We start from the raw sequence: 54,469 nt of genomic DNA, 5'->3' as shown, positions 1-54,469 counted from the left end.
CTGATCGCCGTTCTCTATTATCTGGGCATCATGCAGTGGGTCATCAAACTGCTGGGTGGTGGCCTGCAGAAAGTACTGGGCACGTCCCGTACCGAATCCCTCTCCGCCACTGCCAACATCTTCGTGGGTCAGACTGAAGCGCCGCTGGTTGTGCGTCCCTTCATCTCCAAGATGACCGACTCCGAGCTGTTCGCCGTCATGTGTGGTGGTCTGGCTTCCGTCGCCGGCTCCGTACTGGCCGGTTACGCCTCCATGGGCGTCAAGATGGAATACCTAATCGCCGCCTCCTTCATGGCTGCCCCGGGTGGTCTGCTGTTCGCCAAGCTGCTGGTGCCGGAAACCGAGACCCCGAGCTACGACGAGAGCAATGCCGATGGCGATCTGGAAGACAAGCCTGCCAACGTGATCGATGCCGCCGCCGCCGGTGCCTCTGCCGGTCTGCAACTGGCCCTGAACGTCGGCGCCATGCTGCTGGCCTTCATCGGTCTGATCGCCATGATCAACGGCATCTTCTCCGGTGTGGGTGGTTGGTTCGGTTATCCGCAGCTCTCCCTGGAACTGCTGCTGGGCTGGATCTTCTCCCCGCTGGCATTCCTGATCGGTGTGCCCTGGAGTGAAGCCGTCGTTGCCGGTTCCTTCATCGGCCAGAAGCTGGTGGTCAACGAGTTCGTGGCCTACCTGAACTTCGCCCCGTACCTGAAGGATGAAGTGCTGATCAATGGCGTGGCCATGTCTGACCACACCAAGGCCATCATCTCCTTCGCCCTGTGCGGCTTCGCCAACCTGTCCTCCGTCGCCATCCTGCTGGGTGGTCTGGGCTCCATGGCACCGAACCGTCGCGGCACCATTGCGAAATTTGGTCTGAAAGCCGTACTGGCCGGCTCTCTGTCCAACCTGATGTCTGCGACCATCGCAGGCTTCTTCCTGGCGCTGTCCAGCATGTAATGTCAGCCTGACTGACAGCTATAACCACGAACGCCACGGCATCTGCCGTGGCGTTCGTGTATGGAGCGGTGACAACCGTTTTCCTTTCTAAACTAATAATAAAATGAGTCAAATCGGAGGTTATATGAATGAAGTGCTACTGGCGATGGCAGCCGGCTTTATCGTTGGCTTGTTGTTTTCTTTCCTCAAATTGCCGATCCCGGCCCCGCCCGTACTGTCCGGGGTGATGGGGATCGTTGGAGTCTACCTGGGGGGCCTGGCATACTCCTGGATACTCACCCGTTTCTTCTCTTAACGCACTTTCCAGTACCGGATTTGCCAGATGTGAGGTACCTCTGAAAATGGCAAATCCGGCTTGCAAACAAGGGGTATCTCGGCTGAAATAGGCATTGCCAGCAGGGTGCTGGCATTGACTAATGCCCGATGAAATCGGGTGTTGGCGGTCAAATGGAATTGATTGGGAAGTCGGGTCAGACCTTGTCTGCCTTTCTCAAGTCTTCATGGAACCAAGTCCGCACTTTTGTAAGAAAGTGACAGGGCTCTTGCCTTATTTGCAGCCTATTGCCCGTGCAGTTGCGCTGCAATTCCATTCCCGTTTTTCCGGGAGTCGCGTCTTGCCGGTTGCGTTGCGACAGGCAGCACCATGCCCTGGAATTCGGACTACATCGAGACTTTGGAGAACAGAATGACTGATCTGAAACTGGCCGCCCAGCGCGCCCTGAATCTGATGGACCTGACCACCCTGAACGATGACGACACCGATCAGAAGGTGATCGACCTGTGCCGCAAGGCCAAGTCACCGGCCGGCCTGACCGCCGCCGTCTGCATCTACCCCCGTTTCATCCCCATCGCTCGCAAGACCCTGCGCGAGATCGGCGCTGCCGACGTGCGCATTGCGACCGTGACCAACTTCCCGCACGGCAACGACGACATCGAGATTGCCGTGGCCGAAACCCGCGCCGCCGTGGCCTATGGTGCCGACGAAGTGGACGTGGTGTTCCCGTACCGCGCCTTCATGGCCGGCAATGAACAGGTCGGCTTCGATCTGGTCAAAGCTTGTAAGGAAGCCTGTGGCGCCAACGTGCTGCTGAAAGTGATCATCGAGACCGGCGAGCTGAAAGAGGAAGCGCTGATCCGTCGCGCCTCCGAAATCTCCATCGACGCCGGTGCCGACTTCATCAAGACCTCCACCGGCAAGGTGCCGGTCAATGCGACCCCGCTCGCTGCCCGCATCATGATGGAAGTGATCAAGGCCAAGAACCCGAAAGTCGGCTTCAAGCCGGCCGGTGGCGTGAAAGACGCCGCCGTGGCGGGCCAGTACCTGGCCATGGCCGAAGAGATCCTGGGCAAGGACTGGGTATCCGCCCGCACCTTCCGCTTTGGTGCATCCAGCCTGCTGGCCAGCCTGCTGGCCACGCTGGGGCATGGCGACAAGCCGGCCAACACCAGCGGTTACTAATAGGTTGATGAGAGGGCGGACCGCTGTCCGCCCTGTTGCGCCCCACCCGTGTGGGGTGCGGGCAAGGATTCAGACTTGTGTAACGCCAGCAATGGCGGAGGGAATGAAAGATGTTTTTGCCTCAAGAAATCATTCGCAAGAAGCGCAACGGTGAAGCGCTCAGTACCCAAGAGATTCAATTTTTCGTTCAGGGCATTACCAACAACACCATCGGCGAGGGCCAGATTGCGGCACTGGCGATGGCGGTCTACTTCAAAGACATGACCATGGATGAGCGGGTTGCCCTGACCTGCGCCATGCGCGATTCCGGCATGGTACTGACCTGGGACCACCTCAATCTGGGCGGCCCCATCGTCGACAAACACTCCACTGGCGGCGTGGGTGACGTCGTCTCCCTGATGCTGGGCCCCATGGTCGCTGCCTGCGGCGGTTTCGTGCCGATGATCTCCGGCCGTGGCCTGGGCCACACCGGCGGTACCCTCGACAAGCTGGATGCCATTCCCGGCTACCAGACCTCGGTCGACAACGATCGTTTCCTGAAAGTGGTGAAAGAGGCCGGTGTCGCCATCATCGGCCAGACCGGCGATCTCGCCCCGGCCGACAAGCGTATCTATGCGGTACGGGACATCACCGCCACCGTCGAATCCATCGCCATGATCACCGGCTCCATCCTCTCCAAGAAGCTCGCCTCCGGGCTGGAAGCGCTGGTGATGGACGTGAAAGTGGGCTCCGGTGCCTTCATGCCGACCTTTGAAGCATCCGAGGAGCTGGCCAAGAGCATAGTCGCGGTGGCCAACGGTGCCGGCTGCCGTACTTCAGCGCTCTTGACCGACATGAACCAGGTGCTGGCCTCCAGCGCCGGCAACGCGGTGGAAGTGCGCGAAGCGGTGCGCTACCTGACCGGTGAATACCGCAACCCGCGCATCCATGCCGTCACCATGGCGCTGTGCGCCGAGATGCTGATCTCCGCCGGCCTGGCCAGCGACGACAGCGATGCCCGCCGCAAACTGCAGGCTGTGCTGGACAACGGCAAGGCGGCCGAGATCTTCGGTCGCATGGTGACCGGCCTCGGTGGCCCGAGCGACTTCATGGAGCGCTACGATCATCACCTGCCCAAAGCCGCCATCGTGCGCCCCGTCTATGCCGCCAACAGCGGTTTCGTGACCGCCATGGATACCCGCGAACTGGGTCTGGCCGTGGTCGCCATGGGCGGTGGCCGTCGCGCTGCCGGTGACAAACTTGATTATGCGGTCGGTCTGACCGACTTTATCCGCCTGGGTCAAAGCGTCGAGGCAGACAAGCCGCTCGCCCTGATCCACGCTCAAACTGAAGAGCAATTCGCTCAGGCTGCCAGCATGGTGCAGGCCGCCGTCAAGATCGGTGACACCCGACCAGAGGCGCTGCCCGAGGTCTACCGTCGCATCGGTCTGGCTGATTTGTAACAAGGGGAAGTCCCATGAAACGTACCTTTATTCTGATGATGGACTCTTTCGGTATTGGCGCTGCCGCCGACGCCGACAAGTTCGGAGATGTGGGCGCCAATACCCTTGGCCATATCGCCAAGGCCTGCGCCGCCGGTGAGATCGAAGGCCGTGGCGCCCTCAATCTGCCGAACCTCAGCAAGCTGGGTCTGGGCCACGCGGGCGAACTCGCCAGCGGCACCTTCCCGGCCGGCCTGAACAAGGACGTCGAGGTAGTCGGTGCCTACGGCTTTGCCCAGGAGCTCTCCTCCGGCAAGGACACTCCGTCCGGTCACTGGGAGATCGCCGGCGTGCCCGTGCTGTTCGAGTGGGGCTACTTCAAGGATCACCACAACAGCTTCCCGCAGGAGCTGCTGGATGCCATCGTCGAGAAGGCCGGTCTGCCGGGCTATCTGGGCAACTGCCACGCCTCCGGTACCCAGGTGCTGGACGATCTGGGCGAAGAGCACATGCGTACCGGCAAGCCGATCCTCTACACCTCCGCCGACTCCGTGTTCCAGATCGCCTGCCACGAAGAGACCTACGGCCTCGAGAAGCTCTATGAGCTGTGCCACATCGTGCGCGAGCTGCTGGAGCCCTACAACATCGGCCGCGTCATCGCGCGTCCGTTCGTGGGCAGCGGCAAGGGCAACTTCAAGCGCACCGGCAACCGTCACGACTACTCCGTACTGCCGCCGGCGCCGACCGTGCTGGACTACATGAAGGAAGCGGGCGGTCAGGTGGTTTCCATCGGCAAGATCGCCGACATCTATGCCCAGCAAGGCATCACCAAGCAGGTGAAGGGCACAGGTCTGACCGAGCTGTGGGACAGAACCCTGGAAGAGGTGAAAGCGGCCGGTGACCAGACCATCGTTTTCACCAACTTCGTCGACTTCGACTCCTCCTACGGTCACCGTCGCGACGTGAAGGGCTACGCCGATGCGCTGGAGTACTTCGACTCCCGCCTGCCGGAGCTGTTCGAGCTGATGCAGGATGGCGACGTGGTGGTGCTGACCGCCGACCACGGCTGTGACCCGACCTGGAGCGGCACCGACCACACCCGCGAGTACATCCCTGTGCTGTTCTACGGCAAGCCGGTCAAGGCCGGTTCCGTCGGCCGTCGCGAGACCTTTGCCGACATCGGCCAGAGCATCGCGGCGTACCACGGTCTGCCCAAACTGGCGTACGGTACCAGCTTCCTGTAAGTTACCCGCCCGTCGCCTCGGCGGCGGGCAACCAATAAAGACAATAAAACTCAACCTAGTGTGAAGGAATCAAGAGAATGGCAACTCCTCATATCAATGCGAAAGATGGCGCCTTTGCTGACACCGTGCTGATGCCGGGCGACCCCCTGCGCGCCAAGTACATCGCCGAAACCTTCCTGGAGAACGTCGAACAGGTGTGCGACGTGCGCAACATGTTCGGTTTCACCGGCACCTACAAGGGTCGTCGCATCTCCATCATGGGCCACGGCATGGGCATCCCGTCCTGCTCCATCTATGCAAAAGAGCTGATCACCGATTACGGCGTGAAGACTCTGATCCGCGTCGGCTCCTGCGGTGCCGTGCGTGAAGACGTGAAGCTGCGTGACGTGGTGATCGGCATGGGTGCCTGCACCGACTCCAAGGTGAACCGCCTGCGCTTCAAGGATCACGACTTCGCCGCCATCGCCGACTTCGATCTGGTTGCCAATGCTGTACAGGCCGCCAAGAACAAGGGCGTTGCCGTGCGCGTCGGTAACATCTTCTCCGCCGACCTGTTCTACACCCCGGACCCCTCCATGTTCGACGTCATGGAAAAATACGGCATCCTGGGTGTCGAGATGGAAGCCGCCGGCATCTACGGTGTGGCCGCAGAGTACGGTGCTCGCGCACTGACCATCTGCACCGTCTCCGACCATATCCGTACCGGTGAGCAGACCACCTCCGAAGAGCGTCAGCTGACCTTCAACGACATGATCGAAATCGCGCTGGATTCCGTCCTGCTGGGCGACAACTAATCCCCTTCGCGCATGAATAATGAAAACGGCGGCCCTCGGGCCGCCGTTTTGCATTTCAAGGAGGGAAGATCAGAGGTCGAGGGCGAAGCGCCCCTTGCCGGCCTGTTTGGCCCGGTACATGGCGCTGTCGGCCCGGTGCAGCAGGTCGTCGATGTGACAATACTGGCCCGAATGGCAGATGGCTCCGCCGATGCTGCCGGCGAGGGGCAGCTGGTGGCCGGCCACGTCGGCCGGTACCGCCATGGCCGCCAGCAGCCGTTCGCACAGGGCGGGCAGCTCCAGCTCCGGCTGGCGCAGGGCCGGCAGTATGATGGTGAACTCGTCGCCGGCCAGGCGCGCCACCATGTCACCGGGGCGCACCTCGGCACTGAGCACGCTGGCGAAGCGCTGCAGCAGGGCGTCGCCGACGTGGTGGCCGAGCTGATCGTTGATCCGCTTGAAGCCGTCGAGATCGAGAAACAGCAGCCCCAGGGTCTCGGCATTCTGACGCACCCGCTCCAGCTCCCGGGAGAGGCGCAGGGTGAAAGCGCGCCGGTTGGGCAGGCCGGTGAGGGGGTCGTGGGCCGCCTCGTGCTCCAGCTGGTTCTGCAGCGCCTTGAACTCGGTGATGTCGCTGCCGAGGATGTAGACCCCGGGCTCGTCGCCCCGGCTCGGGATCATGGTGATCCTGAGATCCCGCGGGCCTATGGGCAGCTCGAAACGATTCTCGAAGCTCACCTGCTCGCCGGCGAGGGCCCGCTCCAGATGGGCGATGGCCCGGCCGTAGGCCGCGTCGCCGATCACCTCCCGCACGCTCATCTCCCGTATCCGTTCGGGATCCAGCCCGAAGTAGCGGCAGTAGGCCTGGTTGGCAAACAGATAGCGCCCCTCGGGCGAGACCATGCTGATGGTGACCGGCAGGCCGTCGGTGATGGCCCGCAACCGGGCCCGCCCGCGCTCGATTTCCGCCAGCACCTGGCGGCGGGCGCTGATGTCGTGCAGGAACAGGGCGAGGCGTACCTTGCCGTCGAACTGGTAGCGTTCGGCGCTCACTTCGACCGGGACCTGGCGACCGCTGCGGGTGCCGATGTCGCACTCCAGGCGGCGCTGTGCGCGCTCGGGATGGGTCAGCAGCGCCAGCAGAGGGTGAGCGCTGCCGAGCAGGGCGGGCAGGGTGCGTCCCAGCATCTCCTCGGGGTGCCAGCCGAGCAGGGTGGTGGAGGCCGGGTTCCAGCCGGTAATGACCAGCGCCTCGTCGAGCTCGAGGAAGGCGTTGCTGGTGTGCTCCAGCATGTGTTGCAGCCGGCGTTGCTCCTGCCAGAGGCGTTGCTGCACGGCACCGCGCTCGCGCATCTCGCCATGCAGTTGCTCCACCGTGCTCGACAGCTCACGGGTGCGCTCACGCACCTGCTGCTCGAGCCCCTGCTGCAGTTGTAGCAGCTCGGCCTCGACCTGCTTGCGCTCGGTGAGGTCGGCAAAGACGGCGATCATGTGGGGAGCCATGGTGCGGCTCTGGCACAGGGTCACGCTGAGCTGGACCCAGCACAGGCTGCCATCGGCGCGGATCATCCGCTTCTCCAGCCGGTAATCCTGCCGTTGCCCCGCGAGCAGGGCGGTGAACAGGGCCAGCTCGCGCGGCAGATCCTCGGGGTGGGTCATGGCGTGCCAGGTTCGCGTCAGCATCTCCTGTTCGCTGTAGCCGAGCAGTCGCTCCAGCCCCGGGTTGGCCCGCAGCCAGCGTCCCTCGACCGACGAGAGGGCCATGCCCACCGAGGACTGGTTGAAGGTGAGGGTGAACAGGTGCTCCTTGTCCTCCAGCACCTGGTTGAGGCTGCGTACCTGATGGCGCCTTTCCAGATCGTGCAGGGTGTTCTCCACCAGGCGGCCGAAGTCGTCGAGATCGCGACAGGCCTCCTCGTCGAGGTGGCGCGCTGCATGATCCACCAGACAGAGGGTGCCGAGCACCACGCCGTCCAGCGCCCGCAGTGGCCGGCCGGCATAGAAGACCACGTGGGGCTCGCCCGTCACCAGCGGGTTGTCGGCAAAGCGCGGGTCGAGTCTGGCATCCTGCACCTGCATGATGTCGGGGCGCAGGATGGCGTGGCCGCAAAAGGAGTGCTCCCGGCTGATCTCGCACAGGGTGACCCCGGTGCGGGCGAGAAACCACTGCCGGTTCACGTCGGTCAGCGAGACCATGGCGATGGGCAGCGAGAAATGGCGGGTGATGAGCCGGGTCAGGCGATCCAGCTGGTCGATGGGCTCGCGGTCAAGCAAGCCCAGGATGCGGAGCCGTTCCAGTCGGCTCTCTTCATCCAGAGGAAGAGGGGGGGCAATCATACAGCGCTCCTGCTGGTGGCATTGCCTGGGTTGTATACAAGGCGATGAGGTCGCACCGTCTTATTGCGGTTCGACCGGTTTGCTTTTCTTCTTGTGCTTGCGCACCCGCATGTAGTTGCGGCGCACCCCGTAGGAGATGAGCAGCCCGGCCAGCAGGGCGACCAGCAGCATCAGCCGCTGTTTCTCCTGCACCACCTTGAGCCGGGTGTCCTTGTCCGCCAGCATCTGCTGCTCCTCCAGGGTAATGCGCAGATAGCCCAGCGTCTGCTCCCCATCCAGGATCTCCTGCACGAACTGGATGCGCCCCTTGCCCTGCTCGGGGACCGACTTGTTGTTGTCGCCGATGGGCAGCAGGCTGTCCAGCGGCACTGCATTGTCCGACTGGGCGAGGGGAATGCCGCGGGCATCGTAGAGGGTGACATCGAGGATCTCGGGCTCGGCGGCCAGATCCCGGGCCAGCCGCTCCAGCTCGCTGTTTTTCTCCTCCTTGATCCAGCGTTTCATGTCCCTGGCAGCATAGGCCACCAGTGCCTGGGCCCGGTTGCGCGCCTCGCTGTGCAGCGAGGCCTGGCTCTCGCCCTGCATATGAATGAGCACGGCGAGCACCCAGAGTCCGAGCAGGACACCGGCACCCAGACTGAGCACACGTTTGATGGGGAGATGACGCAAGCGTTGAGCCTTTTGCTGACAAGGAGTGGCGGGATCTTGGCGCTTGCCTGTACAAAAAGCAATACGCTACTCTGGGCCAGTTTTGTTAACCCCATGATCACCAAGGAAGGCGTTATCCCTATGTTGTTGTCCCAATTGCCTGCAGAGATTTCAGAGTGGCCCGAGTGCCTGTCCGGCGCCCCCTGGTGGGAGGCGACGCCACAGGCGCTGCTGCCCGCCGCCAGTGCGCTGGATGGAGCCTGGCTGGTGTTGTTCGGTCGGACCCTTGGCGGCCACCATCTCGGCAGGCTGGCCGGACTGCTGGCGCGGCACGGGCTGCAGGCACGGCTCTATCCGCCCGCCATGCAGGCCGGGGTACCCCTGTTGCTGCTGGGCACGGATCGCTTCTCACCCGCTCTGGTACAGACGCTCAAGGGGGAGGAGTGGGATATCGATCTGTGTCATCTGCCGGCCCTGCCCAGCCTGGCTGAGCCCGGTCTGCTGGTGATGGACATGGACTCCACCGCCATCCGCATCGAGTGCATCGACGAGATTGCCCGCTTGGCCGGGGTCGGCGAGCAGGTAGCGGCGGTCACTGCGGCCGCCATGCAGGGCAAGCTGGAGTTTTCTGACAGCCTGCGGGCCAGGGTCGCCCTGCTGGAGGGGGCACCGGTCACCATTCTCGACGAGGTGGCGGCCAACATGCCCTGGATGCCGGGCCTGCAACTGATGATCGACACTCTCAAGCAGGCTGGCTGGAAGGTGGCGATCGCCTCCGGTGGTTTCACCCGTTTTGCCGGCCAGTTGCAGCGGGAGCTGGGGCTGGACGCCATCTTCGCCAACGAGCTGGCGGTGGCGGGGCAGCAGCTGACCGGCAAGGTGAGCGGGCGCATCGTCGATGCCGCCGTCAAGGCCGAGGTGCTGCAGCAGCTGGCTGCGGAGTACTGCATAGCCACTGGCCAGACCGTGGCTGTGGGCGATGGTGCCAACGATCTCAAGATGATGGGGGTGGCCGGGCTCGGCATCGCCATCCACGCCAAACCGCTGGTGCGGGCCCAGGCGGCGGCCACCCTCAACCACCACGATCTGGAAGGGGTGATCTGCCTGCTCGGTGCCCTGGCCTGCCGCCAGCAGCGCTGGGATAGGCGCTGAGCCCACTAGGGTTGGACTCAACCCCACGTCACGGAGGACGTAGTCTCAAAATGGAACTGCTACAGCAATCCCTGTTTATTCCCTGCGGCGAACATCGGCTGCACGTGCGCCACATTCAGCCGCGGGTTGCGGTACATGGCGAGCCGATCCTGATGGTGCACGGCGCCATCGAGAACGGCCGCATCTTCTATACCGAGTCGGGCAAGGGGCTGGCCTGTTTTCTGGCCCGCCACGGCTATCAGGTCTATGTGGCCGATCTGCGCGGGCGGGGGCTCAGCACGCCGGCCATTGCCGAGCAGGCCGAACATGGCCAGCATGAGCTCATCACCGAGGACCTGCCGGCCCTGCACCGCTGGATTGCCGCCCGTCATGCCGGCTTCAAGCTGCACTGGATGGCCCACTCCTGGGGCGGCGTCATCATGGCGTCGACCCTGGTGCGCTTTCCCGAGCTGGCGGAGCAGGTGGCCAGCCTGGTGTTTTTTGGCACCAAGCGCGGCGTGTCGGTACAAAATCCGGAGCGTTGGCTGAAGGTGGATCTGATCTGGAACCGGCTGGCCCCCTGGCTGGCCAGCCGCAACGGCTTCCTGGCTGCGCGCAGATTGAAGATAGGGGCGGATGACGAGCCGCTGCGCTACCTGCAGGAGACTATCCCCTGGGTCAAGTGTGGCCCCTGGCAGGATCCCAACGACGGGTTCGCCTATGACGAGGCGGCCGCCCGGGTCAACTGGCCGCCGCTCTGGATGATCTCGGCCAAGGCGGACAAGGTGCTGGGTCACCCGACCGACGTGCGCCGCTTCAGCGCCGAGATGGGCTCGGCTGCGCGCCATACCCGGCTTGGCCGGGACAACGGCAATCGGCTCGATTACGACCACATCAACATGCTGACTGCACCCCAGGCGCAGGAGGATCACTTCCCGCAGATCCTCGAATGGCTGCTCAACCCGCAGGCGGCCTGATGGGGGAACCCCCGGGGGGCTGGTAGCCACAAGAATGCGAAAAACAATGGCGGACCCAGGGTCCGCCATTGCTTGTTGCTTGGTGTAGCGCCGCCTCGAGTCGGCGCCCTCTTCTTTACTTGATGGGCGCCGTGATGCCGAGCCGGAACAGCGTTGCCTGGCTGGTATCGGTCAGCTCGCCAACCCCCACCACGCTCCACAGCTCCTCTTCCAGCTTCTTGGCCTTGTGAATGGCGAACTTGGCGATGTAGTCCAGCTCGTTGGCGATGAAGTTGGTATCGGGGCGACCGGTACGGGAGATGCCGACTAGCACCGAGTAGAACTCCCCCTGGCGCAGCGCCTGCTCGATGAAGCTGCGCTTCTCCGCCACGTTCTGGAAGCTGCTGGCGAGCCTGCTGGTGAAGATGGGCAGGCCGGTCGCCGTCTGCAGACTGGCGATATAGACCTCCTCCTCCTGCGGTTGATCCTCGCGCTCGATGGCCCGCAGCGGGTTCATGATGAGCTGCTTGAGCAACTCCCCCTGGAACAGCGGGTAGAGGTTGTCCTGATCGCCCTGCTCGGCACAGGCCTTGAGCAGCCGCGACAGGCTGCGCGGCTGTGGTGCGTGACCGACCGAGGCCGGCTTGGGCGCACCCTTGAGCTTGTTGATGTAGACCGGGGTGCAGAAGATGTGGTGGGTATAGATGTTGCGCAGTGCCCGCGCCATGCCGCGATAACGGCGCTGCTCCTGGGCCGCTTTGAGCTTGTTCTGGTTGCTTTCGATCAGCAGCTTGAAGAACTGGCGGCCGGTGTGGCGCTCGGGATCCCCCTCAATGCACAGGTGCAGCACGGTGCGGGTCAGGTTGATGCTGACCAGCCGGTAGGGGAGGCGTTGCAGATCCATGCTCTTGGAGAGTTCCTGCAGGCGCGGCAGGGCGATGGTGACTATATCGTCCTTCGCTCCCTCGAACGGCTCTTCCAGCTCGATTTGCATGCCGTGGGCCGAGATGTCGCGGGTCCAGCCGAGCCAGGCCCTGCCATTGTGCTTGATGGCGACGGCGGTTTTGTGGATGTAGCGAGCCTCCTTGCGCAGCTGGACATAGTGCAACGTCTCGATCTCGAAGGGGGCGGCACTGCTGTCGTGACCGAAGCGTTGCAGCTCGTTGGCGTTGTGCTGGCTGGAGGCGTCGAACTGGAACTCTTCCCGTTGGCTGTCGAGGCCGACTTGCTGCAGCAGACCGACGTAGCTTATCTGCTTGAGCCGCTCCTGCAGCAGCATGTCCTGCAGCTGGGGGCTCTCCTTGCCCTGCTGACTGGCCAGATCGGCCTCGTGCAGATCGCAGCGCTCCAGACTGAACTTGTAGACGCGCCAGCTGGGGCGACGGGCTCCCACCTGGAAGAAGAGCGACATCAGGCCGCTTTGCAGCAGCTCTTCCCGGGTGGCGGAGAAGAAGTAGAGGTGGCTGCGCACCGAGTGGGTAAAGCAGTAGATCAGGGTCTCTTTCAATTCTCCCTTCGCCGGCAACAGGGCCTGCATGCGGGTGGCCGAGAACAGGCTGGCGAGCATGTCGCGGTTCTTGGCGTCGCGCCAATACTCCAGGATGTGCTGGTTGTTCTCGGTGCGCAGGGCGATCTCGAGGCTGGGGCTGTCGCCCGAGCCGAAGAACAGCGGCATGCCGGTCATGCGTGGCAGGTAGAACTGCTCATACCCCTTGATGATGGCGGCGGAGAGCAGGTAGTCGACGCTGACCCGGTAGCGGCTCTTGTTGCTCTCGATGAAATCGTTCAGAAACTGGTCGAAGGCCGGGTGTTCGCCGGTCTTGATCAGCCTGAGCCAGTATTTCCCCTCCTTGCTCTCTTCCCCGAGGATCTGGTAGCTGACCGAATGGTGCAGGACGGGGTTGGGGTGATCCCGCTCCAGCCCGGTGAAGAACACCTCGACCTGAGCGCCGGTCTGGTAGTTGGGCAGATAGGGCACCGAAACCCGGATCCCGCCCAGAGAGAGATCGGAACTCTTGGCGAACAGCTTGTCGCCATCGGCGAACTTGATCACCACGGGGGAGCTGAAGTGCATCCGCTCCTGGCGCCGGCCATAGTAGCTGGCAAAGGAGATGGGATTGACGTCGTACTGGCGAAACGGGCTGACGGGGGGCTGGAGTTGGCCATCGCTCTTGCCATGCTGGTATTTTTGCCAGTATTGCAGCGCCTCGTAGACCCCCAGGGTGTAGTCATCCTTGTAGAGGTAGCACTGGGACTGGAACAGGCCGATGGCCTCGGCTGGCATGAAATGGGTGATCCCTTCGAACTCGTGCACCAGGCACTCATCGCCCAGCTCGTCGCGCATGTCGATGACCCGGCGGCAGGGGGTGCATTTGCGTTTGAGCTCCATCTTGATCAGAAAACGGCTGTTGCTGTTCTCGTCCTGGGTCAGGCGATTGAAGATGTCATCGAAATCCTTTTCTCTGAGCAGAGGAATAAGTTGTTCAATCAGGTGCTGTTGTTGTTCTGATTCCATGTGTTCCTGCCACGGAAAGTCACTTTTCCGATTCTGGGTTTGATCTGTCGGTCGCAAACAAGTATATCAAGCAGGAATTCATCCTGTCCCCGAGTTATCCATGGCCAAAAACAAAACTGCCTATGTTTGTACCGAATGTGGCGCCGACTTCACACGCTGGCAGGGCCAGTGCAGTGAGTGCAAGGAGTGGAACACCATCAGCGAGGTGCGCCTCGGCTCGGTGACCCCGGGCAAGAGTGCCCGCTATAGCGGCTATGCCGGCGCCGTCGGCAGCCAGGTCCAGACGCTGGCGGAGATCGCCACCACCGAAATCCCCCGTTTCTCTTCCGGCTTCAAGGAGCTGGATCGGGTGCTTGGCGGCGGCGTGGTGCCGGGGTCGGCCATCCTGATCGGTGGCAACCCGGGGGCGGGCAAGTCGACCTTGTTGCTGCAGACCATGTGTGGCCTGGCCGAACGGATGAAGACTCTGTACGTCACCGGTGAGGAGTCGTTGCAGCAGGTGGCGATGCGGGCCTCGCGCCTCGGCCTGCCCACCGACAAGCTGCGCATGCTGTCGGAGACCTCGGTCGAGCAGATCTGCCTGATTGCCCAGCAGGAGCAGCCACAGATCATGGTCATCGACTCCATCCAGGTTATGCATGTGGCGGATGTGCAGTCAGCGCCGGGGTCCGTCTCCCAGGTGCGGGAAGCGGCGGCCCTGCTGACCCGCTATGCCAAGCAGAATCACGTTGCCATCTTCATGGTGGGCCACGTGACCAAGGATGGCACCCTGGCCGGTCCCAAGGTGCTGGAGCACTGCATCGACTGTTCCGTGCTGCTCGACGGCAGCCACGACTCCCGCTTTCGCACCCTGCGCTCCCACAAGAACCGCTTCGGGGCGGTCAACGAGCTGGGGGTTTTCGCCATGACCGGGCAGGGGATGCGGGAAGTGAGCAACCCTTCCGCCATCTTCCTCAGCCGCGGTGAAGAGCAGGCGCCCGGCTCCATCGTGATGGTGATCTGGGAGGGCACGCGTCCGCTGCTGGTGGAGTTGCAGGCGCTGGTGGACTACTCCCAGCTCTCCAATCCACGCCGGGTGGCGGTGGGGATGGATCACAACCGGCTCGCCATGCTGCTGGCAGTGCTGCATCGCCACGGCGGGTTGCAGATGGCGGATCAGGATGTCTTCATCAACGTGGTCGGCGGGGTCAAGGTAGAGGAGACCAGTGCGGATCTGGCCCTGTTGCTGGCCATGGTCTCCAGTTTTCGCGATCACTCCCTGCCCAAGGATCTGGTGGTGTTCGGCGAGGTGGGGCTGTCCGGCGAGATCCGGCCCGTACCCTCCGGCCAGGAGCGGTTGCAGGAGGCCGCCAAGCATGGCTTCCGCCGGGCCATAGTGCCGCATGCCAACGCGCCCAAGCATCCCATCGAGGGCATGGAAGTGGTGCCGGTCAAGAAGCTGGCTGATGCGCTGGAGGCGCTGTAAGCAGAACAGGGTTCGCAGACGGGCAATAAAAAGGAGCGCAATGGGCGCTCCTTTTTATTGGGTGATAGGGGCAGTGGCTCAGGGGTGAGGGTGCTCGAGATGCTCGCTCAGCAGCTGTTCCAGCTCCCGGTGCAGCAACTCTTCATCGCCGACGTTGAGTTCGATCATCCGCTTGAGATGGGTGGCGCTGTCGATATCGATATGGTGGCAGTAGAACCCAAGCTTCTTGCTGGCTTCATGGGTCAGCATGACCTGCATCTTGATCTCGATGTCACTGCCGCTCAGCACGAAGCTGAGTGAGTACTCTTTGTCGTCATTGCTTTCCCAGTCATCGGGCCGGATCAGCAGGGCGCCCTGCAGGGAAATATCGACCAGCTGGGTCCGCCATTTTTTATCGCCCTGGACGAGATCGGCCATGGTCAAGTAAAGGATCCGTGAAAAACGGCGACGCTCGGACATTCTCATCTCCTGTCAGCAATAGGTACGGGTGCTAGAGGTCATGACATAGAGTGTAATGCACCTTGCACATCAGGATCTTGAACTGGCTCCGAAATTGGATATCAAACCTGCTGGGCGCTGAGTGACTCTACTACCTGCAGTGCCTTGATCAACCGATCTTCCTGCTTGAAACGATCTTCCAGCACGGGGCCCAGCTGGTTCAAGTCTTCATCCAGCAGCAGCATCTGGGCCTCGTCCGCGTTGCTGTACTTGTCGTTGAACTCCAGCGCGAACTCGGTGCAGGCGCGGATATGGGGGTAGATGCGCTTGGCCAGCTCCAGCTTGTCGCCGCTGGCCTGTTCGAAAGCGGTCACCACATGGTGGTAGATCTCGAAGTGGCCGGCGCTGACGTAGTCGACCAGCTGCTCGCAGAAACTTTGCAGTTCCACATGGCCCGGGAGCGAGCGCTGCTTGCTGTTGCGGGTGGGTTTCAAGCCGGCGAGGCGCATGTACTCGACCAGCAGTGCCTGTCTGGCGTCCAGCCAGTCATCGATAGCTCTGTGCTTTCCTGCCAATGCGCGTTTGGTTTGTTCCAGTTCAGTTAACATACTCCCTCCGTGGGGCATAGGCATGGAGTGCTATCGTGACAGGCCTCCGGCCTTTTTATGGACTGACGACACCTTCCTATAACTAGGGAAAATCCGGTTGACCGTCAATAGGGGCATGGGGATATTGTTACACCGGGTGGTGTTTTGATTACAAGGCGCCATCATTTGCTCTCCTCTTCCCGTCAATTACGATCACGAAGGGGCGAGATATGTGACTATTTCCGCAGATCTTGATGAAAACCCCAGCATTCAAGCCAATCCGGCTGATAAAGCCTTTGCCTGAGTGTTTTTTTTTGAATAGAGTGGCCCGGTGCTAAATGCCCGATCATAAAGGAAATGTTATGAACAAAGCTCAACTTGTCGATGCAATTGCAGCCAAAGCAGATCTGAGCAAAGCTCAGGCCAAAGTTGCTCTGGAAGAGATCATCAATGGTATTACCCAGAGCCTGAAAGAAGGTGATGCTGTGCAGTTGGTGGGTTTTGGTACCTTCAAGGTGAACCATCGCGCTGGCCGTACCGGTCGCAATCCGCAAACTGGTAAAGAGATCCAGATTGCAGCCGCGAATGTGCCGTCCTTTGTGGCAGGCAAGGCGCTCAAAGACGCCGTCAAGTAATCCCCCAAAACCCGGCGCCAGCCGGGTTTTTTATTGCCATCGTCAGCGGAAATTGTTTCAGATACACTCAAGATATGGCGTGCGCTGTAGTGAGGTGGATGATGGAACAGAAAAATGCCATTCGGCAGGTTGCCGTACCTTGGGCTCCGTCCCGCCAACTCCCCCCGGGCCTGGTCGTGGCCGAACTTCATCAGGATATCTGGAGCGATTCCCTCACCATCATGCTGGGCAGGGCTCGCAGCATCGATCTGCCGCCGCAGATCCTGTGCCGGGTCTATTTCCGGCATATCTTCGCGGTGCGGGTCATGGAGGATTGCGATCTGGCCGAGGGCAAGGATAGTCATGCCATCGAGGAGCAGATCCAGCTCATCACCCCGTCCCGGTTTGCCAGCTGGTTCCATCAGGAGTCGGACGGCCTGCATCTGGATGAGGATCTGCAGCACTATCGCATCTCGACCTGGGATTACTGCGCCGATGTGCTGACCTCCAGAGCGCCCGAGCTGCAGTTCGTGGACAAAGGCGATTAGCGAGGCTGAAGAGACAATAAAAAAACCGGCAACACTGAGTGTTGCCGGTTTTTTATTGGTCGATGCGGGGTGAGTTCAGCCGAGCAGCTGGTCCCGATGCAACCCCAGCACGATGAGCAGGCCTATGAAGTAGAAGGCGCTGATCTTGACGCCCAGGATGGCGAGCAGACCGGCGCAGAGTCGGACGATGGCCTTGTGCAGCCAGGAACCGGTGAAGCGGTACATGGTTACTCCGCCGCTTCGGTGGCGGCGAATTCCGGCACCTTGGCCATGGCATCCAGCACCACCTGGATATCTGCTCCTGGCTTGCAGGCATTTTCGCTCAGGTGACGGCGCCAGGCGCGAGCCCCCTGCATGTTCTGGAACAGCCCCAGCATGTGGCGGGTCATGTGGGAGAGATAGTTGCCCTTGGCCAGCTCCTGTTCGATATAGGGCAGCATCATCCGCACCACCTCGTGGCGACTCGGCACGGCGTTGTTCTGGCCGAATACTAGATTGTCCACCTGCGCCAGAATGTAGGGGTTCTGATAGGCCTCGCGCCCCATCATGACGCCATCTAGGTGCTGCAGGTGCTCGAGGGTCTGCTCCAGGGAGGTGACGCCGCCGTTGATGGCGATGGTGAGATCCGGGTAATCCTGTTTGACCCGGTAGACGCGGGGATAGTCGAGCGGCGGGATCTCACGGTTCTCCTTGGGGCTCAGACCGCTCAGCCAGGCCTTGCGGGCATGGACGATGAAGGTATCGCAACCGGCGTCGCGCACCTGCTCGATGAAGGCCTGCAGAAATTCATAGGAGTCCTGATCGTCGATGCCGATGCGGGTCTTCACCGTCACCGGAATGTCGACCAGATCGCGCATCGCCTTGACGCAGTCGGCCACCAGTGCTGGCTCGCCCATCAGGCAGGCGCCGAAGCGGCCGTTCTGTACCCGATCGGAGGGGCAGCCAACGTTGATGTTCACCTCGTCATAGCCACGCTCCTCGGCCAGCTTGGCGCAGCGTGCGAGATCGGCCGGATTGCTGCCACCCAGTTGCAGGGAGATGGGATGTTCCTGCTCGCTGTATCCCAGGTAATCCCCCTTGCCGTGGATGATGGCGCCGGTGGTCACCATCTCGGTATAGAGCAAGGTCTGGCGAGTCATCAGACGATGGAAATAACGGCAATGCCGATCGGTCCAGTCCAGCATGGGGGCGATGGAAAAACGCTGCGCCTGCATAAAAATCATCCGGGTTGGCTAAACAAAGGGGGCGGATTTTACCACAACGTGAGGCAGCCCCAGAAAATGAATTTTGTCACCGCGCCAAAGGGGGCCCTGTGATAGTATCCGGCTAATAAAAAGGGTAATTGCGTGATCATGAATCAAGACCAACTTTTACAACGAGCCGAACGACTCTGCGAACAACGCGGGATCCGCTTCACCCCTACCCGACGTCAGGTGTTCAGGCTGCTGGCTGCCCATGGCAATGCCATCAGCGCCTATGATTTGTTGGCCCAGTTGCAACAGACAGAGGCCCACGCCAAGCCGCCGACCGTTTATCGGGCGCTCGATTTTCTGCTCGAACAGGGTTTTGCCCACAAGGTGGAGTCGCTCAACGCCTTCATATTCTGCTGTCACTTCGACCATGCCCACCCGATGCAGTTGCTCATCTGTGACCAGTGCGGCGAGGTGGTTGAGCTGCATGATCCGGCGATCGATGGCGCGTTTTCCGAGCAAGCCAAGTTGCATGGCTTTACTATTACCAATAAGACGATTGAGGCACATGGCCAATGTGCTCGCTGTACGCCCACTGTAGGAAGTCAACATGAAGGCTGATTTTGTAAACCCGTTCCTGCTCTCCCTGCTCAATGTGCTCTCCACCATGGCACAGCTTGAGCTCAAGCCGGGCAAACCCAAGCGCAAGATGGACGAGCTGGCGCGCGGTGATGTCTCCGGCCTCATCGGCATGGTCGGCCCGCAGACCCGGGGATCCCTCTCCATCAGTTTCGAGAAGGGGCTGGCACTGGAGATCATGCGCCGCATGCTGGGCGAGGCGCCGGCCACCATCAATGAAGAGGTGACCGACATGGTGGGCGAGATCACCAACATGGTGACCGGCGGTGCCAAGCGCATGCTGGGGGAGAAGGGGTATGAATTCGACATGGCGACTCCCATCATCGTCTCCGGTCTCAACCACACCATCACCCATCGTGCCGACGGCACCAAGATCATGATGCCGTTTGAATCAGATTACGGTCGGGCAACCATCGAAATCTGCTTCGAGTAACCCTATGTGGAAAGCGCTGAAATGGTTCTTCATCGGCTGGGCCCTGCTGCTTATCCTCTCTGACATCGAGATCACCACCTCGCTCTACAAGTACGAAGACAACCGGGTGCTCGTGAATTTTCCGCGTTGGCAGGCAGCACAGCCCTGGGGAACCTTTGAGTGGCATGCCGGGCGAGTGGAGACCCACTGGTACGGACTGGCCGGCAAACCCAAACCGGATCCGCTGCTGTAACGGCAGACCCCGCCCAACGAAAGAGGCCAGCTGATGCTGGCCTCTTTCGTTATTGGCTGACGGGTCAAGCGGCTTCTGCCGCCAGCGCCTCGCGGGGGCGCTGCAGCATGCCGAGGCCGCAGGTCAGCAAGGTCGGCAGCAACCAGGCCAGCCCCTTGTCGAACAGCGGCAGGAAGGCGAACGCATCCATCTGCATGCCGGCAGCGCCCAGCCCGTCCAGGCAGCCGAACAGAAAAGCCACCAACAGCACGGCGCGAAACGCCAGCCGTGGTCGACCGAAACGGCCCTGTGCAAAGGTGACCAGCACCAGCGCGATGGCGACCGGATAGATGGCGACCAGGATCGGAATGGAGAGGCTGATGAGCTGGCTCAGCCCGACGTTGGCCACCAGGATGGAGACGCATCCCATCAGCAGTACCCACTTGCGGTATGTCCAGCCGGCCAGACCGTGGAAGTAGTCGGCGCTGGCGCAGAGCAGGCCGACCGCGCTGGTGAAGCAGGCCAGGGTAATGATGGCGGCCAGGATTAACTGACCGGAGTGGCCAAACAGGCTCAGCACGTAGGCGTTGACGATGGCGCCGCCATTGTCGACGCTGGTCACCACGCCTGCTGCGCTGTTGCCGAGGTAGAACAGGGAGATGTAGACCGCCGAGAGACCAACCGCCGAGATGAGCCCTGCGATGGTCAGGTACTTGAACTGGCTCGGGTAGTCTTCGATCCCCCTGCGTTGCAGCAGGCCGATGATGAGGGCGCCAAACATCAGGGAGCCGAGGGTATCCATGGTGTTGTACCCCTCCAGCATGCCCTTGATGAGCGGCGTATCCATATAGTCGCCACTGGCCTCTGGCTGGGTGCCTTGCGGGTCAACCAGGACCCCGACCGCCAGGATCAGCAGCATCACCATCAAGACAGGGGTCATGTATTTGCCCACCGCATCCAGCAGTCTGCCTCGGTTCAGCGATACCAGGATCACCAGTGTGAAGAAGAGCAGGCTGTAGAGCAGCAGACCGTGCTGGCCGGCGTCACCCAGCCAGGGTTTGAGCCCCATTTCATAAGCCACCAGGCCGGTACGGGGGGTGGCGAAGGCCGGCCCCATGATGATGTAGATGGCAATGGCCAGCGCCGTGGCTGCCCAGGTCGGCAGATGGCGGGTCATCGCCGTCCAGCCACTGCTGCCCTGTCCGGCGCTGCCTCTGGCAACGGCGACCAGGGTCAGCAGGGGCAGGCCCACCGCCGTCAGCAGAAAACCGACCATGGCGGCCAGCAGATGCTCACCGGCCATGAAGCCGGCCAGCGGTGGAAAAATGATGTTGCCTGCCCCCAGATAGAACGCAAACGTCATAAAACCCAGTCCGAATATGTCGGACAACTTCAGTGATTTCGTCAAACCTGACCTCATCTGCCTTATCAGCTTGTTCTTGTTGATTGCACCCACTGCCTGGCAGATAACCGGATAACAATGCTTCCCTCTCCTGTGCCATCGGAAGATCGTCACAGGAGTACCATCTTGAGCATAAAGAAGAGATATTTGATCTCAATCACACATTAATATCTTGAAACAATTTAGTTGGCCAGAATAAATCACCGATAGAACTGCAGTTGGCGGAAGCGAGAGGGCGGAGCGGGAAAGGGGAGGTCAGCATGGCATAGCCGGCAGGAAACCATGCCGGGCGAGATGGCACACAAACAAAAGAGCCTGCACAAGGCAGGCTCTTTGACATGGGCGGGAGCGAAATCAGGCGGCTTCGGCAGCCAGTTTCTCGCCGGAACGTACCAGCATCCCGAGGCCACAGGCCAGCAGGGTCGGCAGCAACCAGGCCAGGCCCTTGTCGAACAGCGGCAGGAAGGCGAAGGCATCCATCTTCATGCCGGCGGCACCCAGGCCGTCCAGGCAGCCAAACAGGAAGGCAACCATCAACACGCCACGGAACACCAGGCGCGGGCGACCGAAGTAACCCTTCAGGAAGGTAACCAGTACCAGCGCTACGGCCACCGGGTAGATGGCGACCAGTACCGGGATGGAGAGGCTGATGAGCTGGCTCAGACCCACGTTGGCCACCACGGCGCAGATGACGCCCAGCAAGACCACCAGCTTCTTGTAGCTCATGCCGGTGAGGTTGTGGAAGAAGTCCGAGCAGGCGGAGATCAGACCCACGGCGGTGGTGAAGCAGGCCAGGGTGATGATGGCGGCCAGGATGAACTGACCCGGCTGGCCGAACAGGCTCAGTACGTAGGCGTTGACGATGGCGCCGCCGTTGCTGACGTCGGTGGCGACGCCGGCAGCCGTATTGCCCAGCTGGAACAGGGAGACATAGACCACGGAGAGGCCGATGGCGGAGATGATGCCGGCGATGGCCAGGTACTTGAACTGGCTACGGTAGTCCTGGATGCCTTTCTGGCGCAGCAGGTCGACGATCAGGGCGCCGAACATCAGGGACGCCAGGGTGTCCATAGTGTTGTAGCCTTCCAGGATCCCTTTCACGAAGGGGCCATTCTGATAGTCACCGGAAGAGACGGGCATGGAGCCTTGCGGCGCCACGAATACACCGATGGCCAGGGTCAGCAGCAACAGCATCAGCAGCGGAGTCAGGTATTTGCCGATGGCGTCCATCAGCTTGCCCTGGTTCAGGGAGACCAGAATGGCCACCCCGAAGAACAGCACCGTGTAGGCAAACAGGCCGGCTTGGCCCATGTCGCCGATGAAGGGTTTGAGGCCCATCTCGTAGGCCACCAGACCGGTACGGGGGGCGGCGAAGGCCGGGCCAATGATGATGTAGATGGCGACGGCCAGTGCGGTGGCCACGCCGGCCGGCAGCAGCTTGGTCATGCCGGCCCAGCCGTTGCCGGCCTTGGCGACGGCAATGATGGTGATGAGGGGCAGACCCACGGCGGTCACCAGGAAGCCCAGCATGGCCAGAGAGAGGTGCTCACCCGCCATGTAGCCGGCCAGCGGCGGGAAGATGATGTTACCGGCGCCCAGATAGAACGCGAAGGTCATGAAGCCCAGTCCGAGCACGTCGGACAATGTGAGTGATTTCGTCAAGTTCAACCTCGTCTGTCTTGTAAACTATTGCTTGTTATAGTTTTTTATTGGTCGGTGACCGGCGTTGTTCAGGGGTAAAAAAAATGAGCCCCGCTTGTTTTTTCATCGCAACCAGTGGTTTGAGCTGGTCTGGAGCGGGCGCTCGTTTAGGAGTCAGCATAATGGCGTGAAAAAATAGTTCAAGACGAAATTTACATCTTCAAATAGAAGGGGCTGGTCAGTTGGATATATCTGTCGGAATAGGTTCCCTCAGCAGAATGGATCACAATTTCACCCCTATCACACCTGTTTAATCCTCTGCCAAGTAGCAATAAAACACGATTTGCCTCTTTTCCAGCCCTGGTGATAACAGCTGTATAACAAACGGCATGCAGATCAAAATCCGCCGAAATGCATAAAATTTCATCGGCCATGGCCGTCGGCACGACCAGTGCGACCTGGCCATCGGGGGCCAGCAAGCGGTCGCAGGCGGCCAGCAGAGCATGGCTGTCGAGGGCGCCGGTATGGCGGGCCATCGCCCTGGCCGGATCGCGAAATGACTGGCCCGCCACGAAGTAGGGGGGGTTGGCGACGATGAGATCGTAAGGGTCGGCCTGATACCCCTGAATGGCGCTCTCTATGATGGTGACCCGCAGCGGCCAGGGGGAGGCGGCCGCGTTCTCGCGGGCCTGCTGCGCCGCATGCTTATCCAGCTCCACCGCATCGATGCGACAGTCGGCGTGGCTGCGTTGGGCCAGCATCAGGGCGATGAGGCCGCTGCCGGTGCCAATGTCGAGGATCCGGCGAGCCTTGCCGAGCGGTGCCCAGGCGCCCAGCAGAATGCCGTCGGTGCCCACCTTCATGGCGCAGCGATCGTGCTCGACGTGAAACTGTTTGAAGGTAAAACCGCTGTTTCGTGCCATCCGACTCCCGTCCTGTACCCGCCTCGCAGAAAATGGTCGGCGATTATAGCGGCTAAGGCACAGTCACCATAGGAGCCGACGACATAATCGCCTATAATCTGCCGTTTCCTTAATGACCGAGTATTGCCATGAGCCAGTCCTTTGATGATTTCGACCTGAATCCAGCCCTCAACCGGGCCTTGGCCGAGATGGGTTTCACCCGCCCCACCACCATCCAGCAGATGGTGCTGGAGCCAGCCCTGGACGGCCGCGATATTCTGGCATCCGCCCCGACCGGTACCGGCAAGACCGCCGCCTTCCTGTTGCCGGCGCTCCAGCATCTGCTGGACTTCCCACGCCGCAAGCCTGGCCCCTGCCGCATGCTGGTGCTGACCCCGACCCGCGAGCTGGCGCTGCAGGTGACCGCTCACGCCAAGGCGCTGGCGGCCCACACCAATCTCAGCATCGAGACCATCATCGGCGGCGTCAGCCACGAAGAGCAGTTGCCGGCCCTGACCAAGACCACCGACATAGTGGTGGCCACCCCGGGCCGTCTGCTCGAGTACATCGAGAAAGAGGAGTTCGAGAGCCACGACATCGAGGTGCTGGTGCTGGATGAAGCGGACCGCATGCTGGACATGGGCTTCATCAAGGACGTGAACCGCATCGTCGAAGAGGCGCGCTATCGCAAGCACACCATGCTCTTCTCCGCCACCCTGGAAGGGGCAGGCCTCGAGAAGTTCGCCAGCGAGATCCTCAAGGACCCGGTGGAGCTGCACGCCGAGCCGCCGCGCAGCGAGCGTCGCCCGATCACCCAGTGGGTTCACCTGGCCGACGACGCAGCCCACAAGCTGGCCCTGCTGGTGCACATCCTGAAGAACCCGGAAACCCAGAAGGCCATCATCTTCGTCAAGACCCGCGAGCGGCTGGCGGAGCTCTCCGGCCAGCTGCAGGCGGCGGGCGTGCCCTGCGCCTGGATCCGTGGCGAGATGGAGCAGGCCAAGCGCATCGAGTCGATCCGCAAGTTCCATGAAGGGGAGGTGCCCTTCCTTATCGCCACCGACGTTGCCGCCCGCGGCATCGACCTGCCGAATGTCAGCCACGTCATCAACTACGACATGCCTTACGGCGCCGATGTTTACGTTCACCGTATCGGCCGTACCGGCCGCGCCGGCAACCGCGGTTGCGCCATCAGCCTGGTGGAGGCCCACGACATGGCCATGGTGGCCAAGATCGAACGCTACACCGAAGAGCGCCTCAAGCGCCGGGTGATCGACGAGCTGCGTCCCAAGCACAAGGAGGCGCGGGTGCCGGTGAAGAAGAAAAAGCCGAAGGACGACAAGAAGAAGTCTGCCAAGAAGAAAAAGAAGTAAGCCTGCCCGCCACAACGGCCATCCCCGGATGGCCGTTGTGCTTTTTGGCGTTTGATGGGTCGGATGTCGGGCAGAAAAAAGCCGACGCATAAACGTCGGCCAATAAAAAGTGCTTACAACAGAGGATTCACCTATTCAGACTGGAGGATCCTGAAATTGGTTCCCTCGGGTCGTAATTAATTTTCAGCGCGTTTGAACATCAGGGTGTTGGCGTCGGACTCTTCCGGTACGAAGTAGTAGCCGTCGGCATTGAATCCGGTCAGCTGCTCCACCTTGGTGAGTCTGTGCTTGATGATGTGACGGGCCATCATGCCGCGTGCCTTCTTGGCGTAGAAGCTGATGATCTTGAACTGGCCGTTCTTCTCGTCCTTGAACACTGGCGTGATGATGCGCCCCTGCAGGGCCTTGGGGCGTACCGACTTGAAGTACTCGTCGGAGGCGAGGTTGATCAGCACCTCGTCCCCCTGGGCGGCCAGAGCCTTGTTCAGGTGTTCGGTGATGATGTCGCCCCAGAACTGGTAGAGATCCTTGCCGCGCGCGTTGTCGAGCCGAATGCCCATCTCCAGTCGGTAGGGCATCATCAGATCGAGTGGACGCAGCACCCCGTAGAGACCAGAGAGCATGCGCAGGTGGGCCTGGGCGAAGTCGAGGTCCGCCTCGCTGAAATCCTCCACCGCCAGCCCCGTGTAAACATCCCCCTTGAAGGCCAGCAGTGCCTGACGGGCGTTGGCCGGGGTGAAATCAGGTTGCCAGTCGGCAAAACGGGCGGCGTTGAGGCCGGCCAGCTTGTCGCTGATCTTCATCAGGCTGGCGATCTGGTCCGGGCTCAGCTGGCGGGCGCGGCCGATCAGTTCGGCGGAGTGGTCCAGCAGCTCGGGTTGAGTGAAACAGGAAGTCACCAGCGGCGACTCGTAGTCCAGCGTCTTGGCCGGGGAAACCACAATCAGCATAACGATCCTTTATAGCGGTGACGCACGCCCCTCATTCATCCAGGGTGACGTTGTCGAGTGTGCCTGAACCCAGCTGCTCTCGGCCCGACAGCTTGATCAGCAGTCGCAGGTCGTTGGCGGAGTCGGCATGGGCAAGGGCCTCACTGTAGCCAATTTGGCCGGCACAGAACAGGGCGAACAGCGCCTGATCGAAGGTCTGCATGCCGAGTTCGGTGGACTTGGTCATCACCTCCTTGAGGCGGTGCATCTCCCCCTTGCGGATGATGTCGGTGATGAGCGGGGTGTTGAGCAACACCTCGAAGGCGGCAAAACGACGCCGTCCATCCGGGCTGGGCAGCAGTTGCTGGGCCACGATGGCGCGCAGATTGAAGGAGAGATCAAACAGGAACTGACGGTGTTTCTCCTGCGGCACCAGGTGCAGGATGCGGTCCAGCGCCTGGTTGGCATTGTTGGCGTGCAGGGTGGCGAGGCAGAGGTGACCGGTCTCGGCAAACTGCAGGGCAAACTCCATGGTCTCCTGGCTGCGAATTTCGCCGATCAGGATCACGTCAGGGGCCTGGCGCAGCGAACTTTTCAGCGCCACGTCGAACGACGCTGTGTCTATGCCCACCTCGCGCTGGGTGATCAGGCTGCGGCCGTGCTGATGCACGAACTCCACCGGATCTTCCACCGTCAGGATGTGGCCGTCCACATGCTGGTTGCGATAGCCGATCATGGCCGCCTGGGTGGTGGATTTGCCGGCGCCGGTGGCACCGACGAACAGCACCAGTCCGCGCTTGGCCAGGGCTATCTCCTGCAAGATGGGGGGCAGTGCCAGCTCGTCGAAGGTGGGGATGCGGGTCTCGATACGGCGCAGCACCATGCCGGGCAGCTCCTGCTGCCAGAAGGCGCTGACCCGAAAACGGCCAAGCTCCTCGCGGTGGATGGCGTAGTTGGCCTCCTTGGTGCGCAGGTAGCGCTCGAAGTGCTCCGGGTTCAGGGTCTCCTTCACCAGCGCCAGTGCTCTTGCCTTGTCGAGGGGCGCTGCTGCCAGCGACTGCAGGTGGCCATTGACCTTGAGGGTCGGCGGCGTGCCGACCGTGATGAACAGATCCGAGCCTTTGCGGGCGACCAGCTCGGTCAGCAGGGCATCCAGATTCATAACGACTCCTTCCCTAGATTCGTCGTGGTTAGATGGTGTTGGGATCGACCGCCTTGGCCTTGGCATCCAGCGCCGCCACCATGCCGCGACTCACCAGCTGCTTGAGGCTCTGATCCATGGTCTGCATGCCGTGGGTCATCCCGGTCTGGATCACCGAGTAGAGCTGGGCGATCTTGTCCTCCCGGATGAGGTTTCGCACGGCGGGAATACCCATCATGATCTCGTGGGCCGCCACCCGGCCGCCGCCGATGCGCTTGAGCAGGGTCTGGGAGATGACCGCCCGCAGCGACTCGGAGAGCATGGAGCGCACCATGTCTTTTTCCGCACCGGGAAAGACGTCGATGATCCGGTCGATGGTCTTGGCCGCCGACGAGGTGTGCAGAGTGCCGAACACCAGGTGGCCGGTCTCGGCCGCGGTCATGGCAAGGCGAATGGTCTCGAGGTCGCGCATTTCACCCACCAGTATGATGTCCGGGTCTTCCCGCAGCGCCGAGCGCAAGGCGTTGCTGAAGCTCTTGGTGTCGCGGTGGACTTCCCGCTGGTTCACCAGGCAGCGCTTGTTTTCGTGCACGAATTCGATGGGGTCTTCGATGGTGAGGATGTGGTGATGAAAGTTCTCGTTGATGTAGTTGACCATGGCCGCCAGGGTGGTGGACTTGCCCGAACCGGTCGGACCGGTCACCAGCACCAGGCCGCGGGGGTATTCGGCAATCTTGCGAAAGATCTCCGGGGCATCAAGATCTTCCAGGCTCAGTACTGTGCTGGGGATGGTCCGAAATACCGCGCCGGAGCCGCGCGCCTGCTGGAAGGCGTTGACCCGGAAGCGAGCGAGGTTTGGCACCTCGAACGAGAAGTCCACCTCGAAGTTCTCTTCCAGTTCCTTGCGCTGGTGGTCGTTCATGATGTCATAGATGAGGGCGTGTACTTCCCGGTGCTCCAGGGCGGGCAAATTGATCTTGCGAACCTCGCCATCAACCCTGATCATCGGGGGAACCCCGGCCGAGAGGTGTAGATCCGAGGCTTTATGTTTTACACTGAAAGCCAATAACTCTGTGATATCCATAGATTTGTCATTCTCCCATCACAAGATCACGAACGAAACATGAGCCAGATTGCCGAGCACCTGCTTCAGGTAAAGGAACGTATTGTACAAGCCGCCAGCCGGGCTGGCCGACGCGGCGATCACATCCAGCTGCTGGCGGTCAGCAAGACCAAACCGCTGGAGGCCGTTTGCGAGGCCTATGCCGCCGGTCAACGCCGCTTCGGCGAATCCTACGCCCAGGAAGCGGCCACCAAGATAGATACCCTGCGTGAGCAAGGGAGCTGTACAGACATAGAGTGGCACTTTATCGGCCCGCTGCAATCGAACAAGTCCAAGCTGGTGGCCGAGCGGTTCGACTGGGTACAGAGCGTGGACAGAGAGAAGCTGATCGAACGCCTCAACAACCAGCGCCCGGCTGGGCTCGCGCCGCTAAATGTCTGTCTGCAAATCAATATTAGCGGAGAGAGCAGCAAATCCGGAACGTCGGAACAAGAGATTTTCCGTCTGGCCGAACTGGTCTCCCGGTGCGAGCGGCTGCGGCTGCGCGGTCTGATGGCCATTCCGGAGCACACCAGCGACGAGGCGGTACTGGCTGCCCAGATGGTGCGCATGCAGACTCTGTTCACCGAGCTTGCGCGACAATACCCGGGCGTGGACACCCTCTCGATGGGGATGACCGAGGATCTCGAACTGGCGATCGGCCACGGCAGCACCATGGTGCGGGTCGGTACCGCCATCTTCGGTGCCCGCGACTATTCATGAGAAGGAGCCCGTGATGCGGCGCATGCGGGCTCTGCCTTTTTCAGATCACAGGAGTGTTTGATGCAGTACAGAACCCTCGCCTTTATCGGGGCAGGCAACATGAGCCGCAGCATCATTGCCGGCCTGGTTCAGGCGGGCTACCCGGCTGACCGGATCATTGCCGCCAACCCCAGTCGGCCCAAGCTGGATGCGCTGGCTGGCGACTACGGCATTCGCGTCACCCAGGACAACGCCGAGGCGGCCCGGGCGGCCGAAGTCATCGTGCTGGCGGTCAAGCCGCAGCTGATGGCGGCCATGCTGAGCGCGCTGGTGACGGCGCTGGGCACGCTGGAGGGCAAGCTGCTCATCTCCATCGCCGCCGGCATCAAGGTGGCACGGCTGGCGGAGATGGCGGGCGGCCACGGCCGGATCATCCGCACCATGCCGAACACCCCCTCTCTGCTGGGGCTGGGCATGACCGGGCTGTACGCCCCGCCCGGCATCGAGCAGGCCGATCGTGAGCTGGCCGAGCAGATGATGCAGGCGGTGGGCAAAACCCTCTGGGTGGAGCAGGAGTCCGGTATCAACGGCGTCATCGCCGCAGCCGGCAGCGCGCCTGCCTACTTCTTCCTGTTCATGCAGGCCATCGCCGAGGAGGCCGAGGCCATGGGCTTCTCCCCCGAGCAGGCCCGCCTGCTGGTTCAGCAGACCGCCCTTGGCGCGGCTGCCATGGTCGAGCAGAATCCCGAGCTGTCGCTGCAGACCCTGCGCGAGCAGGTGACCAGCAAGGGTGGCACCACCGCCGAGGCGATCAAGACCTTCCAGCAGCAGGGGCTGATGCCGCTGACTGCACACGCCATGCAGGCGGCCGTTGCCCGGGCCGGCGAAATGGAAACCCTGTTCTGAACCCGATTTTCGTTACTCTCAGTTGCAACCTGGAGCCCAGATGAACACTGCTTACTTTCTGATTAACACGATTTTTGACCTCTATCTCATGGTGGTGCTGTTGCGCGTCTGGCTGCAGTGGGCCCGTGCCGACTTCTACAACCCCATGAGCCAGATGGTGGTCAAGCTGACCAATCCGCTGGTGGTGCCGCTGCGCCGGGTCATTCCCGGGCTGGGCGGGCTGGATCTGGCCTCGGTGCTGCTGGCGTTGCTGATCGCCTTCGCCAAGCTGGCGCTGCTCAAGAGCATGAACGTGCTGCTGGCCGACTGGCTCACCCTCAGCCTGTTTGCCGCCCTCACCGTGCTGAAGAAGGCTGGCTCCATGATCTTCTGGGTGCTGCTGATCCGCGCCATCCTGAGCTGGGTCAGCCAGGGTCGCAACCCCATCGAGTACGTGATGCACCAGCTGACCGAGCCCTTCCTGGCTCCCATTCGCCGCATTCTGCCGGCGCTGGGCGGGCTGGATCTCTCCGTGCTGGTCGCCTTTATCGGGCTGCAGGCCATAAACTATCTGTTGGGGGATCTGTTCGGCCAGCTGTGGTGGATGATTTGATGGCAGCCGTCCTGCGGGAAGGGGATGAGCTGGTATTGCATCTGATGATCCAGCCCAAGGCGAGTCGGGATCAGATCGTCGGATTGCACGGAGAAGAGTTGAAAGTGGCCATCACGGCGCCGCCGGTGGATGGTCAGGCCAACAGCCACTTGATCAAGTATCTGGCCAAGCAGTTCAAGGTGGCCAAGGGGCAGGTTCGCATCGTGCGGGGGGAGCTGGGACGGCACAAGACGGTCGCCATTGAGGCGCCCAGGCAGATCCCCGCCGAGGTCAGTGCCCTGCTGGACAATCAGGGTTAACACGAGAAGGATGACACCATGAAAACAGCCTGGATAAGCTGCCTGCTGGCACTGTTGCTGACCTTGCCCCTGCGGGCCGAACAGATGAAGGAGCTGGGCCCCTGGCAGGTGCACTACAGCGCCTTCAACTCCAGCTTCCTCACCCCCGAGGTGGCCAAGGCCTATGGCCTGGAGCGCAGTCGCTACAACGGCATCGTCAACATCGCGGTGCAGAACAAGCAGGGGGTGGCCCAGGCGGTGGGGATCACCGGCGAGGCCAAGAACCTCACTGGCACCATCCGCAACCTGACCTTCCAGGAGGTCAAGGAGGGCAACGCCATCTACTATCTGGCGGTGCTGCCCTATCGCAACGAGGATACCTACCAGTTCACCCTGAAGATCATGGGGGAGGGGCAGCAGCAGACGCTGACCTTCCAGCAGACCTTCTACGTCGATTGATGCCGGCAGCCACCTTACTCTGAAAAAAAGCCCCGAACGCAGGTTCGGGGCTTTTTTATGACTTTATGACGGCGAGTCGGTCGGCGGGGTGAAGTCGTGGATCTCCCCCAGTCGCGGGGTGAAGCGAGGATCCTGATCCCGGTTGTGTTCCACCCACTCCATGGCCTGGCAGAAGCTCTCCCGCTTCGAGAACTCGCTGCGCACCTGGTCGATGGCCCGCTCCGCGCTGCGCCGTTCCATCTTGCTGGCCTTGCGGTCGCTGAACTGTTGCTGCTGGGCCAGCATCCATTCGGTGAAGGCCTGGCGGCACTGTGTTTCGCTGGCCGCCTGGGCGGGCAGGGTCAGCAGCAGAGAGATCATCAATACAAAACGCATAACAAACCGGTGATTGAGGGGGTGGTTGCCTGAAAGGGCGGCATTTTATGCCGAAAACTTGAGCATGAACAGGGGGCGATGGCAGAAGATTGGGGCCGGCATGGCCGGCCCCGGGCAGGATCAGTGCTTGACCAGGTAGAGCTGGCGGCTGTAGGCCACGTCTTCCGGGTTGTTGATGGGGTAGCCCTTGAGCCAGGGCTTGATCAGCCGGGCGTTGGTGTACTGATAGATGGGGGCGATCGGCGCCTCCTCCTGCAGTATGGCCTCGGCCTCATCGAACAGCCGGGCCCGCTCACGTTGATCCTGGCTGTTGGCCGCCTTGGCCAGCAGGGCATCGTAGCCGGCGTTGGCGAAGCGGGCCATGTTGCCGCTGTGGTGGGAGCCCCACAGGCCGAGGAAGGCAGATGGATCGTTGTAATCTGCCACCCAGGAGGAGCGGATCACCTCGAACTGGCCGCTCTGGCGGCTGTCGAGATAGCTCTTCCACTCCTGGTTGGTGAGTTCGACCTGCGCCCCCAGCTTCTGTTTCCACAGGTTGGCGATGGCCAGCGCCATCTTCTTGTGCACCTCGGCCGTGTTGTAGAGCAGGGTCAGCTTGAGCGGGTTGGCCGGGCCGTAGCCCGCCTCCTTGAGCAGGGCTCTGGCCTTGTCGTCGAGGACCCGTTGACTGCTGCTGGAGAGCAGGTTGGCCTTGGGCTCGAAGCCGGCGACCACGTCCGGGGTGAAGTGATAGGCTGGTTTCTCACCCGTACCCAGGATCTTGTTGGCGATGAGGCCCCGATCGATGGTGTAGGAGAGCGCCTTGCGCACCCGCACATCGTTGAGAGGGGCGCGCTGGGTGTTGAAGGCGTAGTAGTAGGTGCCGAGCTGATCCGGGGTATAGACCTCGCCCGGGATCTGCTGCATCAGCTTGTGATACTGCTCCTTGGGGAAGGACTCGGTGATGTGCAGGTCGCCGGCCAGGTAGCGGTTGGTGGCCGCGCTCTCCTGGTTGATGGGTACGAAGGTGACCCTGGTCAGCACGGTATGGGCGCGATCCCAGTAGTAGGGGTTGGGGGTCAGCTCCAGCTTTTCGTTCACCACCCGGTGACTCAGCACGAAGGCCCCGTTGCCGACCAGCTTGCCGGGCTGGGTCCACTGGCTGCCGTATTGCTCCATGCTGGCACGATGCAGCGGTGACAGGCTGGGGTGGGTCAGCAGGCTCAGGAAGTAGGGCACCGGCTGGGAGAGGGTCACCTGCAGGGTATGCTGGTCGAGGGCCTTCACGCCGAGTTCCTCGGGGGCCAGCTTGCCGGCCACTATGTCGTCCACCTTGTCGAAGCGGGCCAGCTGGGCGAACCAGGCAAAGGTGGCGGCCTCTTTGGGATCGACCAGTTTACGCCAGCCGTAGACGAAGTCGGCGGCCTGCACGGGATCGCCGTTCGACCAGCGGGCGTCCGGGCGCAGATGGAAGGTGAAGCGCTGATTGCCCTGGTTGTCCCAGCTGGCGGCCACCCCGGGCAGCACCTTGCCGTCCGGCCCCTGGGTCAGCAGCCCCTCGTAGAGATCCCGCAGTACCTGCAGTTCGGGCAGGCCGACCAGCTTGAGCGGACTCAGGCTCGCCGGCTCGTCTTTCAGATGACGCACGACGGCCTGCTCGGCGGCGAGCTGGGTGCCGGGCGGAACATCGGCAGCCTGGACACAGGCACTGCCCAGCAGGGCCAGCAGGAGACTCCATCCTTTCATGGTTAATCCTTCAAATAGTGTGAAGCGGGGAGAAAACTCGGCGAGAAGTGATCGCCGACAGACGGGAAATCATGATATCCCGTTTGCTGGTCAGACCGCCAGCATGAGTCCCTCGGCAGGGGACGTTGGCGCCCACGTTGACCCCCAATCCGGGGAGAGGAGCAAGCGATGAGAACATGGATCCTGTTGGCCCTGGCCATCAGTCAGGGGGCCTGGGCGCTGGCGCCGTGCGAGCGGCAGAGCCAGGTCGGCAGCTGGTGCGAGGCAAACATCGCCGCGCTGCACCCCACCCAGGGGGGCGTGGGCCAGATCCAGGTCGACAACACCCAGGCCGAGCTGGCGGGCAAGAGCGCAAAACAGCTCGACAAGGTGATGAAAAAGAAAGAGATCCCCATCGTCATCGCGCCCGATGGCGGCTACTGGCTGGTGGACAGACACCATCTGACCAAGGCGCTGTGGCAACTCGGGGTGAAGCAGGTTCGGGTCAAGGTGATCGCCAGGCTGCAGGACAAGGCCAGCTTCTGGAGCCAGATGCAGGGCAACCATTGGGCCTGGCTCAAGGACGAGCAGGGGAGGCCTCTCACGCCGGAGCAGTTGCCGAGCCGCATCGACCTGCTACCCGACTACCCTTATCGCACCCTGGCCGGGTTGCTGCAGGATGCAGGCTATTTCGACAAGCGGGAGCAGGTCTATTTTGTCGAGTTCGCCTGGGCCAGCTGGCTTGGCCGGCAGATGGGCTGGCTGCCGATCGACAGCGCCAACCTGGCGGATCGCCTCTATCAGGCCAAGCGACTGGCGTGCAGCAACAAGGCGGCCGATCTGCCCGGCTACCCCGGCAAGCAGTGCCGGGTCAATCCGCCCGATAGCGACAACTGAGCGACAGGATGAAAGCGGGGGGCCATGGCCCCCCACTGCATCATGATCGGGTCTCGTCCCAGCGGGCGGCAGCCTGTTCCAGCAGGGCCACCTCGCCTTGCTGGATCAGTGGCAGCAGGGCCTGCACCTGTTCATCTGGCCACTCCCACCAGGCCAGCGCCTGCAAACGGGCAATCTCGTCCTTCTCAAAGCGCATCCTGATCACTCGGGCCGGGGTACCGGCCACCATGGCATAGGGCGGCACATCCTGACTGACCAGGGCTCGTGCCGCTATGATGGCGCCGTCGCCGATGGTGACCCCCGGCATGATCATGGCGTCCATGCCGAGCCAGACATCGTTGCCGATGCGGGTGTCGCCGGCCGGGCGGTAGCTGCGCCGGAGCGCCTCCACATCTGAAAACGGATAGGTGCTGATGAAGGCCGTGTTGTGGGTCTGGTTGCCCCCCATGATGATCTTCACCCCGGCGGCTATTTGCACATAGTCGCCGATGTGGAGCTGATCGATGTGCCAGAGCGGCTCCCAGCCGGTCTCCGGGTTGCGGCTGAAACGGTCGCCGTGCAGATAGCGCACGGCATGCTCTTCAAAGGGGCCGTCCCAGGCGCCGGAGTAGTAGCTGTGCCGTCCCTTGAGATGGATGTTGGGGTTGCTCACCGTCAGATGCAGGTACTCGACCTGCGACCAGTGTTGGCAGGGTTTCATGGCTGTTTCCTCGTTCAAATGGATAGGGGGGGATGACGCGAGGAGCGCAGCTAATAGATCCAGACCAGCAGGCGGGGCACGCACAGGGTCGAGCAGCCCAGCGCCTGGGGTAAACGGGGTCGCAGCATGGGAAGAGGGATCCTGAAAGATGAGTGCCCATGGTAAGCCATGCCGGGGCGGGAGCCAAGCCGTGCACCGCCAGCTGGTTAGAACCTGCACAAAATATCGGGTTGATATTCATTCTCAACTGGGCATGATAAAAGTCCCACCCATCAACCTGGGAGATCGGCATGACCCATCAAATCTGGCAGCGTTACATGCTGGAGGCTGAAAACGCGCTGGGCGCCGGCGCGCTCGGCACCGCCATCTGCCTCTATCAACAGGCCCTCGCCGAGGTGTATGAACTGAGTGACGGCGATCTGGATGAACTGGCCAGCATGCGGGTGGCGACCTGCCACCGGCTGGCTGACTTCTGGCGCGCCATGGAGGAGCCGGCCTACGAGCTGCGCTACCTCAAGCTGGCCTCCGAGCTGGTCACTGCGCTGGTGCCCCAGTGTCCGAACCGGGAGTGTGAATCCCTCATCAGTGAACTGGGTTGCTGCCGGGCGGCGCTGCTCTCTTTCCTCAAGCGTCACCCCAATCCAGACATCGCTCGCCTGATCCAGTTGCAGGATCAGGTGCAGGGCTGCGAGCTGATCGGCCGTTTTCGCCTCAACTGAGGATCATTTACGGCCCTTGAGGCGCTGGGCGATCCGCATCTGCGCCTCTTCCCCCTGCAGGGCGAGGGAGAAGGCGCGCGCCTCCAGATCGATGACGAAGTGCACCGCCTGCCTGAGCTCCTGCTTGAGCAGCGCCTTGCTCTTTTGCAGCGCCTTCGGCGCTTTGGCTGCCAGCTTCAGACCCTGCTCCCTGGCAAAGGGGAGCAGGGTTTCGGCCGTCAGCACCCGGTTGGCAAGGCCGAGTCGAAGCGCCTCGTCGGCATTGATGGCTTCGGCCAGCAGCAACAGCTCCGCCGCCTTCAGGTGACCCACGCTGCGCGGCAGCAGCAGGCTGGAGGCAAACTCCGGCACCAGCCCCAGCTCGACGAAGGGCAGTTGCAGACGGGCATTGTCGGCCAGATAGACCAGATCGCAATGCAGCAGCAGGGTAGTGCCGATGCCGACCGCTGCGCCGCCGACCGCGGCGATCACCGGTTTGGGGAAGTCGGCCAGGGTGTGCAGAAATTGCAGGATGGGGTCGTCGGGATCCAGCCCCGTCTTGCCCATGAAGTCGGCCAGATCATTGCCGGCGGTGAAGCAGTCGGGCTGTCCCTGAATGAGCAGGGCATGGATGGCGTCATCCGCCGTCGCTTGCCGCAATGCCTCGGTGAGCGCACGATACATGGCGGTATTGAGGGCGTTGCGCTTGTCGGGGCGATTGAGGGTCAAGGTGAGCAAGCCATCCTGCTGCTCGGCAATGATAATGGGGTCCATGTCTAAATCCTTGTTATTGCTGGCTGTCAAAGGCTTACCGCTACGGTAAGCTTTGTTGCGTTTAACAACATCATAAAAGGATTTCAACCATGTTTAAACGTGCGTTCTATTCCCTGCTGGCCCTGGGACTGGCCGCTCCCGCCCTGGCCAAGGTCGAGGCCGTCGACGGTTATGTGCGTCTGCTGCCGCCGGGCTCGCCCAACACCGCCGCCTTCCTGGTGCTGAAGAACGATGCCGATCAGCCGGTCAAGCTGGTGGCCGCCTCCTCGCCCGAGGTGGGCCGCGCCGAGCTGCACACCCATCTGCACGAGAACGGCGTGATGAGGATGCGCCAGGTCGAGAGCATAGAGGTGCCGGCCAAGGGGGAAGTAGCGCTCAAGCCCGGCAGTTTCCACATCATGCTGTTCGAGGTGCGCGAGCTCTCCCAGGGCACCCCTTTCCCGCTGACGCTGACCATGGATGATGGCCAGCAGCTGGAGCTGAGCCTGCCGGTGAAGCCGGTTGAACCCATGGCGGGCATGCAGCACTGACATTAATGGACGCTTGTTCAGCTTTTTACACTGTGTATTCCCGTCGCTCTGGGTAAAATGATGGCCTTTCCAGTCCAACAAGAGAGTAACGTGATGAAGAAGACCTTGATTGCCGGTTGTGTGCTGGCCCTGTTCAGCCAGGCTGCCATGGCTGCCGATGACTGGCGTTTTGCCGCCGGTGCCGATGTATGGAATGCTCAGGGCAGCGGCCAGATCAACGGTGTCGGGGCCAACGGCAGCTACGACGAGAACTACAACTGGAGCGGCTACCTGCAACTGGAGCACGGCATCATCCTGCTGCCCAACGCCAAGTTCGAGATCTCCGATTTCGGCACCAGCGGCGGCGCCCTCAACAACGATCTGATGGCCTATGACCTGAGCCTCTACTATCGCCTGTTCAACAACGATCTGTTCCAGATCGACCTGGGTCTGACCGGTCGTCGCTACGATGGCGATTTCAACACCCAGCACTACTCCTATGACAAGGACGTGCTGATGGCCTACACCGGTGCCGAACTGCGCATCCCGGGTACCGGCTTTGCCGCCTTCGGCGATGCCCGCGTGCAGGATGCCGACAACTACGACTACCGTCTGGGTGGCTCCTACAAGTTCGCGACCGTACCGCTCAAGGTGCGTGCCGGCTGGCGTGATGCGAGCATGGACTTCGATCGCGTTGACCAGCGGGTAGACGGCTGGTTCATCGGCGGCGAATTCACCTTCTAAATACTGGCAATCTCTGGTGACGATGCCCTCATCATCCCGATGGCGGCATCCGGCGAGGAACGAACATGGGTCATATCATAGTGACGGGGGCGGGGTCCGGCTTGGGCCGCGCCTTGACCATAGGTCTGGTTGAACGGGGCCATCAGGTTTCCATGATGGGGCGTCGTTATCAGAAGCTGCAGGAGCAGGAAGCCTTGCTCGGCAAGGCGGTGATCGGCATTGCCGCCGATCTGGCGCACCATGAGGAAGTGGATGTCGCCTTTGCCGCCGCGGTGGAGTGGGGCGGCCTGCCTGAGCTGGTGCTGCATTGCGCCGGCGTGGGCGAGTTCGGCCCGGTCGGCGTCTATACCGCCGAGCAGATCCGCCGGGTGGTGGAGAGCAATCTCATCTCCACCATTCTGGTGGCCCAGCAGACGGTGCGCCTCATCGGCGACAAGGGCGGGGTGCTGGCCAACGTGCTCTCTTCCGCCGCCCAGGTGGGCAAGGCCAACGAGAGTCTCTACTGCGCCTCCAAATGGGGGATGCGCGGCTTTCTCGAATCCTTGCGGGCCGAGCTGAAGGGCTCGCCGCTGCGGCTGGTGAACCTCTATCCGAGCGGGATCCGCAGTGAATTCTGGGACAACTCGGATCACGTGGACAGCAGCGGCTTCATGACCCCGGAAGATGCCGCCGCCTACATGCTGGATGCACTGGAAGCCAGAAGCAGCTGCCACGTGACCGATCTCTTTATCGGTCGCAATCCCTGACAAAAGGCTGCCGTCATCCGGTTGCCATCGTCAGAAGACAGAAACAAAAAGCGCGCCATCGGCGCGCTTTTTTTATACCAGCGAGGGGCGGGATTAACGGCCCAGCTTGGCCTTGAGCATGGCGACGATGTCGCTGATGGCCACTTCCTGCTTCTCGCCGGTGCGGCGGCACTTGTATTCCACCACGCCGTTGTCCATGCCGCGCTCGCCGATGACGATGCCGTGAGGCACGCCCAGCAGCTCCATGTCGGCGAACATCACGCCCGGACGCTCTTTACGGTCGTCGAACAGCACGTCGACACCGGCGGCCTTCAGCTCGGCGTAGAACTGCTCGGCCAGCTCGGCGACGCGCACGGACTTGTGCATGTTCATCGGCACGATGGCCACTTCGAACGGGGCGATGGCATCCGGCCAGATGATGCCGTACTGGTCGTTGTTCTGCTCGATGGCGGCAGCCACCAGGCGGGAGACCCCGATGCCGTAGCAACCCATCTCCATGGTGACGGACTTGCCGCCTTCGTTCAGCACGCTCGCCTTCATGGCTTCGGAGTACTTGGTACCCAGCTGGAAGATGTGGCCCACTTCGATGCCGCGCTTGAGCAGCAGCTTGCCCTGGCCGCACGGGCTCGGGTCGCCTTCCACCACGTTGCGCAGGTCGGCAACTTCATAGGTGGCGATGTCGCGATCCCAGTTGGCACCGGTCAGGTGGAAGCCGGTCTCGTTGGCGCCGCAGACGAAGTCAGCCAGGTGGGCAGCGCTGCGATCGGCGATGATGCGACCGGCAAAGCCGACCGGGCCGATGGAGCCAGCATCACAGCCGGCGGCTGCCTTGATCTGCTCGTCGTTGGCGAAGGTCAGCGGGTTGGCGACACCCGGCAGCTTCTCGGCCTTGATTTCGTTCAGCTCGTGGTCGCCACGCAGTACCAGCGCGATGACCGCCTGGTTGCCGTGCTCGTCCGCTTCACCCAGCACCAGCAGGGTCTTGGCGACGGCGCTCGGGGCCACGCTCAGGAAGGCGGCCACTTCGTCGATGGTGTGGACGTTCGGGGTCGCAACCTTGGTCAGGGCTGCGGTGGCAGCGGCGCGCTCGCCAGCCGGGGCCAGCGCCTCGGCCATCTCGATGTTGGCGGCGTAATCTGATGTATCGGAGAAGGCGATAAGGTCTTCACCGCTCTCGGCCAGCACCTGGAATTCGTGGGAGCCGGTACCACCGATGGAGCCGGTATCGGCCTGCACCGGACGGAAGTTCAGACCCATGCGGGTGAAGGCCTTGCAGTAGGCGGCGTGCATCTTCTCGTAGGTATCGACCAGGGAGGCCTTGTCGATGTGGAAGGAGTAGGCGTCCTTCATCAGGAACTCGCGGCCACGCATCACGCCGAAACGGGGGCGAACTTCGTCGCGGAACTTGGTCTGGATCTGGTACAGATTCAGCGGCAGCTGCTTGTAGCTGTTCACTTCGTAACGGATCAGCGCGGTGATCACCTCTTCGTGGGTCGGGCCCAGTACGAAGGGACGGTTGTGACGGTCGGTCAGACGGCACAGCTCGGGACCGTAGTCATCCCAGCGGCCGGACTCCTGCCACAGCTCGGCGGGCTGAACCACCGGCATGGAGACTTCGATGGCACCAGCATTGTTCATCTCTTCGCGAACAATGTTCTCGATTTTTTTCAGAACCCGCAGACCGGACGGCAGCCAGGCATACATGCCGGAGGCCAGTTTGCGGATCATGCCGGCGCGCAGCATCAGCTGATGGCTGATGATCTCGGCGTCGGACGGGGTTTCCTTGAGAGTGGAAAGCAGATATTGGCTGGTACGCATCGCGGTAGACCTTAGCTAAGACGGGCGGCGGGGCCCTGGATAATTTCAAGAGCGGAATTTTAACAGGACGGGCCCTGCGGCCCAAGGGCTAAATTCGTACGACGGGAGAAAGCGGGGGCATCGCCCCCGCTGCGGTCAGACCCGAAATTGCGACAGCAACCGCTGTTGCAGCAGGCTGGCCTGATGGAGAGAGGAGGCGAGTTGCAGACACTCCTGCGCCTCCTGTTCGCCGGTCTGGGCCTGCTGGCTGATGCCGGAGACCTTGTCCGAGGTGTGGCTCAGGGTATGGGAGAGCTGGCCGGTGGCGTCCGCCACCTGCTGTACCATGTCCGCCAGGTGGTCGATGGCGCCTTCCACCTTGAACAGGATCTGCTTGGTGTTGTCGGAATCCGCCATGCCCGACTCCACCGTCTTCAGGTTGCGCTGCATCATCAGGTAGGCGGTTTCGGTCTGCTGCTGGATACTGTTGATCACCTCGTTGATCTCGGCGCTGGAGGAGGCGGTGCGATTGGCCAGGGTGCGCACTTCGTCGGCCACCACCGCAAAGCCGCGGCCCATCTCGCCGGCCCGGGCGGCCTCGATGGCGGCGTTGAGCGCCAGCAGATTGGTCTGCTCGGAAATGCCGCTGATGGTGGAGATGATCTGGCCTATCTGACTGGCCTGCTCCTTGAGGGCGTTGATGGCGGTGGCGCATTCGCCCACCTCCATCACCACCCGCTGCATGCCCGCGCTGGCGGAGGAGACATATTGACTGCTCTCGGTGGTGAGCTGGCGCACCTCGTTGGCATTTTGCGCCGCCAGGCTGCAGTTGTCCGAGATGGTGGTGGCCACCTGCACCATCTGCTCGCTGTCATGGTGCAGCGCCTGGGCATGTTCGGCCGTCTGGCGACTACTCTGGCTGATGGCCTGAACCCGGTTGACCGAGGTGTGCACGTGCTCGCTGATGTGCTGGTTGTTGTCCATGGTGGAGCTGATCATCTTCTGCAGCTTCTCGATGAAGCGATCCACGCTGCCGGCCAGCGAGCCGATTTCGTCGTCACGCCTGAGGTTGATGCGGGCGTTGAGATCCCCTTCGCCGGCTGCGATGTCCTGCATGCGCCGATTGACCTGCAGCAGGGGCCGCACGATGGCGCGCACCAGCCAGAAGCCGCACAGGGTCACGATCAGCAGGCTGAACAGCAGGCCGCCCAGGATCAGACTCTTGGTATGGTTGATGATGGCGTTGAGCTGACCCACCTGGTCCTCAACCGTGGCATCGCCCTTTGCCTCCACCTCGACCAGCAATTTCTTGAGCTGATCGGCGCTCTGCTCATAGCTGGTCAGCTGGCGTTGATACTCGCCAAGGGCCGCCATCCACTGCACCATCAATTGCTGAACCTCGGTTTCCAGCGCCCGATACTGGGTTGCCAGCGACTGGCCGGCAAACTCCCCCTCAGCGGGCACATCAAACAGTCCGCTGGCCAGCATGGCGTCGACCGCCTCCCGGTAGAAGCGGGTCGCCTCCTCCATCTCGGCCTGGATGGCGGGGGTGAGCCCTTCGCTCTGCATCTTCTCCAGCGCATAGAGCTGACGCAGGAAGCCTATATTGGCCTCCATGCCGCCATCGGCCGCATGCCAGCGGGTTGCCAGGCCGCCATTCCAGCTGATGGCCTGATCCGGTGACTGGGTGAGGCTCTCGACCGCGCCATCACCCACCACCTCGAGCTGGGTCGAGAGGCGGGACATGCGTTCAGAACTGGCGCGCAGCGCCTGATCGAGGCGGGTAAAAGTCTGGTAGAGCGCCAGCAGCTGTTCCTGCTGCTGCTGGTAGACCTGATGCTGCTGGTTCATGGTGTTGATGGCGGCGTCATCGATGAGCCGACCTTCGCCCACCCGGCGCATGGCGTCGGTGGTGGCGGTTCTGGCCTGCTGCAGCTCCTGCTCGTCGAGCGGCATCCCTCTGAGCATCTTCTGGATGTAGAGCGACTGGTTGCCGAGCTCGATGGAGCCCTCCATGGCGCCGTCTGCAGTCTGCCAGGCGGCACCCAGCACATAGGAGAGCAGATCCGCCAGCCGCTGGCTGCCATACCAGCCGACGACGCCCATGCCCAGCGTGCAGCTGAGCAGAATGGCCAGCCCCAGGTTCGATGTGGTGACGATTTTCATGATTAAGGACCTTCCTTGGCTCCAAACAAACCCAATTTAGTGTTTTATCAGTGGCAACAAAATGCCATGCCAGATGGAAAATAAAGTTGTTGCCCGGCTCGGATCCAAGCATGGCTTGGAACGCGCGAGTGTGCTGAAAATCCGCTGCGGTCCAGCCGCCCTATGCTGGATACTTATCCAGTTATTCTTTATGCTATGAGCCAATTTACAGATAGCTGGTTTGGCGAGGAGAGAGCCGTGATTGGTCGCTTGAGAGGCGTAGTCATTGAGAAACAACCCCCCGAGGTATTGCTGGAGGTCGGGGGCGTGGGCTATGAGGTGCACATGCCCATGAGCTGCTTCTATGATCTGCCCGAGATTGGCAAGGAAGCGGTCATTCACACCCACTTCGTGGTGCGGGAAGACGCCCAGCTGCTGTACGGCTTCAATCACAAGCAGGAGCGGGCGCTGTTTCGCGAGCTGATCAAGACCAACGGGGTCGGCCCCAAGCTGGCGCTGGCCATCCTCTCCGGCATGACCGCCACCCAGTTCGTGCTGAGTGTCGAGCGCGAGGAGATAAGCTCCCTGGTCAAGTTGCCAGGGGTTGGCAAGAAGACTGCCGAGCGGCTGGTGGTGGAGATGAAGGACAGGCTCAAGGGGTGGGTCAGCCACGATCTCTTCTCGCCGGCCGAGATCACCCTGCCCGCGAAGGAGAGTGCCCTGCGGGCGCCGGATTCGAGCGAAGAGGCCGCCAGTGCGCTGGTGGCACTCGGTTACAAGCCGCAGCAGGCCAGCCAGATCGTCAGCAAGGTCGCGGTGGATGGCATGTCGGTGGAAGATATCATCCGTGAAGCGCTGCGCAGCCTGGTGTGAGGTAGAGAATGATTGAAGCGGATCGCCTCATTTCCGCCGCTGGCGGGCGTGAGGAAGAAGTCATCGATCGGGCCATCCGGCCCAAGCTGCTGGCCGATTACACCGGCCAGGATCCGGTCTGCGAACAGATGGAGATCTTCATCGCGGCGGCGCGCCAGCGCGGCGAGGCGCTCGATCACCTGTTGATCTTCGGCCCGCCCGGGCTTGGCAAGACCACGCTCGCCAACATAGTGGCCAACGAGATGGGGGTCAACATCAAGACCACCTCCGGCCCCGTGCTGGAGAAGGCTGGCGATCTGGCGGCGCTGCTCACCAACCTCGAGCCGAACGACGTGCTGTTCATCGACGAGATCCACCGCCTCAGCCCTGTGGTGGAGGAGGTGCTCTACCCGGCGATGGAGGATTACCAGCTCGACATCATGATTGGTGAGGGGCCGGCGGCTCGCTCCATCAAGCTCGACCTGCCCCCCTTCACCCTGATCGGCGCGACGACCCGGGCCGGCTCTCTCACCAGCCCGCTACGGGATCGCTTCGGTATCGTGCAGCGCCTCGAGTTCTACAACGTCAGGGATCTGACCGACATCGTCGCCCGCAGCGCCCGTTGCCTCGGGCTCGACATGACGGAAGACGGCGCACTGGAGGTGGCACGTCGCTCGCGCGGTACGCCGCGAATTGCTAACCGTTTGTTGCGCCGGGTGCGGGATTTTGCTCAGGTGAAATCCGACGGCCGGATTGACGGACCCATAGCGGCCCGAGCTATGGACATGCTGGACGTGGATAACGAAGGGTTCGACTTCATGGACCGCAAGCTATTGTTGGCTGTCATAGACAAGTTTCTGGGGGGGCCGGTAGGGCTCGACAACCTGGCTGCGGCTATCGGCGAGGAGAAGGACACCATCGAAGATGTGCTCGAACCCTATCTGATCCAGCAGGGCTTCCTGCAACGTACACCCAGAGGGCGGATCGCGACACCAAGAGCTTATGCGCATTTTGGCCTGCAACGGCCAGATGAAGGGTAAAAACAGCTGATTGAACAAAAAACCGCCTTCAAGGGCGGTTTTTTGTTATCCGGGCAAAAAAAAAGCCCACTGCGGATGCGGTGGGCAAAGACAATTCAGGATGGATGTTCACAGACAGTGAGTGCGTCTGGAGACAGACCGGTAAAAAACAGAGTGAGCCGTCGCGAGGCCTCAGAGTCGGTTCATTTGATAGAGCTGAACGAACGAAAGCTTGTAGTAACGGATGGTTTTAGCAACAAACTTTTTCATCTTTAATTCCAATAGACAGGTTCGAAATGTTCATCGAATACGTACCGGGAACCCAGATTGACCGGCCTGTATCCAAGGGTATGCCCTCACTGCGAGGCGCATTGTAGGAGCTCTGTCGGACTCGGACAAACAAGAAAAATTATCCATATCAGATTAGATTAACTAATCATTTGGTGGTCTTGTCGAATTAGCATGGATATGCGTTTTTATTGGTTTTTAATTAGTTTTATTCTGGCTGGGGACAAGCGAGGGAAACATGATGAAAACACCCTTGAGAGTTGTTTTTTAACAGAAGCATTACTTATTTGCTTCAAGATTAAAGTTGATTTAAATCAATGATTTGCGATTTTTATTTTTTTGTGACCAAGCTCTCTAAAATAATTGGAAAGGGTCGTGAAAATGCCTTTGAAAGGCATGTATTGATGGTGGTTTTACATTGATTTCAATCAAATAAAGGTGATATAAAACTCAGGTCATTATGGGCAGGAATAAAGCAAGCTTGATTGTTTTGCAATTGTTAAACATTAGCTTTTTTTGTTCCCTATTATTGCCTTGTTGTTAATGTGGTGGCAGTCGAATCCGGTCGTCAGTGCAAAACTGGAACATGACCGATAATTCGGGGACTTCCAACGGAAGCTTTGTCTTAAAACTTAAAATAGCCGTGCCAATAATCGGTGAGGAAACATCATGATTGCTGAGCATGTGGTAGACCTATCGCGGTTCCAATTCGCTGCGACGGCCCTTTATCACTTCCTGTTTGTGCCCTTGACGCTCGGAATGGCCTTCATTCTGGCGATCATGGAGTCTGTCTATGTGATGACCAACAACCCTGTCTACCGGGACATGACCAAGTTCTGGGGCAAGTTGTTTGGTATCAACTTTGCCCTCGGGGTCACCACAGGGCTGACCATGGAGTTCCAGTTTGGTACCAACTGGGCCTACTACTCCCACTATGTCGGCGATATCTTCGGGGCCCCGCTGGCCATCGAAGGTCTGATGGCATTCTTCCTGGAATCCACCTTCGTCGGTATGTTCTTCTTCGGCTGGGATCGGCTCTCCAAGCGTCAGCACCTGGCTGCGACCTGGTTGATGGCGCTCGGGACCAACCTCTCCGCGCTCTGGATCCTGGTTGCCAACGGCTGGATGCAGAACCCGGTCGGTGCCGAGTTCAACTTCGAAACCATGCGCATGGAGATGGTGAGCTTCGCCGATCTGGTGTTCAACCCGGTTGCCCAGGTGAAGTTCGTCCACACAGTGGCGGCAGGCTATACCACAGGCGCCATGTTCGTGCTGGGCATCTCTTCCTATTACCTGCTCAAGCATCGTGACGTGGCCTTCGCCCGTCGCTCCTTCGCCATCGCGGCCGCATTCGGCATGGCGTCCATCCTCTCCGTGCTGATCCTCGGTGACGAGTCCGGCTACGAGACAGGTGAAGTGCAGAAGGTGAAACTGGCGGCCATCGAGGCCGAGTGGAACACCGAACCTGCGCCAGCCTCCTTTACCCTGTTCGGCATCCCGAACCAGGAAGAGATGCGCACCGACTACGCCATCAAGATCCCTTATGCCCTTGGCATCATCGCCACCCGTTCGCTGGACGGCCAGGTGACCGGTCTCAAGGATCTGAAGAGCGAGCACGAGCTGCGCGTGCGCAACGGCATGACCGCCTACGACCTGCTGACCAAGCTGCAGTCCGGCGACAAGTCTGACGATACCCGCGCCCGCTTCGACGAAGTGAAGCAGGACCTGGGTTACGGTCTGCTGCTCAAGCGCTATACCTCCAACGTGACCGATGCCACCGACGAGCAGATCAAGGCCGCCGTGGATGACTCCATCCCGCAAGTGCTGCCGCTGTTCTTCGCCTTCCGCATCATGGTTGCCTGCGGCATGCTGATGCTGGTGCTGATCGGCCTGGCCTTCTATGACAGTACCCGTCACAAGATCGGCGAGCGCAAGTGGTTGCTCAAGGCGCTGCTGTACGGCATCCCGCTGCCCTGGATCGCCATCGAGTGTGGCTGGTTCGTCGCGGAATACGGTCGTCAGCCCTGGACCATCGCCGAAGTGTTGCCGACCTCGGTCTCGGCCTCCAACGTGCCGGCCTCCGAGATCTGGTTCTCCCTTATCGGGATCTGCCTGTTCTACACCGTACTGCTGATCATCGAGATGTACCTGATGTTCAAGTACGCGCGTCTGGGCCCAAGCAGCCTGAAGACCGGCAAGTACCACTTCGAACAGAGCAAGGCATAAGGAGAGCAACCCATGTTTGATTACGAAATGTTGCGCCTGGTCTGGTGGGTGCTGGTCGGCGTCCTGCTGATTGGCTTCGCCATCACCGACGGCTTCGATATGGGGGTGGGCGCACTGCTCCCCTTCGTCGGCAAGAAAGATGTTGAGCGTCGGGTGATGCTCAACACCATGGGCCCGCACTGGGAAGGGAACCAGGTCTGGCTGGTGACCGCCGGTGGTGCCCTGTTTGCAGCCTGGCCCATGGTGTATGCGGCAGCCTTTTCCGGCTTCTATATCGCCATGATCCTGACCCTGATGGCACTGTTCTTCCGCCCGGTCGGTTTCAAGTACCGCTCCCTGCGTGAAGATGCCAAGTGGCGCAGCAACTGGGACTGGGCATTGTTCGTCGGTAGCGCGGTACCGCCCATCGTGTTTGGCGTGGCGTTTGGCAACCTGCTGCAGGGCGTGCCGTTCGACTTCAACCAGTTCATGATGCTGACCTATCACGGCAACTTCTTCGGTCTGCTCAATCCGTTCGGCCTGCTGGCCGGTCTGGTGAGCCTGTTCATGCTGGTCACCCAGGGTGCTACCTGGCTGATGATGAAGACCGACGGTGAAGTGCTGGCCCGCTCCCGCACCGCCGCCATGATCTGCTCGCTGGTGACCTTGGTGCTGTTCGCACTGGCCGGTTTCTGGGTCAGCGGCATGGAAGGCTATGTGGTGGTCAAGGCCGCCGCGACCGATGCCGTCTCCAATCCGATGAACAAGGAAGTGGTGCGTCAGGCCGGTGCCTGGATGAACAACTACAGCCTCTATCCCTGGATGGTTGCGGCACCCGTGCTGGGTCTGGCGATGAGCCTGCTGACGTCGCTGTTTGCCAAGCTGAACAAGGGCTGGCTGGCGTTCACCTGCTCCTCCCTGGCCATTGCCGGCGTGATCCTGACTGCCGGCTTCTCCATGTTCCCGTTCGTGATGCCCTCAAGCCTTGAGCCGTCACTGAGCCTGACCATGTGGGATGCCACCGCTTCTCTCAACACCCTGCGGGTGATGACGGTAGCGGCCGCCATCTTCGTACCGATTGTGCTGGGTTATACCCTGTGGACCTACATCAAGATGTTCGGCCGGGTGACCAGCAAGCACATCGAAGACAACCAACAATCGCTCTACTAAGAAGGTGCCCTGATATGTGGTATTTCACCTGGATCCTGGGTCTGCTGCTGGCTTGTGCATTCGGCATCATCAATGCGCTGTGGCTGGAACACACCGAGAACATGGATCGCCAGATCGATGAGAACAAGTGATCGACTCGCCCGGTTGGCCGCTCCCCTGGAGCGCCAACCCTGGCAGGGGTTGATGCTGGTAGCGGCGGCCCTGTTGGCCGTCGCTATTTTACAGGCCCCCAATCTGGTGGCCGCCAACACCAGCGAACATGGCCTCTGGCTGGCGCCCTGGCTGATGTGGGCGGTCTGTTGCGGGGTCATGCACGGGCTGGGATTCCATCCCCGCAGCCTCGTCGGTCGCGCGCTGTTTTTCCCCTGGCTCGCCTTGCCCAGTTTGTTGTACGGGCTCTGGCTGACCCAAGGCTATTTCCTTTCATAAAAAACGGGGGGAGGCAGGATTTCCCTGCTTCCCCCTGCTTCTTTCCTATTCAGCCCTGCGCTATGATAGCCCCCCATCTGACTGTCGTATGGATCACAGATTGTTATGGGGGAAGTCTCTGAGTTTCCGGTGCGTGTCTACTACGAAGACACCGATGCCGGGGGCATCGTCTACAACGCCAATTATCTCAAGTTTATGGAACGTGCTCGCACCGAGTTCCTGCGTGCTGGCGGCATCGAACAGGATGTCCTGCTGGGCGCCGGGTACGCGTTTGTGGTGAGTCGAACAGAGATCGATTTCCGCTCGGCGGCCCGTTTTAATGAGCTTTTGACTGTATTGACGCAAGTGACCGAAGTGAAACGCGCCTCCATGCGCTTCTCACAACGGATACTGGCGGCTGATGGACGACTGATCACCCAGGCCATGGTACAGATAGCCTGTGTCAGTCATTCGCATATGAAACCTGTTGCAATACCTGAAAATGTGAAGGGAGTGCTGTTAAGTGCACGCTGAAATTTCGTTTATTGGCCTGTTTTGGCAAGCCAGCCTGTTGGTAAAACTGGTCATGATGACCCTGATGGGCATGTCGGTCGTCTCCTGGGCGCTGATCATCCAGCGCTCCAAGGCCATCAAGGCAGCCAATATCGCATCGGAGCAGTTTGAAGACAGATTCTGGTCCGGGGTCGACCTCAACCGTCTCTACCAGGAGTCCTCTTCCCGCCGCGACGACATCGAAGGCATGGAAGACATCTTCTATTCCGGCTTCAAGGAGTATGCCCGTCTGCTCAAGGCCGGCGCCCGTGGTCAGGATGCGGTGATGGACGGTACCTACCGTGCCATGCGCGTCTCCCTCTCTCGCGCGGTGGACGATCTCGAGTCCAACCTGCCGATCCTGGCGACCATCGGCTCCATCAGCCCCTATATCGGTCTGTTTGGTACCGTCTGGGGGATCATGAACGCCTTTATCGCCCTGGGTCAGGTGCAGCAGGCTACCCTGCAGATGGTGGCCCCCGGTATCGCGGAGGCGCTGATCGCCACCGCCATGGGTCTGTTTGCCGCCATCCCGGCCGTTATCTTCTACAACCGCTTCTCCAACAAGGTCGAGCGGCTGGAGAACGCCTACGCCAACTTCATGGACGAGTTCACCACCATTCTGAACCGTCAAATTGCTCAGCAGCAGGGTGATCAGTAATGCAAACCTATCAGCGGATCCGGCGCAAGAAGGTGGCCGAGATCAACGTGGTTCCCTATATCGACGTCATGCTGGTGCTGCTTATCATCTTCATGGCGGTGACGCCCGTGATCACGCAAGGGGTCAAGGTTGATCTGCCGCAGGCGGAGTCCGAGCAACTGCCGGAGGATGCCAAGCCGCCCTTCATCGTCAGCGTCAATACCGAAGGCGAGTACGTCATCAAGGCCGGTGAGGCCGAAGACGAACCCGTCCCGAGCGGGACGCCCGAGGCGATGCAGCAGTACATCACCGAGAAGGCCATGGGTTACCTGGCCATCAACCAGAACGCCCCCGTGGTAGTGGCCGGTGACAAGTCGGTGCGCTACGAAGAGGTGATCCTGCTGATGGTGGCCCTCAAGAAAGCCGGTGTGCCTCAGGTCGGCCTGATGACAGATCCGGTGAACTGACGGAGATGGATGTGAAGCGTGGTATTTCCGGTTATCTCATCGCGTCGCTTCTGCTGCACCTGATCATCGGCATCATCCTGTTTGTCGGGCTCGACTTCAGCAAGCCGAAGCGACCCGAGTCGAAGGGGCAGATCGTCAATGCCGTCATGCTCGACGAGAACTTCCTCAACGAGCAGGCCAAGCAGATCCAGCAGCAGAAGGCTCAGCCCAAGCCGCAGAAGGTAGAGAAAGAGAAGGATAAGGAAGACACGGACATCGCCAAGCGCGAGCTGGCCCAGCAGCAGGAACGGTTGCGGATTGCAGAGGCCAAGCGCAAGGAGGCCGAGGAGGCCACCCGCAAGGCCGAAGTAGAGAAGCAGAAGAAGCAGGCCGAGCAGAAGCAGGCGGAAGAGAAGGCCCAGAAGGCCGAGGAAGCCCGCAAGCTCGAAGAGCAGAAGGCCAAGAAGGCGGAGGCCGAGCGCAAGGCCGCGGAAGAAGAGAGCAAGGCGCTGGCGCTGAAGAAGAAAAAGGAACAAGAGAAGAAAGAGGCTGAAGAGAAGGCCAAGGCTGAGGAGGCCAAGGCCAAGAAAGCGGAAGCCGAGAAGAAAGCCAAAGCCGAAGCCGAGAAAAAAGCCAAGGCAGAAGCGGACAAGAAAGCCAAGGCGGAGGCCGAGCAGAAGGCCAAGGCTGAAGCCGAGAAGAAAGCCAAGGAAGAGGCGGCCAAGAAGGCAAAAGCTGACGCAGAGAAGAAAGCCAAGGCAGAGGCCGACAAGCAGGCCAAGATCGCGGCTGAACGCAAGCGCAAAGCGGCCGAGGAGGCCAAGCTGCAAAAAGAGATGGAAGACATGATGCAGCAGCAGCTGGCGGCTGAGGCCAATGCCCGCAGTCAGGCGGCATCGGCGGCGGCCAAGGGTGAAGTCGACAAATATGCGGCGCTTATCAAGGCGACTGTTGAGCGATATATGATTTTGGATCCCACCATGCGGGGCAAAACATGTACTATCGGCGTACGTCTTGCGAGCACCGGCTTTGTCATCTCGGTAGATAACGGCCAGGGTGACCCGGCGGTATGTCGTTCCGGCAAAGCAGCCGTACTGAAGGCCAATCAGTTGCCGGTACCCAAGGATCCTGCGGCGTTCGAGATGTTGAAGGAGTTCAACCTCAAGCTGGAACCTAACATCTAGCACTGATGGCGAGGGGATCGAGTAAGGTGGTTGGCAGCGTCTTGCCGAGAAAGGAAGTTAATCTCTCATTATTTTGGAACCGAGTGTTTAAGCCATGATAAGAAAAGTGTTTTTTGCTTTGGTTGGCTGTTTGTTGCTGGGTCAGAGCGCCCAGGCGGCCTTGGACATCGTCATCACCGGCGGTATCGACAGTGCACGACCGATCGCCGTCGCCCCCTTCAAGTGGGAAGGCAATGGCCAGCTGCCGCAGGACATCGCGGAAGTGGTCTCCAACGACCTGATGCGCAGCGGCAAGTTCAGACCGCTGGCCCGTGGCCAGATGCCGCAGACCCCGAGCTCCAGCGGTGAAATCAACTTCGCACCCTGGGCCTCCCAAGGCGTCGAAGCCGTGGTGGTCGGTTCCATCGCCGCCGTCGGCGACGGTACCTACAAGGTCAACTTCGAGCTGGTCGACGTGCTCAAGGGCCAGCTGGCCAAGACCCAGGGCGGCGAGAGCAACGGCTACATCCTGGACAGCCGGATGGCGACCATCCCGGGTGCCCAGATGCGCCAGTTTGCCCACCGCATCTCCGACATCGTCTATGAGCGACTGACCGGCGAGCGCGGGGCCTTCCTGACCCGCCTGGCCTATGTCTCCGTGCAGCAGGGTACCCAGTTCCCGTATCAGCTGCGGATCTCCGACTACGACGGTTACAACGAGAAGACCCTGCTGCGTTCCCGCGAGCCGCTGATGTCCCCAGCCTGGTCGCCGGATGGCAGCAAGCTGGCCTACGTGAGCTTCGAGAACCAGAAATCCGAAATCTACGTGCAGGACATCTACACCCAGCAGCGCAGCCTGATCACCAGCTTCCGCGGCATCAACGGGGCGCCAGAGTGGTCTCCGGATGGTCGTCGTCTGGCTATCGTTCTCTCCAAGGACGGGTCACCGAACCTCTATGTCGTTGATGTTGCTAGCAAGCAGCTGACCCGCGTCACAACCAGCCGGGTAATCGACACCGAACCCTCCTGGATGCCGGACGGTCAAAATTTGCTGTTCACCTCTGAACGTGGTGGCAAACCCCAGATTTATAGCGTAAATTTGGCGACTGGCATGACTCGCCGGATGACCTGGGAAGGTGAATCCAACCAGGGTGCGTCCATTACTCCTGATGGCAAAATCATGGTGATGGTGACCCGGGTTCAGGGGCAATACCGTATCGCCCGTCAGGATATGGAAAACAATGCCCTGCTGGTCCTTACCCAGAGCGCGCTGGATGAGTCGCCAAGTGTGGCTCCCAATGGCAGCATGATCATTTATGCCACCATCTATCAGGGTCGTAAGAGTCTCGCATTGGTGTCGACTGATGGTCGCTTCAAGGCTGTGCTTCCGACCAGTAGCGGTGAAATTCGTGCACCAGCTTGGTCGCCCTTCTTGAATTGATAAAAATCCAATTGTTTTTTGTTTTGTTATAAAGGTTTAAGGAAATAGCATGCAACTCAATAAACTGCTCAAGGGTTTGGCCATCGCACTGCCACTGTTCACCCTGGCCGCTTGTAGCTCCTCTTCTGATTCCGATGCCGCTGGCGCCGAATCAGGCATGACCGACGGCATGGGCGGTGTACAAACCGGTGGCGCGAATGGCATGTTGTCCCCGGAAGAGCAGATGCGTCAGAAGTTCGAAGCGCTGCAGCGTGACAACGTGATCTACTTCCCGTTCGACGGTTACGACATCCAGGGTCAATACGCCGACCTGCTGGATGCCCACGCCAGCTACCTGCGTGAGCGCCCGAGCGTCAAAGTACTGATCGAAGGCCACGCCGACGAGCGCGGTACTCCGGAGTACAACATCGCGCTGGGCGAGCGTCGTGCCAAGGCTGTTGCCAAGTATCTGCAAACCCTGGGTGTGCAGGCTGAGCAGCTCTCCATCGTCAGCTATGGCGAAGAGAAGCCGCTGGATATGTCTCACACCGAGGATGCCTTTGCCAAGAACCGCCGTGCGGTCCTGGTTTACTAAGGTTTGAATCGAACGAAGTTCGTTTATATGCAAGCGGCCATTTCGATGGCCGTTTTATTTGCACTAAACGCCAAGGTTTGATCCGAATGAAATCTGTATAAGCGAGCGACGATGGCGCTGGCCGTTTTATTTGCACTAAACGCTAAGGTTTGATCCGAATGAAATCTGTGTACAAGCAAGCTGCTGTTGCGCTGGCCGTATTGGTTGCTCTGAATGCGCAAGCTGCGGCACCGGTGAGCGATCTGAGCGGTGACTCGGGTGGCGGGGTTGTCCTAAGCGGCAACAACGGCGCCATCGTGCCCACCGGCAGCCTGGAAGACAGGGTTGCCCTGCTGGAGCGCACGCTCAACGCCCGTCTGCGCCTGCAGGCCGATTTGCAGCAACAGGTGGATGCCCTGCAAGGGGAGGTCTCCGAGCTGCGTGGCCAGCTGGAGCAGCAGACCTACCAGATGGAACAGTCGCAGGAGCGTCAGCGCCAGCTCTATCAGGAGCTCGACAAGGTGGCCAACAGCCAGCCTGCCGCTACACCAGCAGCCCCGGCAGCTGCCGCTGCGAGCGCGACGCCGGCCGCCGCGGCCAACTATTCCACCAACCAGAACGAGAATCAGGCCTATGATGCGGCCGTGAACATGGTGCTCAAGGAGAAGAACTACGACAAGGCAATTCCGGCCTTCGAAGGGTTCATCAGGCAGTTCCCGAGCTCCAGCTATGTTCCCAACGCCCATTACTGGCTGGGTCAGCTGCTGTTCAACAAGGGGGATCGGACCGGCGCTGCCGCCCAGTTCACCACGGTGGCCACCAAGTTCAGCAAGTCTCCCAAGCGAGCCGACGCCCTGTTGAAGCTGGGCATGCTGGCACAACTGGATGGCAAGAAGGCGGAAGCGAAGAACTTCTATGAGCAGGTGATCAAGGGCTATCCCAACACCTCGCCGGCCCAGCTGGCCAAGCAGAGTTTGAGCAAGCTGTAACTTTGCCGCATGTCACTGTTTTCGTAACAGTCTTGTAAATACAGCCTCGCTTTGTATGCGCAGTGAACAAACAGATGGAATTTAAGATTTTTCTGTTGCGCCTGGATGATAAATCCGTAATATAGGCCGCCGTCAGAGCCGGTGCAGCATTGCAGTTGGTCCTGGTCGTGGTGAGGGTCGTTAGCTCAGTCGGTAGAGCAGTTGACTTTTAATCAATTGGTCGCTGGTTCGAATCCAGCACGACCCACCATTTCTCCACCAGGTGGAGACAGAATTCCCAGGTCGTTTAGCTCAGCTGGGAGAGCACCTCCCTTACAAGGAGGGGGTCACTGGTTCGATCCCAGTAACGACCACCAGTTTTAAGCTGTCTGCCAAGGCGGGCAGTGAAAGAGGCAAGTCAGGTGTGGGTCGTTAGCTCAGTCGGTAGAGCAGTTGACTCTTAATCAATTGGTCGTAGGTTCGATCCCTACACGACCCACCAATTTGCCCAGATGAATTCCCAGGTCGTTTAGCTCAGCTGGGAGAGCACCTCCCTTACAAGGAGGGGGTCACTGGTTCGATCCCAGTAACGACCACCAAGTTTGTAAAAAATGATTTAGATGGGTCGTTAGCTCAGTCGGTAGAGCAGTTGACTTTTAATCAATTGGTCGCTGGTTCGAATCCAGCACGACCC

Annotated in this window: 57 protein-coding genes and 5 tRNA genes (1 of these 62 cut by a window edge); 43 read left to right on the top strand and 19 right to left on the bottom strand. The window is 60.9% G+C overall.

The annotated features are described in order from the left end of the window. The 6 genes from AB5Y95_RS04340 to deoD form a co-directional block, all read left to right on the top strand. Window positions 1–945, top strand: the 3' portion of a protein-coding gene (locus AB5Y95_RS04340; protein ID WP_010636138.1) for a NupC/NupG family nucleoside CNT transporter. It extends 330 nt beyond the left edge of the window; 945 of the gene's 1,275 nt are visible here — the last part of the coding sequence; its start codon lies off the left edge, out of view; it ends in the stop codon at window positions 943–945. 124 nt (window positions 946–1,069) lie between these two features. After that, window positions 1,070–1,240: a XapX domain-containing protein gene (locus tag AB5Y95_RS04335; RefSeq protein WP_005305103.1), complete on the top strand. Its 171-nt coding sequence runs from the start codon at window positions 1,070–1,072 to the stop codon at window positions 1,238–1,240. A 390-nt stretch (window positions 1,241–1,630) separates the two neighbouring features. Continuing rightward, window positions 1,631–2,404 (top strand): deoxyribose-phosphate aldolase, encoded by a 774-nt coding sequence (deoC, locus tag AB5Y95_RS04330; RefSeq protein ID WP_274438244.1) that lies wholly within the window; start codon window positions 1,631–1,633, stop codon window positions 2,402–2,404. A gap of 110 nt (window positions 2,405–2,514) precedes the next feature. Beyond that, on the top strand, window positions 2,515–3,846 hold the full coding sequence (gene deoA, locus AB5Y95_RS04325; RefSeq protein WP_267999980.1) for a thymidine phosphorylase: 1,332 nt from the start codon (window positions 2,515–2,517) through the stop codon (window positions 3,844–3,846). A 14-nt stretch (window positions 3,847–3,860) separates the two neighbouring features. After that, window positions 3,861–5,069, top strand: coding sequence for a phosphopentomutase (locus AB5Y95_RS04320; protein WP_368159592.1), 1,209 nt, complete (start codon window positions 3,861–3,863; stop codon window positions 5,067–5,069). 77 nt (window positions 5,070–5,146) lie between these two features. Continuing rightward, on the top strand, window positions 5,147–5,863 hold the full coding sequence (deoD, locus tag AB5Y95_RS04315) for a purine-nucleoside phosphorylase (RefSeq protein WP_005305092.1): 717 nt from the start codon (window positions 5,147–5,149) through the stop codon (window positions 5,861–5,863). Window positions 5,864–5,932: 69 nt separating this feature from the next. Here the strand turns inward: deoD and AB5Y95_RS04310 are convergent, their stop codons facing one another. Further along, complete coding sequence (locus AB5Y95_RS04310) at window positions 5,933–8,179, bottom strand: PAS domain S-box protein (RefSeq protein WP_368159589.1); 2,247 nt, start codon at window positions 8,177–8,179, stop codon at window positions 5,933–5,935. 60 nt (window positions 8,180–8,239) lie between these two features. Then, window positions 8,240–8,848 carry an AhpA/YtjB family protein gene (locus AB5Y95_RS04305; RefSeq protein ID WP_005305087.1) on the bottom strand — a complete coding sequence of 203 codons (609 nt, stop codon included), beginning with the start codon at window positions 8,846–8,848 and terminating at the stop codon, window positions 8,240–8,242. A gap of 120 nt (window positions 8,849–8,968) precedes the next feature. On the opposite strand from AB5Y95_RS04305, the gene serB reads away from it, so the two are divergent. Beyond that, a complete protein-coding gene (gene serB, locus AB5Y95_RS04300; RefSeq protein WP_368159586.1) occupies window positions 8,969–9,979 on the top strand; it encodes a phosphoserine phosphatase SerB in 1,011 nt (336 codons plus the stop codon). A 50-nt stretch (window positions 9,980–10,029) separates the two neighbouring features. Next, the gene (locus tag AB5Y95_RS04295; RefSeq protein WP_206865856.1) at window positions 10,030–10,935 is read left to right on the top strand and encodes an alpha/beta fold hydrolase; all 906 of its coding nucleotides are present in this window, start codon (window positions 10,030–10,032) and stop codon (window positions 10,933–10,935) included. A gap of 115 nt (window positions 10,936–11,050) precedes the next feature. On the opposite strand, the gene AB5Y95_RS04290 is transcribed toward AB5Y95_RS04295, so the two are convergent. Then, on the bottom strand, window positions 11,051–13,429 hold the full coding sequence (locus tag AB5Y95_RS04290; protein WP_368159583.1) for a PilZ domain-containing protein: 2,379 nt from the start codon (window positions 13,427–13,429) through the stop codon (window positions 11,051–11,053). 100 nt (window positions 13,430–13,529) lie between these two features. On the opposite strand from AB5Y95_RS04290, the gene radA reads away from it, so the two are divergent. Next, entirely contained in the window at window positions 13,530–14,894 is a 1,365-nt protein-coding gene (gene radA / locus AB5Y95_RS04285; protein WP_005305075.1) for a DNA repair protein RadA, read from the top strand. A 78-nt stretch (window positions 14,895–14,972) separates the two neighbouring features. Here radA and AB5Y95_RS04280 read toward each other — a convergent pair whose 3' ends face one another. Together AB5Y95_RS04280 and AB5Y95_RS04275 are read right to left on the bottom strand one after the other, a co-directional pair. After that, window positions 14,973–15,353 (bottom strand): PilZ domain-containing protein, encoded by a 381-nt coding sequence (locus tag AB5Y95_RS04280; protein ID WP_005305070.1) that lies wholly within the window; start codon window positions 15,351–15,353, stop codon window positions 14,973–14,975. Window positions 15,354–15,454: 101 nt separating this feature from the next. Beyond that, complete coding sequence (locus tag AB5Y95_RS04275) at window positions 15,455–15,940, bottom strand: Rsd/AlgQ family anti-sigma factor (RefSeq protein WP_005305066.1); 486 nt, start codon at window positions 15,938–15,940, stop codon at window positions 15,455–15,457. A 341-nt stretch (window positions 15,941–16,281) separates the two neighbouring features. Between AB5Y95_RS04275 and hupA the strand changes: the two genes are divergently transcribed. Together hupA and AB5Y95_RS04265 are read left to right on the top strand one after the other, a co-directional pair. Further along, window positions 16,282–16,554 (top strand): nucleoid-associated protein HU-alpha, encoded by a 273-nt coding sequence (gene hupA, locus AB5Y95_RS04270; protein ID WP_005305063.1) that lies wholly within the window; start codon window positions 16,282–16,284, stop codon window positions 16,552–16,554. Window positions 16,555–16,655: 101 nt separating this feature from the next. Next, a complete protein-coding gene (locus tag AB5Y95_RS04265; RefSeq protein ID WP_010636148.1) occupies window positions 16,656–17,081 on the top strand; it encodes a hypothetical protein in 426 nt (141 codons plus the stop codon). A gap of 75 nt (window positions 17,082–17,156) precedes the next feature. Here AB5Y95_RS04265 and AB5Y95_RS04260 read toward each other — a convergent pair whose 3' ends face one another. Both AB5Y95_RS04260 and dusA read right to left on the bottom strand, forming a co-directional pair. Next, complete coding sequence (locus tag AB5Y95_RS04260; RefSeq protein ID WP_010636149.1) at window positions 17,157–17,306, bottom strand: hypothetical protein; 150 nt, start codon at window positions 17,304–17,306, stop codon at window positions 17,157–17,159. Window positions 17,307–17,308: 2 nt separating this feature from the next. Next, window positions 17,309–18,295: a tRNA dihydrouridine(20/20a) synthase DusA gene (gene dusA / locus AB5Y95_RS04255; protein WP_024943335.1), complete on the bottom strand. Its 987-nt coding sequence runs from the start codon at window positions 18,293–18,295 to the stop codon at window positions 17,309–17,311. Window positions 18,296–18,433: 138 nt separating this feature from the next. Between dusA and zur the strand changes: the two genes are divergently transcribed. Genes zur through AB5Y95_RS04240 form a run of 3 tightly spaced genes read left to right on the top strand, consistent with a single transcriptional unit; the run spans window position 18,434 to window position 19,575 of the window. After that, window positions 18,434–18,892 (top strand): zinc uptake transcriptional repressor Zur, encoded by a 459-nt coding sequence (zur, locus tag AB5Y95_RS04250; protein ID WP_005305041.1) that lies wholly within the window; start codon window positions 18,434–18,436, stop codon window positions 18,890–18,892. After that, a complete protein-coding gene (locus AB5Y95_RS04245) occupies window positions 18,882–19,343 on the top strand; it encodes a chemotaxis protein CheX (protein ID WP_005305039.1) in 462 nt (153 codons plus the stop codon). The genes zur and AB5Y95_RS04245 overlap by 11 nt, the downstream gene beginning before the upstream one ends. A gap of 4 nt (window positions 19,344–19,347) precedes the next feature. Next, a complete protein-coding gene (locus tag AB5Y95_RS04240; RefSeq protein WP_005305036.1) occupies window positions 19,348–19,575 on the top strand; it encodes a hypothetical protein in 228 nt (75 codons plus the stop codon). Between the two features lie 64 nt (window positions 19,576–19,639). Here the strand turns inward: AB5Y95_RS04240 and brnQ (AB5Y95_RS04235) are convergent, their stop codons facing one another. The 3 genes from brnQ (AB5Y95_RS04235) to AB5Y95_RS04225 form a co-directional block, all read right to left on the bottom strand. Then, the gene (gene brnQ / locus AB5Y95_RS04235) at window positions 19,640–20,917 is read right to left on the bottom strand and encodes a branched-chain amino acid transport system II carrier protein (protein WP_026141441.1); all 1,278 of its coding nucleotides are present in this window, start codon (window positions 20,915–20,917) and stop codon (window positions 19,640–19,642) included. A 393-nt stretch (window positions 20,918–21,310) separates the two neighbouring features. Further along, complete coding sequence (gene brnQ, locus AB5Y95_RS04230; RefSeq protein WP_005305030.1) at window positions 21,311–22,618, bottom strand: branched-chain amino acid transport system II carrier protein; 1,308 nt, start codon at window positions 22,616–22,618, stop codon at window positions 21,311–21,313. A gap of 191 nt (window positions 22,619–22,809) precedes the next feature. Beyond that, a complete protein-coding gene (locus AB5Y95_RS04225; RefSeq protein ID WP_005305026.1) occupies window positions 22,810–23,520 on the bottom strand; it encodes a tRNA1(Val) (adenine(37)-N6)-methyltransferase in 711 nt (236 codons plus the stop codon). 128 nt (window positions 23,521–23,648) lie between these two features. On the opposite strand from AB5Y95_RS04225, the gene srmB reads away from it, so the two are divergent. Continuing rightward, window positions 23,649–24,872, top strand: coding sequence for an ATP-dependent RNA helicase SrmB (gene srmB / locus AB5Y95_RS04220; protein WP_017783071.1), 1,224 nt, complete (start codon window positions 23,649–23,651; stop codon window positions 24,870–24,872). 176 nt (window positions 24,873–25,048) lie between these two features. Here srmB and yaaA read toward each other — a convergent pair whose 3' ends face one another. Genes yaaA through tapT form a run of 3 tightly spaced genes read right to left on the bottom strand, consistent with a single transcriptional unit; the run spans window position 25,049 to window position 28,026 of the window. Next, window positions 25,049–25,822, bottom strand: a complete 774-nt coding sequence (gene yaaA, locus AB5Y95_RS04215) for a peroxide stress protein YaaA (RefSeq protein WP_329271456.1) — start codon at window positions 25,820–25,822, stop codon at window positions 25,049–25,051. A gap of 31 nt (window positions 25,823–25,853) precedes the next feature. Next, window positions 25,854–26,963, bottom strand: coding sequence for a type IVa pilus ATPase TapU (gene tapU / locus AB5Y95_RS04210; protein ID WP_042007909.1), 1,110 nt, complete (start codon window positions 26,961–26,963; stop codon window positions 25,854–25,856). A 28-nt stretch (window positions 26,964–26,991) separates the two neighbouring features. Then, a complete protein-coding gene (gene tapT / locus AB5Y95_RS04205; RefSeq protein WP_005305010.1) occupies window positions 26,992–28,026 on the bottom strand; it encodes a type IVa pilus ATPase TapT in 1,035 nt (344 codons plus the stop codon). Window positions 28,027–28,065: 39 nt separating this feature from the next. Here tapT and AB5Y95_RS04200 point away from each other — a divergent pair, with 39 nt between their 5' ends. The 5 genes from AB5Y95_RS04200 to AB5Y95_RS04180 are packed head-to-tail and all read left to right on the top strand — an operon-like array spanning window position 28,066 to window position 30,981. Beyond that, window positions 28,066–28,767: a YggS family pyridoxal phosphate-dependent enzyme gene (locus AB5Y95_RS04200; RefSeq protein ID WP_368159577.1), complete on the top strand. Its 702-nt coding sequence runs from the start codon at window positions 28,066–28,068 to the stop codon at window positions 28,765–28,767. Window positions 28,768–28,827: 60 nt separating this feature from the next. After that, window positions 28,828–29,652 (top strand): pyrroline-5-carboxylate reductase, encoded by an 825-nt coding sequence (gene proC / locus AB5Y95_RS04195; RefSeq protein WP_005305003.1) that lies wholly within the window; start codon window positions 28,828–28,830, stop codon window positions 29,650–29,652. A gap of 40 nt (window positions 29,653–29,692) precedes the next feature. Further along, a complete protein-coding gene (locus AB5Y95_RS04190) occupies window positions 29,693–30,244 on the top strand; it encodes a YggT family protein (protein ID WP_005305000.1) in 552 nt (183 codons plus the stop codon). Continuing rightward, window positions 30,244–30,543: a DUF167 family protein YggU gene (gene yggU, locus AB5Y95_RS04185; RefSeq protein WP_005304998.1), complete on the top strand. Its 300-nt coding sequence runs from the start codon at window positions 30,244–30,246 to the stop codon at window positions 30,541–30,543. Before AB5Y95_RS04190 ends, yggU begins: the two co-directional genes overlap by 1 nt. A gap of 18 nt (window positions 30,544–30,561) precedes the next feature. Further along, entirely contained in the window at window positions 30,562–30,981 is a 420-nt protein-coding gene (locus AB5Y95_RS04180) for a DUF4426 domain-containing protein (protein ID WP_005304995.1), read from the top strand. Window positions 30,982–31,044: 63 nt separating this feature from the next. Here AB5Y95_RS04180 and AB5Y95_RS04175 read toward each other — a convergent pair whose 3' ends face one another. Continuing rightward, entirely contained in the window at window positions 31,045–31,356 is a 312-nt protein-coding gene (locus AB5Y95_RS04175) for a hypothetical protein (RefSeq protein ID WP_005304992.1), read from the bottom strand. Between the two features lie 120 nt (window positions 31,357–31,476). Continuing rightward, window positions 31,477–33,081: an ABC transporter substrate-binding protein gene (locus AB5Y95_RS04170; protein WP_368159574.1), complete on the bottom strand. Its 1,605-nt coding sequence runs from the start codon at window positions 33,079–33,081 to the stop codon at window positions 31,477–31,479. A 168-nt stretch (window positions 33,082–33,249) separates the two neighbouring features. On the opposite strand from AB5Y95_RS04170, the gene AB5Y95_RS04165 reads away from it, so the two are divergent. Next, window positions 33,250–33,957, top strand: coding sequence for a ParB-like protein (locus AB5Y95_RS04165; RefSeq protein WP_368159572.1), 708 nt, complete (start codon window positions 33,250–33,252; stop codon window positions 33,955–33,957). A 40-nt stretch (window positions 33,958–33,997) separates the two neighbouring features. Here the strand turns inward: AB5Y95_RS04165 and AB5Y95_RS04160 are convergent, their stop codons facing one another. Continuing rightward, a complete protein-coding gene (locus AB5Y95_RS04160) occupies window positions 33,998–34,657 on the bottom strand; it encodes a CatB-related O-acetyltransferase (RefSeq protein WP_368159570.1) in 660 nt (219 codons plus the stop codon). Between the two features lie 290 nt (window positions 34,658–34,947). Here AB5Y95_RS04160 and AB5Y95_RS04155 point away from each other — a divergent pair, with 290 nt between their 5' ends. Beyond that, complete coding sequence (locus tag AB5Y95_RS04155) at window positions 34,948–35,376, top strand: DUF2753 family protein (RefSeq protein ID WP_005304979.1); 429 nt, start codon at window positions 34,948–34,950, stop codon at window positions 35,374–35,376. Between the two features lie 3 nt (window positions 35,377–35,379). On the opposite strand, the gene AB5Y95_RS04150 is transcribed toward AB5Y95_RS04155, so the two are convergent. Continuing rightward, on the bottom strand, window positions 35,380–36,129 hold the full coding sequence (locus tag AB5Y95_RS04150) for an enoyl-CoA hydratase-related protein (RefSeq protein ID WP_368159567.1): 750 nt from the start codon (window positions 36,127–36,129) through the stop codon (window positions 35,380–35,382). 89 nt (window positions 36,130–36,218) lie between these two features. Between AB5Y95_RS04150 and AB5Y95_RS04145 the strand changes: the two genes are divergently transcribed. From AB5Y95_RS04145 to AB5Y95_RS04135, 3 genes are all read left to right on the top strand, one after another. Then, a complete protein-coding gene (locus AB5Y95_RS04145) occupies window positions 36,219–36,659 on the top strand; it encodes a copper chaperone PCu(A)C (protein WP_042007917.1) in 441 nt (146 codons plus the stop codon). Window positions 36,660–36,752: 93 nt separating this feature from the next. Continuing rightward, window positions 36,753–37,382, top strand: a complete 630-nt coding sequence (locus AB5Y95_RS04140) for a TIGR04219 family outer membrane beta-barrel protein (RefSeq protein WP_010636188.1) — start codon at window positions 36,753–36,755, stop codon at window positions 37,380–37,382. A 65-nt stretch (window positions 37,383–37,447) separates the two neighbouring features. Beyond that, entirely contained in the window at window positions 37,448–38,128 is a 681-nt protein-coding gene (locus AB5Y95_RS04135) for an SDR family oxidoreductase (protein WP_005304962.1), read from the top strand. A 93-nt stretch (window positions 38,129–38,221) separates the two neighbouring features. Here the strand turns inward: AB5Y95_RS04135 and AB5Y95_RS04130 are convergent, their stop codons facing one another. Further along, a complete protein-coding gene (locus AB5Y95_RS04130) occupies window positions 38,222–39,946 on the bottom strand; it encodes a proline--tRNA ligase (protein ID WP_042007919.1) in 1,725 nt (574 codons plus the stop codon). 135 nt (window positions 39,947–40,081) lie between these two features. Then, window positions 40,082–42,091 carry a methyl-accepting chemotaxis protein gene (locus AB5Y95_RS04125; RefSeq protein ID WP_368159565.1) on the bottom strand — a complete coding sequence of 670 codons (2,010 nt, stop codon included), beginning with the start codon at window positions 42,089–42,091 and terminating at the stop codon, window positions 40,082–40,084. 237 nt (window positions 42,092–42,328) lie between these two features. Between AB5Y95_RS04125 and ruvA the strand changes: the two genes are divergently transcribed. The 18 genes from ruvA to AB5Y95_RS04035 all read left to right on the top strand — a co-directional run bounded on the left by ruvA (window position 42,329) and on the right by AB5Y95_RS04035 (window position 54,469). Further along, entirely contained in the window at window positions 42,329–42,943 is a 615-nt protein-coding gene (ruvA, locus tag AB5Y95_RS04120; RefSeq protein WP_005304953.1) for a Holliday junction branch migration protein RuvA, read from the top strand. 8 nt (window positions 42,944–42,951) lie between these two features. Beyond that, window positions 42,952–43,962 carry a Holliday junction branch migration DNA helicase RuvB gene (gene ruvB / locus AB5Y95_RS04115; RefSeq protein ID WP_005304949.1) on the top strand — a complete coding sequence of 337 codons (1,011 nt, stop codon included), beginning with the start codon at window positions 42,952–42,954 and terminating at the stop codon, window positions 43,960–43,962. Between the two features lie 936 nt (window positions 43,963–44,898). Further along, a complete protein-coding gene (cydA, locus tag AB5Y95_RS04110) occupies window positions 44,899–46,455 on the top strand; it encodes a cytochrome ubiquinol oxidase subunit I (RefSeq protein ID WP_005304948.1) in 1,557 nt (518 codons plus the stop codon). Window positions 46,456–46,467: 12 nt separating this feature from the next. Beyond that, the gene (gene cydB, locus AB5Y95_RS04105) at window positions 46,468–47,604 is read left to right on the top strand and encodes a cytochrome d ubiquinol oxidase subunit II (protein ID WP_005304945.1); all 1,137 of its coding nucleotides are present in this window, start codon (window positions 46,468–46,470) and stop codon (window positions 47,602–47,604) included. A gap of 14 nt (window positions 47,605–47,618) precedes the next feature. Continuing rightward, a complete protein-coding gene (cydX, locus tag AB5Y95_RS04100) occupies window positions 47,619–47,735 on the top strand; it encodes a cytochrome bd-I oxidase subunit CydX (RefSeq protein ID WP_005304933.1) in 117 nt (38 codons plus the stop codon). Beyond that, entirely contained in the window at window positions 47,722–48,033 is a 312-nt protein-coding gene (locus tag AB5Y95_RS04095) for a cyd operon YbgE family protein (RefSeq protein WP_368159563.1), read from the top strand. Before cydX ends, AB5Y95_RS04095 begins: the two co-directional genes overlap by 14 nt. Window positions 48,034–48,138: 105 nt before the next feature. Then, on the top strand, window positions 48,139–48,546 hold the full coding sequence (gene ybgC, locus AB5Y95_RS04090; protein ID WP_206220765.1) for a tol-pal system-associated acyl-CoA thioesterase: 408 nt from the start codon (window positions 48,139–48,141) through the stop codon (window positions 48,544–48,546). Continuing rightward, window positions 48,536–49,225, top strand: a complete 690-nt coding sequence (gene tolQ / locus AB5Y95_RS04085; RefSeq protein ID WP_005304921.1) for a protein TolQ — start codon at window positions 48,536–48,538, stop codon at window positions 49,223–49,225. Before ybgC ends, tolQ begins: the two co-directional genes overlap by 11 nt. Next, entirely contained in the window at window positions 49,225–49,671 is a 447-nt protein-coding gene (tolR, locus tag AB5Y95_RS04080; RefSeq protein ID WP_005304918.1) for a protein TolR, read from the top strand. Before tolQ ends, tolR begins: the two co-directional genes overlap by 1 nt. A 5-nt stretch (window positions 49,672–49,676) precedes the next feature. Beyond that, a complete protein-coding gene (gene tolA, locus AB5Y95_RS04075; protein ID WP_017765796.1) occupies window positions 49,677–50,834 on the top strand; it encodes a cell envelope integrity protein TolA in 1,158 nt (385 codons plus the stop codon). A gap of 94 nt (window positions 50,835–50,928) precedes the next feature. After that, the gene (gene tolB / locus AB5Y95_RS04070) at window positions 50,929–52,254 is read left to right on the top strand and encodes a Tol-Pal system beta propeller repeat protein TolB (RefSeq protein ID WP_010636193.1); all 1,326 of its coding nucleotides are present in this window, start codon (window positions 50,929–50,931) and stop codon (window positions 52,252–52,254) included. A gap of 49 nt (window positions 52,255–52,303) precedes the next feature. Next, window positions 52,304–52,828 (top strand): peptidoglycan-associated lipoprotein Pal, encoded by a 525-nt coding sequence (gene pal, locus AB5Y95_RS04065; protein ID WP_005304908.1) that lies wholly within the window; start codon window positions 52,304–52,306, stop codon window positions 52,826–52,828. A 158-nt stretch (window positions 52,829–52,986) separates the two neighbouring features. Next, window positions 52,987–53,796 carry a tol-pal system protein YbgF gene (ybgF, locus tag AB5Y95_RS04060; protein ID WP_368159561.1) on the top strand — a complete coding sequence of 270 codons (810 nt, stop codon included), beginning with the start codon at window positions 52,987–52,989 and terminating at the stop codon, window positions 53,794–53,796. A 174-nt stretch (window positions 53,797–53,970) separates the two neighbouring features. Continuing rightward, window positions 53,971–54,046, top strand: a tRNA-Lys gene (locus AB5Y95_RS04055). A gap of 30 nt (window positions 54,047–54,076) precedes the next feature. Further along, window positions 54,077–54,152, top strand: a tRNA-Val gene (locus tag AB5Y95_RS04050). A 49-nt stretch (window positions 54,153–54,201) separates the two neighbouring features. Further along, a tRNA-Lys gene (locus AB5Y95_RS04045) sits at window positions 54,202–54,277 on the top strand. 21 nt (window positions 54,278–54,298) lie between these two features. After that, a tRNA-Val gene (locus tag AB5Y95_RS04040) sits at window positions 54,299–54,374 on the top strand. A gap of 23 nt (window positions 54,375–54,397) precedes the next feature. After that, window positions 54,398–54,469, top strand: a tRNA-Lys gene (locus AB5Y95_RS04035).

The organism is Aeromonas sp. R5-3 (assembly GCF_040908225.1).
GTDB lineage: Bacteria > Pseudomonadota > Gammaproteobacteria > Enterobacterales > Aeromonadaceae > Aeromonas > Aeromonas dhakensis.
The sequence above is the reverse complement of the archived record's forward strand: the minus strand, read 5'-3'. Positions and strand labels throughout refer to the sequence as shown.

Coding starts and splice junctions, on each gene's coding strand:
- cydX (WP_005304933.1), top strand. CDS start 47,619: ATGTGGTATTTCACCTGGATCCTGGGTCTGCTGCTGGCTTGTGCATTC.
- yggU (WP_005304998.1), top strand. CDS start 30,244: ATGGCAGCCGTCCTGCGGGAAGGGGATGAGCTGGTATTGCATCTGATG.
- dusA (WP_024943335.1), bottom strand. CDS start 18,295: ATGCAGGCGCAGCGTTTTTCCATCGCCCCCATGCTGGACTGGACCGAT.
- AB5Y95_RS04200 (WP_368159577.1), top strand. CDS start 28,066: ATGAGCCAGATTGCCGAGCACCTGCTTCAGGTAAAGGAACGTATTGTA.
- cydB (WP_005304945.1), top strand. CDS start 46,468: ATGTTTGATTACGAAATGTTGCGCCTGGTCTGGTGGGTGCTGGTCGGC.
- brnQ (WP_026141441.1), bottom strand. CDS start 20,917: ATGACGTTTGCGTTCTATCTGGGGGCAGGCAACATCATTTTTCCACCG.
- AB5Y95_RS04135 (WP_005304962.1), top strand. CDS start 37,448: ATGGGTCATATCATAGTGACGGGGGCGGGGTCCGGCTTGGGCCGCGCC.
- deoC (WP_274438244.1), top strand. CDS start 1,631: ATGACTGATCTGAAACTGGCCGCCCAGCGCGCCCTGAATCTGATGGAC.
- ybgF (WP_368159561.1), top strand. CDS start 52,987: ATGAAATCTGTGTACAAGCAAGCTGCTGTTGCGCTGGCCGTATTGGTT.
- AB5Y95_RS04290 (WP_368159583.1), bottom strand. CDS start 13,429: ATGGAATCAGAACAACAACAGCACCTGATTGAACAACTTATTCCTCTG.
- proC (WP_005305003.1), top strand. CDS start 28,828: ATGCAGTACAGAACCCTCGCCTTTATCGGGGCAGGCAACATGAGCCGC.
- AB5Y95_RS04170 (WP_368159574.1), bottom strand. CDS start 33,081: ATGAAAGGATGGAGTCTCCTGCTGGCCCTGCTGGGCAGTGCCTGTGTC.
- serB (WP_368159586.1), top strand. CDS start 8,969: ATGTTGTTGTCCCAATTGCCTGCAGAGATTTCAGAGTGGCCCGAGTGC.
- tolB (WP_010636193.1), top strand. CDS start 50,929: ATGATAAGAAAAGTGTTTTTTGCTTTGGTTGGCTGTTTGTTGCTGGGT.
- AB5Y95_RS04145 (WP_042007917.1), top strand. CDS start 36,219: ATGTTTAAACGTGCGTTCTATTCCCTGCTGGCCCTGGGACTGGCCGCT.
- AB5Y95_RS04155 (WP_005304979.1), top strand. CDS start 34,948: ATGACCCATCAAATCTGGCAGCGTTACATGCTGGAGGCTGAAAACGCG.
- AB5Y95_RS04335 (WP_005305103.1), top strand. CDS start 1,070: ATGAATGAAGTGCTACTGGCGATGGCAGCCGGCTTTATCGTTGGCTTG.
- AB5Y95_RS04160 (WP_368159570.1), bottom strand. CDS start 34,657: ATGAAACCCTGCCAACACTGGTCGCAGGTCGAGTACCTGCATCTGACG.
- tolA (WP_017765796.1), top strand. CDS start 49,677: ATGGATGTGAAGCGTGGTATTTCCGGTTATCTCATCGCGTCGCTTCTG.
- tapU (WP_042007909.1), bottom strand. CDS start 26,963: ATGAATCTGGATGCCCTGCTGACCGAGCTGGTCGCCCGCAAAGGCTCG.
- AB5Y95_RS04175 (WP_005304992.1), bottom strand. CDS start 31,356: ATGCGTTTTGTATTGATGATCTCTCTGCTGCTGACCCTGCCCGCCCAG.
- AB5Y95_RS04240 (WP_005305036.1), top strand. CDS start 19,348: ATGTGGAAAGCGCTGAAATGGTTCTTCATCGGCTGGGCCCTGCTGCTT.
- ybgC (WP_206220765.1), top strand. CDS start 48,139: ATGGGGGAAGTCTCTGAGTTTCCGGTGCGTGTCTACTACGAAGACACC.
- AB5Y95_RS04310 (WP_368159589.1), bottom strand. CDS start 8,179: ATGATTGCCCCCCCTCTTCCTCTGGATGAAGAGAGCCGACTGGAACGG.
- radA (WP_005305075.1), top strand. CDS start 13,530: ATGGCCAAAAACAAAACTGCCTATGTTTGTACCGAATGTGGCGCCGAC.
- deoD (WP_005305092.1), top strand. CDS start 5,147: ATGGCAACTCCTCATATCAATGCGAAAGATGGCGCCTTTGCTGACACC.
- AB5Y95_RS04140 (WP_010636188.1), top strand. CDS start 36,753: ATGAAGAAGACCTTGATTGCCGGTTGTGTGCTGGCCCTGTTCAGCCAG.
- AB5Y95_RS04165 (WP_368159572.1), top strand. CDS start 33,250: ATGAGAACATGGATCCTGTTGGCCCTGGCCATCAGTCAGGGGGCCTGG.
- AB5Y95_RS04190 (WP_005305000.1), top strand. CDS start 29,693: ATGAACACTGCTTACTTTCTGATTAACACGATTTTTGACCTCTATCTC.
- srmB (WP_017783071.1), top strand. CDS start 23,649: ATGAGCCAGTCCTTTGATGATTTCGACCTGAATCCAGCCCTCAACCGG.
- cydA (WP_005304948.1), top strand. CDS start 44,899: ATGATTGCTGAGCATGTGGTAGACCTATCGCGGTTCCAATTCGCTGCG.
- AB5Y95_RS04320 (WP_368159592.1), top strand. CDS start 3,861: ATGAAACGTACCTTTATTCTGATGATGGACTCTTTCGGTATTGGCGCT.
- AB5Y95_RS04260 (WP_010636149.1), bottom strand. CDS start 17,306: ATGTACCGCTTCACCGGTTCCTGGCTGCACAAGGCCATCGTCCGACTC.
- ruvB (WP_005304949.1), top strand. CDS start 42,952: ATGATTGAAGCGGATCGCCTCATTTCCGCCGCTGGCGGGCGTGAGGAA.
- AB5Y95_RS04225 (WP_005305026.1), bottom strand. CDS start 23,520: ATGGCACGAAACAGCGGTTTTACCTTCAAACAGTTTCACGTCGAGCAC.
- pal (WP_005304908.1), top strand. CDS start 52,304: ATGCAACTCAATAAACTGCTCAAGGGTTTGGCCATCGCACTGCCACTG.
- AB5Y95_RS04295 (WP_206865856.1), top strand. CDS start 10,030: ATGGAACTGCTACAGCAATCCCTGTTTATTCCCTGCGGCGAACATCGG.
- AB5Y95_RS04275 (WP_005305066.1), bottom strand. CDS start 15,940: ATGTTAACTGAACTGGAACAAACCAAACGCGCATTGGCAGGAAAGCAC.
- AB5Y95_RS04095 (WP_368159563.1), top strand. CDS start 47,722: ATGAGAACAAGTGATCGACTCGCCCGGTTGGCCGCTCCCCTGGAGCGC.
- deoA (WP_267999980.1), top strand. CDS start 2,515: ATGTTTTTGCCTCAAGAAATCATTCGCAAGAAGCGCAACGGTGAAGCG.
- hupA (WP_005305063.1), top strand. CDS start 16,282: ATGAACAAAGCTCAACTTGTCGATGCAATTGCAGCCAAAGCAGATCTG.
- AB5Y95_RS04180 (WP_005304995.1), top strand. CDS start 30,562: ATGAAAACAGCCTGGATAAGCTGCCTGCTGGCACTGTTGCTGACCTTG.
- AB5Y95_RS04245 (WP_005305039.1), top strand. CDS start 18,882: ATGAAGGCTGATTTTGTAAACCCGTTCCTGCTCTCCCTGCTCAATGTG.
- yaaA (WP_329271456.1), bottom strand. CDS start 25,822: ATGCTGATTGTGGTTTCCCCGGCCAAGACGCTGGACTACGAGTCGCCG.
- tapT (WP_005305010.1), bottom strand. CDS start 28,026: ATGGATATCACAGAGTTATTGGCTTTCAGTGTAAAACATAAAGCCTCG.
- AB5Y95_RS04125 (WP_368159565.1), bottom strand. CDS start 42,091: ATGAAAATCGTCACCACATCGAACCTGGGGCTGGCCATTCTGCTCAGC.
- tolR (WP_005304918.1), top strand. CDS start 49,225: ATGCAAACCTATCAGCGGATCCGGCGCAAGAAGGTGGCCGAGATCAAC.
- AB5Y95_RS04130 (WP_042007919.1), bottom strand. CDS start 39,946: ATGCGTACCAGCCAATATCTGCTTTCCACTCTCAAGGAAACCCCGTCC.
- zur (WP_005305041.1), top strand. CDS start 18,434: ATGAATCAAGACCAACTTTTACAACGAGCCGAACGACTCTGCGAACAA.
- AB5Y95_RS04150 (WP_368159567.1), bottom strand. CDS start 36,129: ATGGACCCCATTATCATTGCCGAGCAGCAGGATGGCTTGCTCACCTTG.
- AB5Y95_RS04280 (WP_005305070.1), bottom strand. CDS start 15,353: ATGTCCGAGCGTCGCCGTTTTTCACGGATCCTTTACTTGACCATGGCC.
- AB5Y95_RS04265 (WP_010636148.1), top strand. CDS start 16,656: ATGGAACAGAAAAATGCCATTCGGCAGGTTGCCGTACCTTGGGCTCCG.